General features: G+C 39.9%; 62 protein-coding genes and 1 pseudogene (2 of these 63 running past the window's edge). 56 read left to right on the top strand and 7 right to left on the bottom strand.

The genetic code is table 11. From position 1 onward, the window contains the following. The 33 genes and pseudogenes from CRI88_RS00990 to CRI88_RS00830 form a co-directional block, all read left to right on the top strand. Positions 1-364, top strand: partial view of an NAD(P)H-dependent glycerol-3-phosphate dehydrogenase gene (locus tag CRI88_RS00990; protein ID WP_058844243.1) — the end only. It extends 653 nt beyond the left edge of the window; the window shows 364 of its 1,017 coding nt (coding positions 654-1,017); its start codon lies off the left edge, out of view; it ends in the stop codon at positions 362-364. Positions 365-588: 224 nt separating this feature from the next. Continuing rightward, the gene (locus CRI88_RS00985; RefSeq protein WP_008180416.1) at positions 589-801 is read left to right on the top strand and encodes a DUF2768 domain-containing protein; all 213 of its coding nucleotides are present in this window, start codon (positions 589-591) and stop codon (positions 799-801) included. Positions 802-825: 24 nt separating this feature from the next. Further along, a complete protein-coding gene (locus CRI88_RS00980) occupies positions 826-1,608 on the top strand; it encodes a hypothetical protein (RefSeq protein WP_058844244.1) in 783 nt (260 codons plus the stop codon). Between the two features lie 93 nt (positions 1,609-1,701). Beyond that, the gene (spoIVA, locus tag CRI88_RS00975; RefSeq protein WP_036126772.1) at positions 1,702-3,180 is read left to right on the top strand and encodes a stage IV sporulation protein A; all 1,479 of its coding nucleotides are present in this window, start codon (positions 1,702-1,704) and stop codon (positions 3,178-3,180) included. A 199-nt stretch (positions 3,181-3,379) separates the two neighbouring features. Then, positions 3,380-3,652 (top strand): HU family DNA-binding protein, encoded by a 273-nt coding sequence (locus CRI88_RS00970; protein ID WP_004232618.1) that lies wholly within the window; start codon positions 3,380-3,382, stop codon positions 3,650-3,652. A 220-nt stretch (positions 3,653-3,872) separates the two neighbouring features. Then, positions 3,873-4,442 (top strand): GTP cyclohydrolase I FolE, encoded by a 570-nt coding sequence (gene folE / locus CRI88_RS00965; RefSeq protein ID WP_036126769.1) that lies wholly within the window; start codon positions 3,873-3,875, stop codon positions 4,440-4,442. Between the two features lie 62 nt (positions 4,443-4,504). Further along, entirely contained in the window at positions 4,505-4,723 is a 219-nt protein-coding gene (gene mtrB, locus CRI88_RS00960) for a trp RNA-binding attenuation protein MtrB (protein WP_004232621.1), read from the top strand. 260 nt (positions 4,724-4,983) lie between these two features. After that, positions 4,984-5,751 carry a heptaprenyl diphosphate synthase component 1 gene (locus CRI88_RS00955; RefSeq protein ID WP_101966334.1) on the top strand — a complete coding sequence of 256 codons (768 nt, stop codon included), beginning with the start codon at positions 4,984-4,986 and terminating at the stop codon, positions 5,749-5,751. Between the two features lie 15 nt (positions 5,752-5,766). Beyond that, the gene (locus tag CRI88_RS00950; RefSeq protein WP_036126763.1) at positions 5,767-6,471 is read left to right on the top strand and encodes a demethylmenaquinone methyltransferase; all 705 of its coding nucleotides are present in this window, start codon (positions 5,767-5,769) and stop codon (positions 6,469-6,471) included. Between the two features lie 19 nt (positions 6,472-6,490). Beyond that, positions 6,491-7,465, top strand: coding sequence for a heptaprenyl diphosphate synthase component II (hepT, locus tag CRI88_RS00945; RefSeq protein WP_058844245.1), 975 nt, complete (start codon positions 6,491-6,493; stop codon positions 7,463-7,465). Positions 7,466-7,551: 86 nt separating this feature from the next. Further along, a complete protein-coding gene (gene ndk, locus CRI88_RS00940; protein ID WP_004232627.1) occupies positions 7,552-7,968 on the top strand; it encodes a nucleoside-diphosphate kinase in 417 nt (138 codons plus the stop codon). A gap of 115 nt (positions 7,969-8,083) precedes the next feature. Further along, positions 8,084-8,494: a hypothetical protein gene (locus CRI88_RS00935; RefSeq protein ID WP_058844246.1), complete on the top strand. Its 411-nt coding sequence runs from the start codon at positions 8,084-8,086 to the stop codon at positions 8,492-8,494. Next, positions 8,487-9,233 (top strand): hypothetical protein, encoded by a 747-nt coding sequence (locus CRI88_RS00930; RefSeq protein ID WP_058844247.1) that lies wholly within the window; start codon positions 8,487-8,489, stop codon positions 9,231-9,233. Before CRI88_RS00935 ends, CRI88_RS00930 begins: the two co-directional genes overlap by 8 nt. 59 nt (positions 9,234-9,292) lie before the next feature. After that, positions 9,293-9,508: pseudogene (locus CRI88_RS00925) on the top strand (nucleoside-diphosphate kinase); the annotation flags it as partial. Positions 9,509-9,750: 242 nt separating this feature from the next. After that, the gene (locus tag CRI88_RS00920) at positions 9,751-10,899 is read left to right on the top strand and encodes a thiolase family protein (protein WP_058844249.1); all 1,149 of its coding nucleotides are present in this window, start codon (positions 9,751-9,753) and stop codon (positions 10,897-10,899) included. Positions 10,900-10,913: 14 nt separating this feature from the next. Further along, on the top strand, positions 10,914-11,681 hold the full coding sequence (locus CRI88_RS00915; protein ID WP_036123227.1) for a 3-hydroxyacyl-CoA dehydrogenase: 768 nt from the start codon (positions 10,914-10,916) through the stop codon (positions 11,679-11,681). An 88-nt stretch (positions 11,682-11,769) separates the two neighbouring features. Next, complete coding sequence (locus CRI88_RS00910; RefSeq protein ID WP_058844250.1) at positions 11,770-13,395, top strand: long-chain fatty acid--CoA ligase; 1,626 nt, start codon at positions 11,770-11,772, stop codon at positions 13,393-13,395. Between the two features lie 191 nt (positions 13,396-13,586). Next, the gene (locus CRI88_RS00905; protein WP_016994411.1) at positions 13,587-13,817 is read left to right on the top strand and encodes a hypothetical protein; all 231 of its coding nucleotides are present in this window, start codon (positions 13,587-13,589) and stop codon (positions 13,815-13,817) included. Positions 13,818-13,901: 84 nt separating this feature from the next. Continuing rightward, positions 13,902-14,675 (top strand): CheR family methyltransferase, encoded by a 774-nt coding sequence (locus CRI88_RS00900; protein WP_036123217.1) that lies wholly within the window; start codon positions 13,902-13,904, stop codon positions 14,673-14,675. Positions 14,676-15,082: 407 nt separating this feature from the next. After that, the gene (aroC, locus tag CRI88_RS00895) at positions 15,083-16,264 is read left to right on the top strand and encodes a chorismate synthase (RefSeq protein ID WP_036123213.1); all 1,182 of its coding nucleotides are present in this window, start codon (positions 15,083-15,085) and stop codon (positions 16,262-16,264) included. A 3-nt stretch (positions 16,265-16,267) separates the two neighbouring features. Then, positions 16,268-17,359, top strand: coding sequence for a 3-dehydroquinate synthase (aroB, locus tag CRI88_RS00890; protein WP_058844251.1), 1,092 nt, complete (start codon positions 16,268-16,270; stop codon positions 17,357-17,359). Further along, complete coding sequence (gene aroH / locus CRI88_RS00885; protein WP_036123206.1) at positions 17,356-17,724, top strand: chorismate mutase; 369 nt, start codon at positions 17,356-17,358, stop codon at positions 17,722-17,724. The genes aroB and aroH overlap by 4 nt, the downstream gene beginning before the upstream one ends. Positions 17,725-17,742: 18 nt before the next feature. Then, a complete protein-coding gene (gene hisC / locus CRI88_RS00880) occupies positions 17,743-18,843 on the top strand; it encodes a histidinol-phosphate transaminase (protein ID WP_058844252.1) in 1,101 nt (366 codons plus the stop codon). Next, the gene (locus CRI88_RS00875) at positions 18,840-19,937 is read left to right on the top strand and encodes a prephenate dehydrogenase (protein ID WP_058844253.1); all 1,098 of its coding nucleotides are present in this window, start codon (positions 18,840-18,842) and stop codon (positions 19,935-19,937) included. Before hisC ends, CRI88_RS00875 begins: the two co-directional genes overlap by 4 nt. 59 nt (positions 19,938-19,996) lie before the next feature. Then, entirely contained in the window at positions 19,997-21,283 is a 1,287-nt protein-coding gene (gene aroA / locus CRI88_RS00870; RefSeq protein ID WP_058844254.1) for a 3-phosphoshikimate 1-carboxyvinyltransferase, read from the top strand. A 95-nt stretch (positions 21,284-21,378) separates the two neighbouring features. After that, positions 21,379-22,647 carry a tetratricopeptide repeat protein gene (locus CRI88_RS00865; protein ID WP_080717083.1) on the top strand — a complete coding sequence of 423 codons (1,269 nt, stop codon included), beginning with the start codon at positions 21,379-21,381 and terminating at the stop codon, positions 22,645-22,647. A gap of 14 nt (positions 22,648-22,661) precedes the next feature. Beyond that, the gene (locus CRI88_RS00860; RefSeq protein WP_036123193.1) at positions 22,662-23,219 is read left to right on the top strand and encodes a ReoY family proteolytic degradation factor; all 558 of its coding nucleotides are present in this window, start codon (positions 22,662-22,664) and stop codon (positions 23,217-23,219) included. 145 nt (positions 23,220-23,364) lie between these two features. Further along, positions 23,365-23,814, top strand: coding sequence for a YpiF family protein (locus CRI88_RS00855; RefSeq protein WP_036123190.1), 450 nt, complete (start codon positions 23,365-23,367; stop codon positions 23,812-23,814). A gap of 154 nt (positions 23,815-23,968) precedes the next feature. Next, positions 23,969-24,475: a QcrA and Rieske domain-containing protein gene (locus CRI88_RS00850; protein WP_036123187.1), complete on the top strand. Its 507-nt coding sequence runs from the start codon at positions 23,969-23,971 to the stop codon at positions 24,473-24,475. A 19-nt stretch (positions 24,476-24,494) separates the two neighbouring features. Beyond that, positions 24,495-25,169: a menaquinol-cytochrome c reductase cytochrome b subunit gene (gene qcrB / locus CRI88_RS00845; protein ID WP_036123184.1), complete on the top strand. Its 675-nt coding sequence runs from the start codon at positions 24,495-24,497 to the stop codon at positions 25,167-25,169. A 41-nt stretch (positions 25,170-25,210) separates the two neighbouring features. Further along, positions 25,211-25,984, top strand: coding sequence for a menaquinol-cytochrome c reductase cytochrome b/c subunit (locus tag CRI88_RS00840; protein ID WP_036123182.1), 774 nt, complete (start codon positions 25,211-25,213; stop codon positions 25,982-25,984). 317 nt (positions 25,985-26,301) lie between these two features. Further along, on the top strand, positions 26,302-26,898 hold the full coding sequence (locus CRI88_RS00835) for a lipoprotein heptaprenylglyceryl N-acetyltransferase LhaT (RefSeq protein ID WP_058844255.1): 597 nt from the start codon (positions 26,302-26,304) through the stop codon (positions 26,896-26,898). 60 nt (positions 26,899-26,958) lie between these two features. Continuing rightward, positions 26,959-27,633 (top strand): zinc metallopeptidase, encoded by a 675-nt coding sequence (locus CRI88_RS00830; protein ID WP_058844265.1) that lies wholly within the window; start codon positions 26,959-26,961, stop codon positions 27,631-27,633. Positions 27,634-27,688: 55 nt separating this feature from the next. Here the strand turns inward: CRI88_RS00830 and CRI88_RS00825 are convergent, their stop codons facing one another. Then, a complete protein-coding gene (locus tag CRI88_RS00825; protein ID WP_004232676.1) occupies positions 27,689-28,558 on the bottom strand; it encodes a YitT family protein in 870 nt (289 codons plus the stop codon). Between the two features lie 115 nt (positions 28,559-28,673). On the opposite strand from CRI88_RS00825, the gene CRI88_RS00820 reads away from it, so the two are divergent. The 6 genes from CRI88_RS00820 to CRI88_RS00795 all read left to right on the top strand — a co-directional run bounded on the left by CRI88_RS00820 (position 28,674) and on the right by CRI88_RS00795 (position 33,714). Continuing rightward, positions 28,674-29,009: a nucleotide pyrophosphohydrolase gene (locus CRI88_RS00820; protein WP_036124534.1), complete on the top strand. Its 336-nt coding sequence runs from the start codon at positions 28,674-28,676 to the stop codon at positions 29,007-29,009. After that, positions 29,009-29,806: a 4-hydroxy-tetrahydrodipicolinate reductase gene (gene dapB / locus CRI88_RS00815; protein WP_058844256.1), complete on the top strand. Its 798-nt coding sequence runs from the start codon at positions 29,009-29,011 to the stop codon at positions 29,804-29,806. The genes CRI88_RS00820 and dapB overlap by 1 nt, the downstream gene beginning before the upstream one ends. 19 nt (positions 29,807-29,825) lie before the next feature. Beyond that, positions 29,826-30,230, top strand: a complete 405-nt coding sequence (gene mgsA, locus CRI88_RS00810) for a methylglyoxal synthase (RefSeq protein ID WP_036124530.1) — start codon at positions 29,826-29,828, stop codon at positions 30,228-30,230. 33 nt (positions 30,231-30,263) lie between these two features. Then, the gene (gene bshA, locus CRI88_RS00805; protein WP_101966333.1) at positions 30,264-31,409 is read left to right on the top strand and encodes an N-acetyl-alpha-D-glucosaminyl L-malate synthase BshA; all 1,146 of its coding nucleotides are present in this window, start codon (positions 30,264-30,266) and stop codon (positions 31,407-31,409) included. After that, a complete protein-coding gene (locus CRI88_RS00800; protein ID WP_036124526.1) occupies positions 31,396-32,565 on the top strand; it encodes a CCA tRNA nucleotidyltransferase in 1,170 nt (389 codons plus the stop codon). Before bshA ends, CRI88_RS00800 begins: the two co-directional genes overlap by 14 nt. Before the next feature lie 165 nt (positions 32,566-32,730). Continuing rightward, positions 32,731-33,714 carry a biotin--[acetyl-CoA-carboxylase] ligase gene (locus CRI88_RS00795; RefSeq protein ID WP_058844259.1) on the top strand — a complete coding sequence of 328 codons (984 nt, stop codon included), beginning with the start codon at positions 32,731-32,733 and terminating at the stop codon, positions 33,712-33,714. A 46-nt stretch (positions 33,715-33,760) separates the two neighbouring features. Here CRI88_RS00795 and CRI88_RS00790 read toward each other — a convergent pair whose 3' ends face one another. Genes CRI88_RS00790 through CRI88_RS00780 form a run of 3 tightly spaced genes read right to left on the bottom strand, consistent with a single transcriptional unit; the run spans position 33,761 to position 35,513 of the window. Beyond that, entirely contained in the window at positions 33,761-34,597 is an 837-nt protein-coding gene (locus tag CRI88_RS00790; protein ID WP_058844260.1) for a DUF4097 family beta strand repeat-containing protein, read from the bottom strand. Next, positions 34,598-35,200 (bottom strand): DUF1700 domain-containing protein, encoded by a 603-nt coding sequence (locus tag CRI88_RS00785; RefSeq protein ID WP_036124520.1) that lies wholly within the window; start codon positions 35,198-35,200, stop codon positions 34,598-34,600. It lies immediately after the preceding gene. Further along, positions 35,193-35,513, bottom strand: a complete 321-nt coding sequence (locus tag CRI88_RS00780) for a PadR family transcriptional regulator (protein ID WP_036124518.1) — start codon at positions 35,511-35,513, stop codon at positions 35,193-35,195. Before CRI88_RS00780 ends, CRI88_RS00785 begins: the two co-directional genes overlap by 8 nt. 429 nt (positions 35,514-35,942) lie before the next feature. On the opposite strand from CRI88_RS00780, the gene panB reads away from it, so the two are divergent. The 11 genes from panB (at position 35,943) to CRI88_RS00730 (ending at position 47,086) form a co-directional block, all read left to right on the top strand. Further along, positions 35,943-36,782, top strand: coding sequence for a 3-methyl-2-oxobutanoate hydroxymethyltransferase (panB, locus tag CRI88_RS00775; protein WP_101966332.1), 840 nt, complete (start codon positions 35,943-35,945; stop codon positions 36,780-36,782). Further along, positions 36,779-37,633, top strand: coding sequence for a pantoate--beta-alanine ligase (panC, locus tag CRI88_RS00770; protein ID WP_036124514.1), 855 nt, complete (start codon positions 36,779-36,781; stop codon positions 37,631-37,633). The genes panB and panC overlap by 4 nt, the downstream gene beginning before the upstream one ends. A gap of 2 nt (positions 37,634-37,635) precedes the next feature. After that, positions 37,636-38,019 carry an aspartate 1-decarboxylase gene (gene panD, locus CRI88_RS00765; RefSeq protein ID WP_036124512.1) on the top strand — a complete coding sequence of 128 codons (384 nt, stop codon included), beginning with the start codon at positions 37,636-37,638 and terminating at the stop codon, positions 38,017-38,019. Positions 38,020-38,283: 264 nt separating this feature from the next. Further along, positions 38,284-40,389, top strand: a complete 2,106-nt coding sequence (locus tag CRI88_RS00760; protein WP_036124509.1) for a 5'-nucleotidase C-terminal domain-containing protein — start codon at positions 38,284-38,286, stop codon at positions 40,387-40,389. 180 nt (positions 40,390-40,569) lie between these two features. Beyond that, positions 40,570-43,341, top strand: coding sequence for an ATP-dependent DNA helicase DinG (gene dinG, locus CRI88_RS00755; protein ID WP_058844263.1), 2,772 nt, complete (start codon positions 40,570-40,572; stop codon positions 43,339-43,341). Between the two features lie 168 nt (positions 43,342-43,509). After that, positions 43,510-43,632, top strand: a complete 123-nt coding sequence (locus CRI88_RS22670; RefSeq protein WP_256375536.1) for a hypothetical protein — start codon at positions 43,510-43,512, stop codon at positions 43,630-43,632. Between the two features lie 174 nt (positions 43,633-43,806). Beyond that, positions 43,807-44,574, top strand: coding sequence for an isocitrate lyase/PEP mutase family protein (locus CRI88_RS00750; RefSeq protein WP_089933280.1), 768 nt, complete (start codon positions 43,807-43,809; stop codon positions 44,572-44,574). Between the two features lie 25 nt (positions 44,575-44,599). After that, positions 44,600-45,157, top strand: coding sequence for a bifunctional transcriptional activator/DNA repair enzyme AdaA (locus CRI88_RS00745; RefSeq protein ID WP_036125187.1), 558 nt, complete (start codon positions 44,600-44,602; stop codon positions 45,155-45,157). A gap of 14 nt (positions 45,158-45,171) precedes the next feature. Beyond that, on the top strand, positions 45,172-46,086 hold the full coding sequence (locus CRI88_RS00740; RefSeq protein ID WP_089933275.1) for a DNA-3-methyladenine glycosylase family protein: 915 nt from the start codon (positions 45,172-45,174) through the stop codon (positions 46,084-46,086). Next, positions 46,073-46,558, top strand: coding sequence for a methylated-DNA--[protein]-cysteine S-methyltransferase (locus CRI88_RS00735; protein ID WP_089933272.1), 486 nt, complete (start codon positions 46,073-46,075; stop codon positions 46,556-46,558). The genes CRI88_RS00740 and CRI88_RS00735 overlap by 14 nt, the downstream gene beginning before the upstream one ends. Positions 46,559-46,756: 198 nt before the next feature. Next, positions 46,757-47,086 carry a DUF378 domain-containing protein gene (locus CRI88_RS00730; protein WP_036125191.1) on the top strand — a complete coding sequence of 110 codons (330 nt, stop codon included), beginning with the start codon at positions 46,757-46,759 and terminating at the stop codon, positions 47,084-47,086. Positions 47,087-47,193: 107 nt separating this feature from the next. Here the strand turns inward: CRI88_RS00730 and CRI88_RS00725 are convergent, their stop codons facing one another. Together CRI88_RS00725 and CRI88_RS00720 are read right to left on the bottom strand one after the other, a co-directional pair. Beyond that, entirely contained in the window at positions 47,194-48,714 is a 1,521-nt protein-coding gene (locus CRI88_RS00725; RefSeq protein ID WP_101966331.1) for a CoA-acylating methylmalonate-semialdehyde dehydrogenase, read from the bottom strand. Positions 48,715-48,727: 13 nt separating this feature from the next. Further along, a complete protein-coding gene (locus CRI88_RS00720; RefSeq protein ID WP_101966330.1) occupies positions 48,728-50,089 on the bottom strand; it encodes an aspartate aminotransferase family protein in 1,362 nt (453 codons plus the stop codon). A gap of 36 nt (positions 50,090-50,125) precedes the next feature. On the opposite strand from CRI88_RS00720, the gene CRI88_RS00715 reads away from it, so the two are divergent. Then, the gene (locus CRI88_RS00715; RefSeq protein WP_101966329.1) at positions 50,126-50,341 is read left to right on the top strand and encodes a hypothetical protein; all 216 of its coding nucleotides are present in this window, start codon (positions 50,126-50,128) and stop codon (positions 50,339-50,341) included. 119 nt (positions 50,342-50,460) lie between these two features. On the opposite strand, the gene CRI88_RS00710 is transcribed toward CRI88_RS00715, so the two are convergent. Beyond that, positions 50,461-51,630, bottom strand: coding sequence for a PucR family transcriptional regulator (locus CRI88_RS00710; protein ID WP_036118693.1), 1,170 nt, complete (start codon positions 51,628-51,630; stop codon positions 50,461-50,463). A 140-nt stretch (positions 51,631-51,770) separates the two neighbouring features. Between CRI88_RS00710 and CRI88_RS00705 the strand changes: the two genes are divergently transcribed. The 5 genes from CRI88_RS00705 to CRI88_RS00685 form a co-directional block, all read left to right on the top strand. Continuing rightward, the gene (locus CRI88_RS00705) at positions 51,771-53,015 is read left to right on the top strand and encodes a Zn-dependent hydrolase (protein ID WP_089933266.1); all 1,245 of its coding nucleotides are present in this window, start codon (positions 51,771-51,773) and stop codon (positions 53,013-53,015) included. A 44-nt stretch (positions 53,016-53,059) separates the two neighbouring features. Next, a complete protein-coding gene (hydA, locus tag CRI88_RS00700; protein WP_058844631.1) occupies positions 53,060-54,463 on the top strand; it encodes a dihydropyrimidinase in 1,404 nt (467 codons plus the stop codon). Positions 54,464-54,562: 99 nt separating this feature from the next. Further along, positions 54,563-55,930 carry an NAD(P)-dependent oxidoreductase gene (locus CRI88_RS00695; protein ID WP_089933262.1) on the top strand — a complete coding sequence of 456 codons (1,368 nt, stop codon included), beginning with the start codon at positions 54,563-54,565 and terminating at the stop codon, positions 55,928-55,930. A gap of 200 nt (positions 55,931-56,130) precedes the next feature. Beyond that, a complete protein-coding gene (gene preA / locus CRI88_RS00690) occupies positions 56,131-57,393 on the top strand; it encodes an NAD-dependent dihydropyrimidine dehydrogenase subunit PreA (protein ID WP_036118683.1) in 1,263 nt (420 codons plus the stop codon). 138 nt (positions 57,394-57,531) lie between these two features. Continuing rightward, positions 57,532-57,671 carry the 5' end (the start) of an NCS1 family transporter gene (locus tag CRI88_RS00685; RefSeq protein ID WP_036118680.1) on the top strand. Its footprint extends 1,378 nt past the window's final position, so 140 of the gene's 1,518 nt are visible here — the first part of the coding sequence; it begins with the start codon at positions 57,532-57,534; its stop codon lies off the right edge, out of view.

The raw sequence follows: 57,671 nt of genomic DNA, 5'->3' as shown, positions 1-57,671 counted from the left end.
AGGACTTGCGGAGATTACACGTTTAGGTGTAAAAATGGGCGGTAATCCATTTACCTTCTCAGGGCTTACAGGCATGGGAGATTTAATTGTAACCTGTACAAGCGTTCACTCCCGAAACTGGCGAGCTGGGAATATGCTAGGGCAAGGGATGAAGCTACAAGAAGTGTTAGATCAAATGGGCATGGTTGTAGAAGGTGTACGTACCACAAAGGCAGCCTATCAATTAGCAGAAAAGTATGGTGTGGCTATGCCGATTTCCACAGAGCTTTATAGTGTTCTATTTAATGATGTTGAACCGAAAGTGGCGGTTGACGCATTAATGATGCGTATGAAAAAACGAGAAATAGATGATATGAAGCATTAATATTAATTTTTTGATTAAATCTGTCATAAAACGGACATAAATAAGGTGTCTCAACGAATCTGTTGAGACGCCTTATTGTGTGCTATTAGTTGAATAGTGCAAGCACTGTAAAAGAGTTGTCCATTTCTTGATAGTTATGGGACAACTATTTCTTTTTAGCGAAGGCACATAGTATAATATACTTTGATTGTTTCTTGACATTGAACGAAAGGTGGTTATTTGAAATGGGCCCGTTAGCTCATATGCCTGCACTGGATGTAATGTGGGTGTCGTTTTATTGTATAGGCTTTATGATAATATCAGTCGGCTTAATTTATTTAGCTCGGAATAAGATTTCAAATGTATTTTTACGAACAATCGTAAATTTATGTGCATACATACTGTTTGGACTTGGCACATTTTTAATGGTACTAATAGTTGCCACATGGCCAGCATAAAAAATTAATGAGGTGTTCAGTAACATGAAAAAACTAAGTGCTTTTCTGTTGGTATTTGCAACTGCCATACTGTTAGTAGGGTGTGCGTACCCAGAAGACGAAAAAAGGGCAAAGGTCACGCCTGATGTCGACCAGCTAGCTGCAGTTCAACGTGCCGTGAATGAATACCGCGAAGCAACTGGTGGGCTAGTACCAATTAAAAATAGTGAACTTGATACAGACATTTATATCAAATACTTAATCGACTTTGAAAAGCTTATGCCGAAGTATTTGACGACAATTCCTGGTAATGCCTATGAAAAAGGCGGTATATATCAATATATTATTTGGGATCCTGAAGATCAAGCGACGGTCAAATTAGTAGATTTAAATGCGGCTGAGCGTATACGTGAAATAGGTATTCGTAAACTATCTACACAGTATTTGCCAATCAAAGGTTCAATGTCCGATAATGTTTATCAAATTAATTATAAAGATTTGGGCTATAAAACAGATGTGACAGTGAAAAGTCCTTATTCTGGCGTCGAATTACCGCTCTTTATGACAGGTGACGGTGAATTGCATGTGGATTATTCTGTGGATTTAGGACAACTTTTAAAAGAAGACAAGCCTGATGTCAAACCTGGTGATGATATTCGTCAGTTACTTGTCGACAAATATCCTGTAGTGCCTGCTTATTCTGTTCCCTATACAGTGGATGATAATGGTGAGCCAATTTATGATATGGAAACGTATAGTGTAGATGTCCAAAAGGCGAAAGAACGACAAAAACAAGAGGCAGAAGCCGCTGAGAAAAAAGAAGAATAAGAAACAAAGCTCCTTACATTTGTGAGGGGCTTTTTCATATTTGTCTACAAGCTTGCATATAGTGAAAAAGCGTAGATAAAGGAGGCAGAAACCTTGAGTGAAGCAGTATTTAGAGAAATTGCAGAGCGCACAAATGGCGATGTTTATATTGGTGTTGTCGGTCCAGTACGTGTAGGTAAATCAACATTTGTAAAAAAGGTAATGGAATCAGTCGTGTTACCAAATATTGTGGATGAAACAGAAAGAATGCGAGCACAAGATGAGTTGCCACAAAGTTCTCCGGGGCCTGTCATTATGACTGCTGAGCCGAAGTTTGTGCCTGCTCAAGCAACCCGTATTGTGGTCGGCGAAGATGAGATGCCATTCCAAATTCGTTTAGCAGATTGTGTTGGTTATATTATTGATGGGACAAAGGGCTATGAAGATGAAAACGGTCCTAAATATGTTCATACGCCTTGGCATACAGAGCCAATTCCATTTCAGGAAGCCGCTAAAATTGGCACAGATAAGGTGATTCGTGACCATGCGAATATCGGTATTGTTGTTACGACTGATGGTACCGTTAACGGAATCAGTCGCCGTGCCGCAGAGAAGGCAGAAGAGGAAATTGTTGAACAGTTAAAAGAAATCGGCAAGCCTTTTGTCATCCTTCTGAATTGCCAAATGCCAGCGAGAGAGGAAACGGTTCAGCTTCGCAATGAATTGTTTGAACGTTACAATGTGCCTGTTATTGCCATGGCGATTGACCAAATGAGGGAAACGGATATTCAATATATTTTACAAGAGGCGTTATTTGAGTTTCCTATCCGTACAATTGAGGTGGAAAAACCAGATTGGCTGGACGTTTTAGATGCTACACACCCATTAAATGTTGCCTTGATTGATTCCATGGAGGAAGTACTCTCTTCTGTAATGAAAATTCGGGATGTGCAACAGGCGTCAGATGCCTTTAAAGCCATTGATTTTATCGATCAAAGTGAAGTCGTTCATGTAGATGCTGGTGTGGGAACGGCGGTAATTCGTGTATCCCTACAGGGCGAATTGTACAAATCGGTTTGTAATGAATGGCTAGAAGAGCCGATTGAAACGAAAAAGGATTGGCTGCTCTTTATTAAAGAGGCGGCAGAGGCAAAAGAAGCCCAAAAACGCTTCAAAAGTGCGATTCATGATGCTGATACGTCAGGTTATGGTGTGACATTGCCGATGATGCAAGAATTTGAGCCAACAGCACCAGAGCTCATTAAGCAAAATAATTTCTTTGGTGTACGAATGAAAGCAAAGGCGCCATCTTACCATATTATCCGTGTAGATATGGAATCTGAGTTTGCACCGTTAATCGGTTCGGAATTCCATAGTCAGCAACTGCTAAAAGATTTAAATCATGCTTATTTACATGATCGTGATGCATTATGGAATACACAGCTTTTTGGAACGCCACTACACGAAGTATTAAAAGAAGGAATACGCTATAAAATGGATGCAGTTCCATCTACTGCTAAAAAACGTATGCGTCAAACGATTGAACGTATGGTCAACGAAGGTGATCGAGGTTTAGTGACATTTATTTTATAGTGATAAAAATCAAAAAAAAGTACGAAAAATAGGTGAAGGGCTTTTCGTTTTTATGCGAAAAGTCCTTTTATTTTTGTTTTTTGGGTGAAAAACTGATTTTTTGGTTATAATCATGTATGAATACAGTTGCGTAGCGGTTTTCTATGTGTTACTCTTTTTACAGAATTGGTTCATGACCCTTTGAGAGGAGGTGAATGGTGTGAATAAAACAGAATTAGTAAACTCTGTTGCTGAAGCTGCAGGTCTTTCTAAAAAAGACGCTTCTAAAGCAGTTGAAGCTGTATTTGATACAATTCAAGATGCTCTTGCAAAGGGTGACAAAGTACAATTAATTGGTTTTGGTAACTTTGAAGTACGTGAACGTGCGGCTCGTAAAGGTCGTAACCCACAAACTGGTAAAGAAATCGAAATCGCTGCTAGCAAGGTGCCTGCTTTCAAACCAGGTAAAGCGCTTAAAGACGCGGTAAAATAATACACGTCTAGTAGTTACATAGAGCAGTCTTCATGTTAACGAACATGAAGGCTGCTCTTTTTAACGTTAAAATTCATTTTACATAACATTAATACGGGAATTTGCTGAGCTAGAAATGAATTTCTAATGAATCAGGTAAGTCATTTTGCGCTTCCCTTTTGGATGTGCTACGATGCATAGGGAAATGTGTAATGTTTTGATACGCAGGAGGGTTTTTCGGATGTCGAATATTGATTTATTAAAAATAGAAGAAGCAGTAAAAATGATTTTAGAGGCGGTAGGTGAAGACGTAAATCGCGAAGGTTTATTGGATACACCAAAACGTGTAGCAAAAATGTATGCTGAGATGTTTAGCGGCTTGCATGAGGATGCAAAAGATTATTTTAAAACGGTGTTTCATGAGGATCATGAAGAATTAGTGCTTGTCAAAGATATTCCTTTTTATTCGATGTGTGAGCATCATCTAGTACCTTTCTATGGCAAAGCACATGTCGCATACATACCAAATGATGGCGTTGTAGCTGGACTTAGTAAACTTGGACGAGCAGTGGAAACGATTGCCCGCAGACCGCAATTGCAAGAGCGTATTACCTCTTCAGTAGCGGAAACAATTATGGAGATGCTTGCACCAAAAGGCGTTTATGTGGTCATTGAGGCTGAGCATATGTGCATGACAATGCGAGGACTAAAAAAACCGGGTTCCAAAACGGTAACATCTGTTGCTCGTGGTATTTACGAAGAAGATGAAGTGAAACGAAGAGAAGTACTGTCATTTATTCAAATGTCTTAAATTGCATGTCTAATTATGTTATGATGTACTAAGAATTTGTCGGATTTAAGGAGTGTACAAAGATGTCACAAGATTATATTGTTATTCAAGCAGAAGAAGATGGTGTCCATGTCATTGGTTTAACTCGTGGAACAGATACTAAATTCCATCATTCAGAAAAGCTAGATGCCGGCGAAGTAATGATTGCTCAATTTACAGAACACACATCTGCCATGAAAATACGTGGTAAAGCACAAATTCATACAGCACATGGTGTGATCAATAGCGAAGCAAAAAAATAATAAAGAGTTCTTTCGATAGGTTTTGCCCTGTTTTAAGTATGACAGGCACATAGAAAAACAATCATTGTGAAAAACTGAGTAAGAGGTTTCTGGGCAGTTAGTATTCCCGCATCAAATAATGGGAATGCTTTACTGCCTGTCCTATGAAGAAAGCAAATTTTTTTTATTCCACATCGTTGCATATGCTATAATGACTCAGTAAGCAAGCGTTAAGTCTTAGATAGGACTAGCGTATCTGAAAGTGAAATGGAGTAAGGTCTATGAATGCAACATACATTCAAAATTCAATTGCACAGTTAAAAACAGAGATTTTCATGGATGTTCGTCATAGAACTTTGCAAAAATACACAGGAGTTCCTGTGATAGATGAAAATCAATTGTTTTATTTGTTAATCCCTTTTTTGAATGGTGAAGAGTGGCAACAAGAGCAACAAGAGGCTGCAATTACTGTTGGCATTGTATATGCAGCATTAGCGGCTCACGATCATATAAAAGAAATAGATGCAACATCAAAAGAACAGCAGCTTACCGTTTTAGCTGGAGATTTTTATAGTGGTCGTTATTATGAAATATTAGCGATGTCAGGAAATGTCGCATTGATCCGAAATTTGTCACAAGGTATAGTGGCTCGTTGTGAACACCAGATTAAAGTGTATGAAGCAGAGCAACGAACAATCGAGCATTGGTATGCGTCGTTGTGTAATATTGAAGCGGGATTAATTGCTCAATTTTTCGGTCTTTATTCTTTCAGTGACTATATACCGCTTATAGAAAAAAGCTTATTAATCTTGCGTTTAGAAAGAGAATGGGCGGCTTATCAGCGTGGGCAAATGTCTTTAATGGGTAAGGCACTTGAAGCAAGTGTCAGACAAAATGGCGCAACCTTTAATAGCGTCATCCAGGAAAAAATTGTGCATTTAAAAACAGAGCTATCACAGATCATCAATCATTCAACTTTTTTACAAAGTGATATCAAACAAGCTTTACATGCACACGTAGAGGCATCCATTGCTTCTACTAACGGATAAGAGAGGTTTTTCAAAATGGCTAAAACGAAAGAAGAACACGTTCACGAAGTATTTGAGAGTATTTCGGACAACTACGACAAAATGAATGGTGTAATTAGTTTCCAGATGCATGTTGGCTGGCGTAACGATACGATGAAGCATATGGCTGTAAAACCTGGAACAAAAGCGCTGGATGTATGCTGTGGCACGGCAGACTGGACAATCGCTTTGGCAGAAGCAGTAGGTGAAAGTGGAGAAGTTAAAGGTCTCGACTTTAGTCAAAACATGCTGAAAGTTGGCGAACAAAAGGTGCAGTCATACCCGCAAATAGAACTAATTCATGGAAACGCAATGGAGTTACCTTTTCCAGATGATACGTTTGATTATGTGACGATTGGCTTTGGTCTTCGCAATGTACCTGATTATTTACAAGTCTTGAAGGAAATGCATCGTGTCGTAAAACCAGGTGGTATGGTGGTATGTTTAGAAACATCTCAATCTGAAATTCCTGGTTATCGTCAACTGTTCCGTTTTTATTTTAAATATATAATGCCGATATTTGGTAAAATATTTGCGAAAAGCTATAAGGAATATTCTTGGCTTCAGGAATCTGCGAATGATTTCCCAGGTATGAAGAAGTTAGCGGCATTGTTTGAGCAGGCAGGATTAGAAAAAGTAACGTACAAAGCATACAGTGGCGGGGCTGCGGCAATGCATATGGGCTTTAAAAAGGTACGTTAATGGGGGAAGGTTTTCACACGTGGAAAAGATGAAGTTAAAACTACTCTATTCCGATTTGAAATCAGATATCGATATCATTGAACGAGAGTTAGAAAAAGCGGTGGACTCGTCTTCATATTTGATCAACGATGCTTCTCTCCATTTATTACAAGCTGGTGGCAAACGGATACGACCAATTTTTGTGTTACTAGGTGCAAAATTTGGCGATTATGACATTGAGAAGATGAAGGATGTAGCAGTGCCTTTAGAACTCATTCATATGGCATCACTTGTGCATGATGATGTCATTGATGATTCCAATATGCGAAGAGGACGCCCGACTGTCAAATCACAATGGAATAACAGAGTAGCAATGTACACGGGCGATTTTATTTTTGCACGTGCACTAGAATATATTACAAAGCTGGAAGACCCGCTTGTTCATCAAATTTTAGCCCGTACCATGGTAGAGATTTGTAACGGTGAAGTCATTCAAATTGAAGATAAATTTAGATTAGATCAAGGCTTGAAAGATTATTTTAGAAGAATCAAACGCAAAACAGCATTACTTATTTCCTCAAGCTGTGAGCTAGGGGCTGTAGCGGCAGGTGTTGATGCTAAAACAGTGCGACATTTAAAACGCTTCGGCTACTTTGTAGGCATGAGCTTCCAAATTATCGATGATGTGTTAGATATCATGGCAACAGATAAGGAGCTAGGGAAGCCGGCAGGTAGTGATTTATTGCAGGGCAATATTACATTACCGATTCTATTGCTGAAAGATGAGCCAGAGATGCAGCCATACTTAGTCAAAGTATTTGCAGGCACATTAACAGAAACGGAACGTCAAAATATGTTGCAATATGTGCGTAAATCTCATGCAATTGAGCAAGCTAATCGTATGAGTGATAAATATTTGAAAAAGGCCTTACAGGAAATTGATGCTTTACCAAAACATCCCGTAAAGAAAAAACTGCGTGATGTAGCATTGTTCATGGGTAAGCGCAAATTCTAGCTTTTTGTTGTATAAAGGCTCATTTTTTGTTAATATTTATCGGTAGGTGTAAAACCTGTTAGACGAATTTAAGGAGTGTTTTAAACATGGCAATTGAACAAACTTTTTTAATGGTTAAGCCTGACGGCGTTGAACGTCAAGTAATTGGAGACATCGTTGACCGTTTCGAACGTCGCGGTTTTGTAATGAAAGGTGCTAAATTAATGGTAATTCCTAAAGAATTAGCAGAAAAGCACTATGCTGAGCATGCTGAGCGTCCATTCTTTGGTGAATTAGTTGATTTCATCACTTCTGGTCCTGTATTCGCTATGGTATGGGAAGGCGAGAACGTAATCAAGCTTGCTCGTACAATGATGGGTGCAACTAAACCTGAAGAATCTAACCCAGGTACAATCCGTGGTGACTACGCAACAACTGTTTCTCACAACATCATCCACGGTTCTGACTCTCTTGCTTCTGCAGAGCGCGAAATCGGCTTATTCTTCGGTGAAGATTTAGTTTAATTTCGAATAGATTAAGCGTAGCGAAAATAACTACGAATAGAACTCAATAAAAAAATCATCTATTTTTCCGATGTAACTTTTACCTTCTAACAAAAAATGTTAGGGGGTTTTTTATTTGTCAAAATCATTCAATAAAGTTAACACAAACATTGATTTAAGTTTATTGACTATCAAAACTGAAAAAGAACCAAAGAAAGAAATGGTGACAGAAATCAATAACTCAATAGTTAAAATGGATACGTTTGATGAATTGGACAACAGAAATATAACCATTAAACATGCCATACAAATTTTAAATCAACAATGGCGACTAAACGGATTAAGACCAAGGACAATTGATAGTTACAACTATAATTTTAAGCGATTTGTTGAAGTTACTAAAGTTGAATTTCTCCATGAAATCAACAATGAAAAAATTTATCAATATGGGAATTCCTTCTTTTTTTATTTGCGTTTCTTTTCCATGACGACTTTTGGTAGAATATTGTTAATACATATAAAAAGAAGGGGTAAATCACATGAATAACAAAATTGCATCAATACTTATTTGTGTTTTATTAGTCACTATAGGTGTCATTGGATATTTTGTTTATAACGAATATCAGATTGACAGTGCGAATGATGAATCTAATGTAAGTAAGGGTAAAGAATTAGAGTATGAGGAATTTGAGGAAAACTTAGAAGATGCTGAAATTAATAACGAAGTAGTAGAGGAGGATACTGAATTAATAAGAGAAATCAAAAACAAAATTTCTAGTGCGCATTCATCAGACTCTTATGAAGGATTTATTGAAGCATATAAACTTTCGCAAGGGGTTGATACAGAGGATGAAGAATTTAATATATTACTTACTTTTGCAAAAATGAGAATAACTACATGGAATGCAGCAAAAGAATCGGTAGGTGAATCTTTTACACCTCTATTATCTAGTGGAGATCAAAGGGAAATACAAGATGTTGCTAGTTTAGTACATCCTGATTATTATAATGGAATGATGGCAGATACAATTATAGAAATAGTGTACAGGCATATGAGTAGAGAAAAATGGATGGAAATATATAATAAAGCAAATGGTATTTATATGGGTGAACCAATTATTGGAATGACTAAGCAGGATATAATAGATAAAACTACGTGGGGTAGACCAACAAAAATCAATAAAACTGAGAATATAAATGGTGTAAGTGAGCAGTGGGTTTATCCAAACCATCAGTATTTATATATTGAGGATGGAATATTAACGTCAATTTCAACAAGTTACTAAGAAGGTGTAACAACCTTCCTTATCTACTTCATTTATAATCGAAAATAGAAGGTAAAAAACTTAGTTCTAATTTAGTTTTTTTCGTTTATTTCAGAGAACCCATGATATTAGTGATTTCAGAGGCGATAGTTATCGTCAATTTTCTTGGTAGTAACCCAGGTACAATCCGTGGTGACTACGCAACAACTGTTTCTCACAACATCATCCACGGTTCTGACTCTCTTGCTTCTGCAGAGCGCGAAATCGGCTTATTCTTCGGTGAAGATTTAGTTTAATTTGTGAATAGAATAGATTAGGCAGTCTCAATTTACTTGGGATTGCTTTTTTTATTGCCTAAAAAGTAAGGATAGATAGTATGGCAATAGGGGAATTATCTATTTCTAGATAGATATAGAATTGTTAAAAGCTTTGTCCTCCTGTACAATTAAAGATGTAATATTCTGATAATTAAGTTAGGAATAGATTGATAGGCCTGTCAATAAACTGTGAGGGATGACAAGGAAAAGGGGTTATGGATATGAGAGAAGTGGTAATCGTAGCAGCTGTGCGAACTGCTGTAGGGCGTAGTAAGGGAGCATTAAGTCAAGTTCGAGCGGATGATTTAGCGGCAGATGTGTTACAGGAGGCTGTAAGGCGAGCAGGGATTGGCAAGGAACAAGTGGATGATGTCATATTAGGCTGTGTAACGCAAACAGCTGAACAAGGGGGAAATATTGCACGGACAGCTTTATTGATGGCTGGCTTTCCAGATAGTGTGCCAGGGGTAACCATTGATCGTCAATGTGGCTCTAGCCAACAGGCCGTCCATTTTGCAGCACAGGCCATTCTAGCGGGGGATATGGATATTGTCATTGCAGGTGGCGTGGAAAGTATGTCAAGGGTACAGATGGGGTCAAATATGCAAAATGCACATGCTGGCAAACGCTTACAGGAGAATTATGATATTATCCATCAAGGATTATCAGCGGAGAAAATCGCCTCACAATGGTCTTTATCAAAAGAACAGCTCAATAGCTATGCTTATCAAAGCCATCAACGAGCAATCGCAGCCATTGAAGCAGGTCATTTCAAAGATGAAATACTACCTATTCGAGTTCCACAGGAGGATGGATCAGTGACAACATTTACTGTTGATGAAGGTCCTCGTGCAGAAACAACCGTCGATATTTTAAATGGGCTAAAAACTGTTTTTCAAGAGGATGGCGTTATTACTGCTGGCAATGCAAGTCAGATGAGTGATGGGGCATCAGCGGTAGTGGTGATGTCCTTGGATAAAGCCCAGGAACTTGGTATTCAGCCACTTGCTAAAATTGTGACAAGAGTGGTCGTAGGCTCTGATCCAACATTAATGTTAACAGGGCCAATCGAAGCTACGAGAAAAGCGCTAGAACGATCAGGTCTCAACATAGAGGATATCGACACATATGAGGTAAATGAAGCCTTTGCACCAGTACCGCTCGCATGGCTACAGGACATGGGTGGAGATCCGAAGAAGCTCAATCCTGATGGGGGAGCGATTGCATTAGGGCATCCATTAGGGGCAACTGGTACAAAATTGTTAACGACTATGTTATATCGCATGGAGCGAGAAAATTATCGTTACGGCTTACTGGCAATCTGTGAGGGAATGGGGATGGCAAATGCCACGATCATCGAAAAAATGTAAGGGGGATATGTTTGATGAAACATCATGAAGTGGTAGCGGTAGTAACGGGTGGTGCTTCAGGTTTAGGGGAGGCAACTGTCCGTCACCTTGTTGAACGAGGTGGCAAAGCGGTTGTTTTTGATGTCAATGATGAACGTGGACAAGCTCTAGTAGAGGAATTAGGGCAAAATGTCATCTATGCACGAGTGGATGTTACGAAGGAGGAGGACGTGGCAACAGGTCTTGAGCAGGCCATTGCAGCATTTGGCAAGATTAATGTAGCGGTGAATTGTGCTGGCATTGCTGATGCGAGTAAAGTGATTTCGAAGCGAGGCGTACATGCCCTTGCTTTATTTGAAAAAGTGATCACTGTTAATTTAATTGGTACATTTAATGTCATCCGTCTAGTCGCGGAGAAAATGCAGCACAATGAGTCGAATGAGGATGGGCAGAGAGGTGTTATTATTAATACTGCGTCTGTGGCTGCATTTGATGGTCAAATTGGACAAGCAGCTTATAGTGCGTCAAAGGGTGGAGTGGCAGCGATGACATTGCCAATTGCACGAGAACTTGCGGAGATCGGTGTACGTGTGATGACCATCGCGCCAGGTTTAATTGAAACACCGATGTTTGCTTCGTTACCTGAGCCTGCAAGAACAGCTCTTGCTCAAATGACACCATTCCCTAAGCGGCTTGGAAAACCTTCGGAGTATGCCCTTTTAGTTGAAAGTATTATCCATAATGGTTTGTTAAATGGTGAGGTCATTCGTCTGGATGGTGCGATCCGTATGCAGCCTAAGTAACAACAACAATATTTAATTTTTGAAGTGGTTTGTCGCAGCTAGTAGTCTTGGTCGTTTCAAAATTTGATGTATGAAGGGACGCGGTATAATGCATATGATGGACACACCTTTATTATTAACAAGTTTTTTGAATCGCGCAGAACGATTTTTTCATTCGAAGAAAATTTATTCTAGAACAAGTGCGACAACTATTCATGAGTTTACGTATAAAGAATATGTTAAACGAACGCGCCGATTAGCGGATGCACTTACCAAGCTTGGAATGGAGCGAGGTATGAAGGTAGGCACATTTGCTTGGAATCACCATCGACATTTGGAAGCCTATTTTGCAGTCCCATGTGCAGGAGCAGTACTGCATATGATTAATATTCGGTTAGCACCTGAGCACATTGCTTATGTCATCAATCATGCAGAGGATGAAATATTACTAATTGATGATAATCTAGTACCACTTATTGCACCAATCTTGTCACAGCTGAAAACGGTAAAACATTTTATCATTATGGGAGATGCTGTTGCAGTCGAATCTATCCCCATCCCAAATGCTCTTTCTTATGAGGCTTTGCTCGCTGAGGCCAATGAACATTTCGTATTCCCAGAAGATTTAGATGAAAATACACCTGCTGGCATGTGCTATACAAGTGCAACGACAGGCATGCCCAAGGGAGTTGTTTATACTCATCGTAGCATCGTTCTGCATAGTTTAACGGCTGGCCTTGCTGATAGTATTGCTATTTGTGAATCGGATGTAGTGTTACCAGTTGTCCCAATGTTCCATGCTAATGCATGGGGATTACCTTTTGCCAGTGTCGCATTTGGTGCTACACAGGTCTTACCAGGTCCGATGTTTACACCACAGCTTTTACTTGAGTTATTTGACGTATATAAAGTAACGTTGACGGCAGGAGTACCTACGATATGGCTAGGGGTTTTACAGGAGCAACGTCAAAATCCGCGTGATTTATCATCGATGCGATTAATTGTTTGTGGGGGATCTGCCTCACCAATTGGCCTAATTCGAGGCTTTGAACAAGAACTCAATATCCCTTACATGACAGGCTATGGTATGACCGAGACATCACCGCTCGTAAGTCTCTCCACCTATTTAACCCATATGCAAGACTACACAGCTGATGAGAAAATGCATGTTCGAATTACGCAAGGTATGACCATGCCTCTAATTGAAACACGGGTAGTCAATGAACATGGTGAAGTGCCATGGGATGGCAAAACGATGGGAGAACTAACGATTCGAGGTCCGTGGATTGCTAATGAGTACTATCATGATGAGCGCACAGATGAAGCCTTTAAAGATGGTTGGCTCTATACAGGCGACATCGCGGTGATGACAGCAGATGGCTATATAAAAATTACCGATCGTACAAAGAATTTAATTAAGAGTGGTGGCGAATGGATTTCTTCTGTAGAGCTTGAAAATGCATTGATGTCCCATCCAAAAGTATTTGAGGCTGCTGTTATTGCTATTCCGCATGAAAAATGGTTGGAGCGACCATTAGCATGTGTGGTAGCGAAGCCTGAATTTAAAGAATCGATTACCAAGGCAGAGCTACTAGAGAGTTTACAGCAGCAATTCCATAAAACGTGGATTCCTGATGATATCGTCTTCATTGAAGAGGTACCGAAAACGTCAGTAGGTAAATTCCTAAAGGCCAAATTACGAGAAGATTTAAAGGCGTATCGCGTACAAGTTTAATACAATGGTTAGCATGAAGGTAGTGAAAAACTACCTTCATTTTTTGTGCGAAATTTATTATATATCAGTGCATCTGAACAACTACTGACTAATGCAAAAAATATTGTATTAGAAGAAGATAAATTCCTGAAAAATGAAACTATTTTTTCCATTTTGCCGTATAATCTTAGTAACGAAAGGATGTGGATGGATTGTCAATTGCCATTGTAGCGATTATTGGAGGCGTCATTATTTCATTAGCTGGGATTTTTACAGACGCTCGCACAAGACAACAAAAAATTAAACTGAAGGCTGTTGAGAAAGAAGTAGAGTTAGAAAAGCTTAGATTGGAAACGTATACGATAGAAACAGAAAAAATGCGCCTAGAATTAGAACAGTCGAAAGTGTTACTATTAGAAGAAAAACAAAATGCAAGCAAGTAGATTGGCTTACCCAAGAAAGACTATTTCAGGATTGGGACTTTTCCGCTATAATGGAAATACGACGCTAGAGGGGAAGATGACCATATGTCTGATTATGAACAATTTATAGAAGGTATTAAGCGCAAAACAGGAATAGATTTAGCGTTATATAAAGAAGCGCAAATGAAAAGACGATTAACCTCTCTTTATGAGAAAAAGGGCTATCGTAATTTTGTAGACTTTCTAAAGGCACTTGAACAAGATCGTGATTTAATGAATGAATTTTTAGATCGTATGACGATTAATGTTTCTGAATTTTATCGCAATGGAAAGCGTTGGGAAGTATTACAAAAGAAAATCTTGCCGAAGCTATTACAAACAAATAAGCGTTTAAAAATTTGGAGTGCTGCTTGTTCAACAGGAGAAGAGCCATATTCTTTAGTAATGGTATTATCTCAATTGGTGCCTTTATCTCAAATTCAAATTATTGCTACTGATTTAGATGAGAATGTCATACAAAAAGCGAAATTAGGTGTTTATCCTGAACGTTCTTTAGCAGAGGTGCCAAGTGACATTAAAGCAAAGTATTTTGAACAAGAGGGCTCCTACTATCGAGTGAAGGATGAAATTAAGCGTTGTGTAACCTTTAAGAAACATAATTTACTGAATGATTCCTACGACAGCCATTATGATTTAATTGTTTGTCGCAATGTCATGATCTATTTCACAGAAGATGCAAAAGATCAAATTTATAATAATTTTAGTAAAGCCCTGCGCAAAGATGGCATTTTATTTGTTGGCTCAACAGAGCAAATTTTTAATCCAGCACGTTATGAATTTGATGTAGAGGACACGTTCTTCTATCGGAAAAATAGCTAATAATATGGATGAAAAGCTTTGTACAAACGACCAAAATAGTCTTGTACATATAGTAAGCAAGTATTAAACATAGATATTTCATACGCTTTTCGCTTATCATAAGCAAAGGCGTATTTTTTATAAAATTTAGCACTTCACTTTAGTAGTGCAACGAGTACTTTGTCAAATGCATGTTGTATCGAAGGCGAAACGTCAGCGGCAATTATGCTGTAGCGTAATGGATACAATTCAGCACGCCATTTCAGTAGTACACCGATTTCCTTTATAGACGTCGTTCAGAATATTCGCATTTAGAACGATGGAAATGGGGTGTACTGAAAAGACATTTGTAAAAGGACTGTTTTTTTAAAGAATATATGTTATAGTGAAAAATACATACTTTAGCGAGTTGAAGGGAGAAAGTGTTTATGCGTTACTTAACAGCAGGAGAGTCACACGGACCTCAATTAACGACAATTATTGAGGGTTTACCGTCACTCTTACCCATTACAGCAGAAAAAATTAATCATGATTTAAAACGACGCCAAGGAGGTCATGGACGGGGGCGCCGCATGCAAATCGAAACAGATACAGTAGAGATTGTTGCTGGTGTTCGACATGGTCAAACACTTGGCTCTCCTGTCGCACTAGTTGTAACAAATGATGACTGGAAGCACTGGACTAAAATTATGGGTGCTGAGCCATTAGCAGATGATATTAATCCTGAAGATATTAAGCGTCAAATTTCACGACCTCGTCCAGGTCATGCGGATTTAGTTGGGGGCATGAAATATGGTCACCGTGATTTACGCAATGTATTAGAGCGTTCTTCTGCACGTGAAACAACTGTGCGTGTAGCAGTCGGCTCTGTGGCAAAAGCTTTACTCAATGAATTAGGCATTTCCATTGTTGCACATGTGACTGAAATCGTAGGAATTAAGGCAGATACATCTGTACTAGAAGGAAAAACAACAGAAGAAATTCGTGCTATTGTCGAAGCAGATCCTTGTTACTGTGCTGACCCTGTAGCGTCTGCCAAAATGGTAGAGGCTATTGATGAGGCGAAAAAAGCTGGAGATTCTATCGGTGGTGTTGTAGAAGTCATTGTCGAAGGTATGCCAGCAGGTGTCGGCTCTTATGTGCATTATGATCGTAAGCTTGATGCGAAACTAGCAGCAGCCATGCTATCTATCAATGCATTCAAAGGTGTAGAATTTGGTCTAGGTTTTGAAATGGCACGACGTAAAGGCTCTGAAGTGCATGATGAAATTATTTGGTCTGAAGAAGAGGGCTACACACGAGCAACGAATCGACTCGGTGGCTTAGAGGGCGGTATGTCAACAGGAATGCCGATTGTCGTACGTGGTGTCATGAAACCAATTCCTACATTATACAAACCATTACAAAGTGTGGATATCGAAACAAAAGAGCCATTTAAAGCAAGCGTTGAGCGCTCTGATAGCTGTGCAGTACCCGCAGCATCAGTAGTTGCAGAACATGTTATTGCCTGGGAAATAGCGAATGCTATTTTGGAGCAATTTCATAGTGATCAACTACCTCAATTACAAGCTCAAATTGACGAGCATCGTCAATATACAAAGGGGTTCTGATTTATGCGTGTACCAGTTGCAACAAAATCGGATCAGTATGAAGTTGTTCTCGGTCATCAATTTCTAACTGAAGCTGTTCAAGCATTTGCAGATAAACTTCAAAAAGCAGATAAGCTGATCGTATTTACAGATAGCAATGTTTGGGCTGCACAGGGAGATTATTTCAAGGCAAATTTCCCATATGATTTTGAGGTCTTTATTTTACCTGGTGGTGAAGCCTGTAAAACCTTTGAACAATACAATGCTGCTCAAACATTTTTATTGGAACAAAAATGCTCACGGAAATCATTTGTTTTTGCTTTTGGGGGTGGAGCTGTCGGCGATTTAACAGGCTTCGTTGCGGCAACCTATATGCGTGGAATTCCTTTTATTCAAATTCCAACGACCATTTTAGCCCATGATTCTGCAGTTGGTGGTAAAACAGCTATTAATCATCCGTTAGGAAAGAATATGATTGGTGCATTTTATCAGCCTGAAGGTGTTATTTACGATACGGCTCTTACCGAAAGCTTATCCGAACGTGAAGTGCGTTCAGGAACAGCAGAGTTAATTAAACATGCGATGATTTCTGATTCTATTTGGTTAGAGGAATTAATGACAGCTGATTCAGTGATTCATTTTAATCAAAATGAACTGGCCAAGCAGCTGAAAAAAGGAATTGAAGTGAAAGCTCAAATCGTGGCTGAGGATGAAACAGAGCAGTCCGTTCGGAAATTTTTAAACTTAGGCCATACATATGGACATGCCATTGAGGCAGCAGCTGGTTATGGCAAAGTAGCACATGGAGAAGCCGTAATGATGGGGTTGGTCTATAGCCTATTGTTAAGCGAGCGTTATGGAAAGCTGGAGCGAGCTTTCACCAAGTCATTTTTACAGTTCGCAGTGAAAAATGGCTATCCATTTGAGCCTGTGAATGATTATTCATTTGAACAGTTAACTAGTTATTTAATGAAAGATAAAAAAGTGGAATACGGCATTTTACAGTTCGTTCTTTTGGAGGAAATAGGTAAACCTTTTGTGAGAGCCATTGATTTAGAAGAATGCAAAGAAGTAGATGCCGAATATAGACAGTTATTAGCGGAGGTGCTTGTATGATTCGTGGACTTAGAGGAGCAATAACAATTGAATCGGACAGGCCAGAGCTTGTATGGGATGAGACAGCAAGATTAGTGCGTGAGGTTGTGGCAGCAAATCATGTGGAGATCGATGATATTGCATCAATCCTTATTTCTACAACGCCAGATATTACCTCTGCATTTCCTGCCCGTGCAGTACGCTTGATGGACGGCTGGCAATATGTCCCTGTTATGTGTACACATGAAATGGATGTGCCGAACGCTTTACCTTTATGTATTCGTGTATTAATTCATGCGAACGTAGAGGTAGCCCAAAAAGATGTAAAGCACTTGTATCTCAACGATGCAGTGAAATTAAGACCAGATTTGGCGCAGGCTAAATAAGTAGAGGAGATGTTTTAGATGAAGTGGAAACAACAATTGGACGGTATGCAAGCATATAAGCCAGGGAAACCAATTGAAGAAGTACAACGTGAATACGGCTTAAAGGAAGTCATTAAATTGGCATCGAATGAAAATCCGTTTGGGTGCTCACCTAAGGTAACAGCTTATTTACAAAATAATGCAGTGAATCATGCCCTTTATCCAGATGGCTATGCACAAAATTTACGTACAGCTGTTGCGGATCATCTAGGTGTCAAGGAAACACAGCTTCTTTTTGGCAACGGCTCTGATGACATTATTGCTATTATTACGCGTGCACTGTTGTATCCAGGAGTAAATACGATTATGGCGGATCCTTCCTTCTCTCAATACTGGCACAACGCTGAAATTGAAGGTGCTGAGGTACGAAAAATTCCTTGTGTTGAAGGTGCCCACGATTTAGATAGCATGGCAGCTGCAATTGATGACCAAACATCGATTGTTTGGGTATGTAGTCCAAATAATCCTACAGGAGTTGTCATACCTGATACGGCATTACGTGCTTTTCTTGCAAAAGTACCAAGCGATGTCCTTGTCGTGTTGGATGAAGCTTACATTGAATATGTAACACATCCTGGCCATAAGGATACGTTACCAATCATTGATGAATATCCGAATGTACTTCTATTACGTACATTTTCTAAAGCCTATGGACTAGCTTCATTCCGTGTTGGCTATGCGATTGGGCAAGCTGGCGTTATTGCTAAGCTTGATCCTGTTCGCGCACCATTTAATAATACAATCTTAAGTCAAGCTGTGGCAGCTATTGCACTCAGCGATCAAGCTTACATTGAAGCATGTCGTGAAGCCAATGAAAACGGCAAAAAGCAATATGTAGAATTCTGTGAAAAGCATAATTTAAAATACTTCCCATCTGATACGAACTTTATTTTCTTTGATACTCAAGCTGATAGTGATGTTGTCTTCCAAGAGCTGATGAAAAGAGGCTTTATTGTCCGCAGTGGCAATGCTCTAGGATTACAAGGGTTTATCCGTGTCACAATTGGTACAGAGGCACAAAATGCAGCATTACTTAGCCAGCTTGACGAAGTATTAACACAGCAAGGAGTATTTGCATGACACGCAAAGTACTCGTTATTGGGCTAGGCTTAATCGGCGGTTCGATTGCCCTTGCTTTGCAAAAAGCACCCGAAACAAAAATTATTGGCTATGATATGGATACACAAACACGTGAGCATGCAAAAACATTAAATATTGTGCATGAGATTGTCACAGATCCGCAGGCTGTTGCGGCAGATGTCGATATCATTATCTTTGGTACACCTGTTAATGCAACACTTGCGTGGATGGAGCAATTAAAATCATGGCCATTAAAAAATAAAGTCATTGTAACAGATACTGGGAGTACAAAAAAATTAATTATGCAAAAGGCCAGCGAATTACGTGAGCTTGGCATTACATTCATTGGTGGACATCCAATGGCAGGTTCTCATAAAAGTGGTGTGTTGGCTGCAAAGGCGCATCTTTTTGAAAATGCGTATTATATGCTGACGCCGCTTGCTGGAGAAGAAATCGTTCATATGGCTAAGCTTGAAAGTTTGCTAAAATTTACACATGCAAAAGTAGTCAGTGTATCTGCGAGTGAACATGACCATATGACAGCTGTGGTGAGTCATTTTCCACATGTTATCGCAGCCTCACTGGTCCATCAATTAGGTGAGGAAAATGGAGAATACCCGATGACACGCTCGCTTGCAGCAGGCGGTTTTCGTGATGTTACACGAATTGCTTCCTCGAACCCCGTTTTATGGCGAGATATTACGCTACAAAATCGTGAGGAGCTACTTACTCAGTTAGAAGGCTGGGAAAAAGAAATGACTCGCATTAAGGAACTGCTGACGGATGGTTCTTCACAGGCTATTGAAAACTATTTTTCTGTTGCCAAAGAGCTAAGAGATGAATTGCCGATTAGTGCAGGGGCCATGTATACGCCATTTGACTTATATGTTGATGTTCCTGACTATCCAGGCGTTATTTCAGAAGTGACGGGCTTGTTAGCGGATGAAGCGATCAGTATTACGAATCTACGAATCGTTGAATCACGTGAAGATGTTTTCGGTATTCTCGTTATTAGCTTCCAAAGCGAAAATGATCGCGAACGTGCTGCGTCATGTATCCAACAACGAGCAAATTTCGAAACGTATATTTCATAGCATAAGAAAGCGTCGGTATTTCGGCGCTTTCTATCTTCATATTGAAGGGAAGAAAGTTTATGAGTGAAAAAATTTTGCAATACAATAGGCCTTCTTTACAGGGCACTTTAACCATTCCAGGCGATAAATCTGTATCCCATCGTTCTGTCATGTTTGGAGCCATTGCTAGCGGGACAACGACAGTAGAGGGCTTTTTACTAGGGGAAGATTGTTTAAGTACAATCGATTGCTTCCAGAAGCTTGGCGTTCAAATTGAGGTCGAAGGAACTAATGTAACGATTCATAGTCCAGGCATGGATGGCTGGCAGGAGCCAACAGACGTGTTGTATACGGGTAACTCTGGCACAACAACACGCTTAATGTTGGGTATTTTAGCTGGTTCTTCGGTTCATTCCGTGATGACGGGGGATGCATCTATCGGCAAACGACCAATGCGACGTGTGATAGACCCACTGCGTCAAATGGGTGCTCATATTACAGGGCGTGCTGACGGGCAGTACACACCCCTTGCTATACAAGGTACAAAACTACAGGCCATCAATTACAAGATGCCTGTAGCAAGTGCACAAGTGAAATCTGCTATTTTACTAGCAGGCTTGCGTGCTGAAGGAACAACGATTGTTAGAGAAATGGAAGTTTCAAGAGATCACACAGAGCGAATGCTGCGACAATTTGGTGCACAGGTAGAAGTAGACAATGGCGTTGTCTCCATTGAAGGCGGACAGTCTCTCAGCGGGACACATGTTGCTGTTCCAGGGGATATTTCCTCGGCAGCCTTCTTCTTAGTGGCAGGAGCCATTTGTGAGCATAGTCACGTAACATTAAATAATGTTGGTATTAACCCAACGCGTGATGGCATTGTCGAGGTACTTGAAAAAATGGGCGCAACAATGACCGTGACACCGAATGAGGATAATCAAGCTGAACCTACAGCAACCATTCAAATGGCCACATCTACTTTAACAGGCACAACAATTGAGGGGGACATTATTCCTCGTTTAATTGATGAAATTCCGATCCTTGCCTTACTCGCTACGCAAGCACATGGTCAAACAATCATTAAAGATGCTGAGGAGCTAAAAGTGAAGGAAACGGATCGCATCACGGCGGTTGTAACTGAATTGAAAAAGCTAGGTGCACAAATAGAAGCAACAGAAGATGGAATGATCATTAATGGACCAACACCATTAAAAGGTGCAAGTCTTCGCACATACGGCGATCATCGAATTGGTATGATGGGGGCTGTTGCAGCTCTAATTTCGGATGGAGCCGTAACATTAGATGATGCACAATGCATTGCTGTATCCTACCCATCGTTCTTTGAACATATTGAGGCAGTGAAATAACAATTCAAGATAGACTCTCCAGCTTTTGGGGAGTTTTTTCTTGTTTCAATGGTAAATGTTTTGTAGCATAAAGGTATCAATGAAAGAATAGGTGAATGACTGTGAACAATGCGATGACTGAAATGATGCAAGCACTTGAACAAGGGGACTTAGCATTAATAGATCAGCTACTAGAATCATTTTTAACGAAGGAGCTACCTGAGGAGATTTATGCACTCGCTGAGATTTTTATGCAGTATGGGTACATGAAAGAAGCTGACCGTGTGCTGGAGCATTTACAATTTTTATTCCCAGAAGAGGCACAGTTAAAAATAGATCGTGCAAATGTATTAATGGAGCTTGGTGATGAAGATGAAGCATTGGATTTACTATTAGAAATCGAAGAAGCATCACCAGAATATCCGCAAGCCTTATTAGTTCTAGCCGATTATTATCAAATGCAGGGGTTATTTGAGGTTGCAGAAAAACGTATAAATGAAGCATTAGCGATTTTACCTGACGAGCCGTTATTACATTTTGCTAAAGCAGAACTTTTATTTGAAACAGGTCGTTTTTTAGAAGCTGCAAGGTTGTACGAAGACTTATATGAGCAGCAAAATGAATTTGCAGGTATTCAACTTGTTGAACGATTGGCAGAGGTGTATCGTGCAGGGGCTGCCTATGAAACGGCTTTTGATTATTATGTCAAGGCCCTTGAGGATGAGGTAAAGCCAGATATTTTATTTGGAGCGGCTTATTCCGCTTTCCAATCACAAAAGTACGAGATGGCTATTAAACAACTAGAGGAATTGAAAGAATTAGATCCGGATTACTTCTCAGCCTATTTATTGCTTGCGGAAAGCTATGCTATGACAGAGGATAATAAAAAAGCTTATGGGGCCATTCAAGAGGGGCTAAAACGCGATGAATATGATAAATCATTGTATTTATTTGCTGGTAAAATGGCGTTGAAAAATGGTTTGCCAGAAGAAGCGGAGCAACATCTGCGAGAAGCTATAGCGTTGGATCCTGAGTACATGGAGGCGGTATTAGCCCTTATTTCTGTGTTGGGACAACAGGAGCGTCATGAGGATGTTATCGAATTATTTGAAACGCTACAGCAAAATGATTTTGAATGGAGCACATTATATCCATTTGCAGCAGAGGCATATGAAAATTTAGAATTGTACGACCGTGCATACGAATTTTACCGTTTGGCATATAATGATTTTAAGGAAGACGCAACATTTTTAGAAAAATATGTTTACTTCTTATTAGAGGAAGGAAAACGTTCAGAGGCAAAAGAGGTTCTTGGACAATTAATCAACATTCAACCGGGTGAACCAGAGTGGCAAGAGAAGTTAGAAGCCTTAGAATTTGAGTAAAGGAGGGAGTGGGTATGACTGCTTCTGTATCAGTTGTTGATAAAAAAGCATTTGTTCGATGGTTTTTAAAAAATTATCAATTGAAACGTCGTGAGTGTGTATGGATTTTAAATTATTTATTAAGCAATGATGACTTACTAAAAAGAATCCGATTTGTGGAAGAAGCTCACTATTGTCCTAGAGCGATGGTGATGTCGACAGTAGACTCAACAGGTGTACCTTTTCGTTTCTACAAAGGCAATGTGATGACAGCAGATGCTGAGAAGTCTTTCCATGATTTACGCTTACATGAACAAGAAGATATGTATATACAATTGAATTTTCCAAATATACCACCAAGTGCACAATACTTAGCAGTTCTCGAAGAAAACCCTTATATGCCAGAAACACTGCTAGTCAGTGAAAAAGATCGTTTACTGGCAGAAGAGCTGCTTTCCAATAGCTTACTCGTATTCCAAGAAGAAAAATTACTCGCACAAATTGATGAAGCCCTCGACCAGGGAGATGAAGAACGCTTTTATGAATTGTCTAATTTGTTACAAGCATTAAAGGAAACGGCTAATTTACGTTAATCATAGGTAAAAATTGAATGTCCTTTATCCACTTCAATATGGTAACATTACTAGTGAATGAATGATTGTTTTCACTTTTAATTGGGTATCCTATTTTAGAGTGGATAAGGGCATTTTTATTTTGCGATAAAAGGAGGTTTGTTGAATGTATTTTAATGCAAACGATGTGACATCGTTTCTGGCACAGAAGGATTTCATTGATACCGCTATTGTTCCACTTGTATCCATCGATCTCTCTTCTGAAAAAATGAAACAGAGTGGTGCCGAAGTAGATTTTGTTATGTCTTTAACTTCGTTTATAGAGCAACAGTTCAAAGGCCGTTTATTAGTTATGCCACCATTTTCTTATATGACAAATTTAAAAAACGATGAATTTCCACAGCAATTAGAAGCACAATTACATAATGCTGGATTTAAGCATGTGTTCTTCATTACTTGTGACCACTATTGGACAAAGAGTGAAGAGAAAGTCAATATAGTTTGGTTACCAGCTATTCCGTTAGAGAGCATGGATGCAAGTGTGAAAAAATCTATTTTAGAAGATCAATTACGCCAGGTGATTCCAATGCTTTCGACTAAATGGGCACAGATTTAACAATTAGTTTCAATAAATGTTCACATTCTCCAGCTTTCCACAGAATGCTATATTGACCAAGCTATGGACTTGATATATCATATATATGTCCTAGTATTACTATTTGTAAAAGTATGTCCGTTGGACTGACCTTTAAGTTAGAGGGGGGAAAATAATGAGTAATAATCGAGTTTCACGTCGTCAATTTCTAAGTTATACTCTTACTGGTGTAGGTGGATTTATGGCGGCAGGTATGTTAATGCCGATGCTTCGCTTTGCAATTGATCCAGTGTTACAAAAGCATGATGGTGGAGATTTTGTAGAAACAGAGCATAAAATCGCTGACCTCACTGAAGAGCCTGTCAAAGTTGACTTTTCATTCGAGCAAGTGGATGCATGGTACAAATCGAATGTTACAAACGTAGCGTGGGTTTATAAAAATGGCGATCAAATCATTGCTCTATCACCTGTTTGTAAGCATTTAGGATGTATGGTTGATTGGAGTGGAGATTCTGGACACCCAGATCAATTCTTCTGCCCATGTCACGCAGGTCGTTACGAGAAAAACGGGAAAAACGTTGCAGGTACACCGCCTCTAGGTCCGTTGGATGAATTTGAAGTACAAGAAAAAGATGGCTATTTAATGATTGGTCCAGCAAAAGCAAATACTCTAGTTAAATAAGTAAGGGGGTACGACAACAGTGCTAAATAAAATTTATGATTGGGTCGATGAACGCCTAGATATTACACCGATTTGGCGTGATATTGCCGACCACGAAGTGCCAGAGCACGTTAACCCTGCACATCATTTTTCAGCATTCGTTTATTGCTTTGGTGGATTAACATTCTTCATCACAGTAATTCAAATTCTATCTGGTATGTTCCTAACAATGTACTATGTACCAGACGTTGTGAATGCCTGGAAATCAGTTTATTATTTACAAAACGAAGTAGCATTTGGTGAAATCGTACGCGGTATGCACCACTGGGGAGCTTCATTAGTTATCGTAATGATGTTCTTACATACACTTCGTGTATTCTTCACAGGTTCTTATAAAAAACCTCGTGAGTTAAACTGGATGGTTGGTGTAGGTATTTTTGGTGTAATGATGGGTCTTGGCTTTACAGGATACTTATTACCATGGGATATGAAAGCATTATTCGCTACTAAAGTAGGTATCGAAATTGCTGCATCTGTACCGTTTATCGGTGGGATGATTAAAATATTATTAGCGGGTGACACTACGATTCTTGGTGCTCAAACGTTAACTCGATTCTTTGCGATTCATGTATTCTTCTTACCTGCAGTATTGTTTGGGTTACTTGCAGCGCACTTTATCATGATTCGTCGTCAAGGAATTTCAGGACCGTTGTAATTGTCTTGACGGTTCGATGATCTTTAAAAGGAGGGGACACTATGCATCGCGGAAAAGGAATGAAATTTGTCGGCGATTCTCGTATTAAAGCGAATCACAGAATGCCGAATGTTCCAAAGGATTATTCCGAATATCCAGGTAAGACGGAAGCTTTCTGGCCGAACTTCTTACTGAAGGAATGGATGGTAGGTGCTGTATTTTTAATTGGATACTTATTATTAACTGTCGCTCACCCGTCACCACTTGAAGGGCCGGCAGATCCAACTAGAGCATATACACCGCTACCGGACTGGTACTTCTTATTTATGTATCAACTTTTAAAATACTCATTTGCTTCTGGTCCATACAATGTAATCGGAGCTATTGTAATTCCAGGTCTTGCATTTGGAGCGCTATTATTAATGCCATTTTTAGACAAGGGTCCAGAACGTCGTCCATCTAAACGTCCATTACCAACAGCGTTCATGTTATTAACTTTAGCTGCTATGTTCTACCTAACTTGGGAGTCAGTTGTTAACCACGACTGGGAAGCTCAAAAAGCTATGGGTGCGATTGTAGAAACAGTTGAGTTCGATAAAGAATCAGAAGGTTATAAAGTTTACGCTGGTTCAGCATGTATTACATGTCACGGTGAAGGTTTAGAAGGTGGAGCTGGAGCGCCTACTCTAATGAACACAGGTTTAACTGCTGATCAAATTAAGGACATTGCTCATAACGGTACTGAGAGCGGTAAAATGCCACCAGGATTATGGACAGGTTCAGATGAAGATCTTCAAAAACTTGCTGAATTCATCGAAAGTTTAAAAGCAGAGTAATAGTAAAAGAGTCAGGGAACTGGCTCTTTTTTTCTACCTTGTTATACTATTGGGACTGAGAGCCAAGTTAAAAGGTTCCCTGGTATAAGAATTTTTAGCGAAAAATGTCGAAAAATATTATTTTGTCTGGATTCAGCAAGTATTAGTTGTATCGAAAGTGAAGCATCAGCGGCAAAATTAATGGGACAAATAAGCGCATTAAATCAACAAACTAACACATATTGATGGTGAGGAACAATTGAAATGTAGAGGGATTGCTCTAGGATTTCAGAACAATACATAACGAATGTTTTTTAAGAACGGAAGGAGTTGACTTCATGCAACTAACAAGAGCAAATATTTGGTATCTTCTGACCCATAAATCATTCTTAATAGCACTGCTCATTATTAATCTATTAGGGACAATTTACGGCTATTATTGGTACGGTTGGCAGCTGGCTATTACCAAGCCGATTTTTTATATTTTTGTTCCTGATAGCCCGACAGCTAGCCTATTCTTCTGTTTTGTGCTGATAGCGTGGATTATAGGAAAAAGCTGGCCACTAATGGAGGTGCTCGCTCTCGTTACATTGGTGAAGTATGGTCTTTGGGCAGATGTTATGAATATTTGGACATTGATTGAAACTGGTACCATTGGCTGGCAGGGCTGGATGTTAGTTGGATCGCATTTTGCTATGGCAGTCCAAGCTATACTTTATTTGAAGAAGTATGTCTTCACTTATTGGCATGTAGCTATAGCAGCAGTGTGGACATTGCATAATGATGTCATTGACTATGTGTTTGGTCAAATGCCTATGTATCGAGATTTAGCTCAATACACAAGCTATATTGGTTACTTTACGTTTTGGTTATCCATTGCGTGTATTTTTCTTGCGATTTTCTCAATTAGGCAGCGCAAATATTTGCCGAATTAAGGTATAAATTATAGAATTATAGTATTGAGGTAGAAAGGGGTTAGAAAATTGTCAACTAGCATGTATATTGTTTATTTTGCCATTATTATGCTGCTCCCACTTTATGCACAGATGAAGGTAAAGGGGACGTATAAGAAGTTTGCAAAACAACGTACAATGAAGGGGCAGACTGGTGCAGAGGTAGCGCGTGCGATTTTAGATGCGAACGGCTTATATGATGTACGAGTTGTGCCAACGCAAGGTGTGTTGTCTGATCATTATAATCCGGCAACAAAAACAGTTGCTTTATCAGAAAGTAACTTTTATGAAGCGAGTGTTGCAGGTGCTGCGGTTGCTGCCCATGAGGTAGGTCACGCCATCCAACATAAAGAAGCTTATTCTATGCTTACATTACGTAGTAAGCTCGTTCCCGTAGCAAATATTTCGTCTAATATGTCTTGGATTTTTGTAATGATTGGTATTTTTGCAAGTAGTACGAATTTCTTGCTGTTAGGTATCATATTATTAGCAGCAGGTGTTGTTTTCCAATTAGTGACACTGCCAGTGGAATTCGATGCTTCAAAGCGTGCCTTAGTTCAAATGAATTCATTAGGTATTGTTACAAATGAAGAAGAACGTCCGGCACGAAAAGTGTTAAGTGCAGCAGCGCTAACATATGTAGCGGCGGCAGCAGTAGCCGTACTTGAGTTATTACGTTTAGTGTTAATTTTTACAAATATGCGTAGCGACGACTAAGAAAAAACTTGTTATAGTGGTACACCACTATAGCAAGTTTTTTATCTTCGTATGCTTAATGCAGTGGCTGCTTTTGATCGTCTAAGGTGAAGCCTTCCCCAGCCACATCTCGTACTTCTATAATGGAAACAAAGGCGTGCGGGTCGACTTCATGCACAATTGATTTTAATCGTACAACTTCATTGCGGCCAATGACACAATAGATCACTTCTTTAGGCTGTTTGGTAAAATGACCATGACCTTCTAAGATCGTTATCCCTCGCTCCATTCGTAGCGCGATCGTTTCAGCAATTGCACCAGACTTTTCAGATATAATAAGAGCACCACGTGCAGCGTAGGCACCTTCTTGGACAAAGTCAATAACACGAGCACCTACAAATACAGCAACTAGTGTATACATCATCGATCGAGCATCTAAGAACGTTAGCCACGAAAGGATAATGACAATGGCATCGAAGACAAACATAGTTTTCCCCATACTCCAGCCAAAATATTTATGACCAAGCCGAGCCAAAATATCGACTCCACCTGTAGTGCCGCCAAAGCGAAAAACAATACCAAGTCCAAGTCCGACGAAGACACCAGCAAAAAGTGCCACAAGTAACATGTCATCCTCTAAATGAATGGTAAATTGGTATTTTTGAAAAATCTTTAGAAAAAGAGAGACAGATAAAGTGCCGACAAGTGTATAGACAAATGATTTCTTTCCAAGCAATCGATAACCTATGATAAACATGGGAATATTTAATAATAGGTTCATTAAGGCGGGGTCCCATCCTAATGTAAAGTACAGTATGAGTGTAATCCCACTTAGCCCACCTTCACCCAGCTGATTTTGGATGTTGAAGTGAACAAAGCCGAAGCTAAAAACGGCGGCTCCGAGCATAATTGCGATAATATTACGAATTTTAATCTGTTTTAGCATTTGACCTCCTGTAGTTCCAAACAAATGAAGTAATGTTATCTATTATCTGACATTTTATTGGTTTTGACAACAATGGTGTAAATTTTATAGGATGGTAAATAGGAGCGTGATGATAATGACAGATCAATTAACAATGCAAGCATTGCAACAGCGTGTTGATGATTATATAGGACAATTTAAAGAAGGCTATTTCCCACCATTTGAGCTACTTGCGCGTTTAACAGAAGAATTAGGTGAACTGTCACGTGAGGTTCAGGATGTATATGGCCAAAAAAAGAAAAAAAGCACAGAGGACACAAATAGCATTGAAGAAGAGCTAGGAGATTTTCTCTTTGTACTAGTATGTTTTGCAAATGCACAAGGTATTAAACTAGATGAAGCACTTTTACGCGTCATACATAAATTTGAAACTAGAGATAAGGATCGTTGGACTAGAAAGGATGAAGAATGATGTCGATTCGTGTAGCCATTGCGGGTGCAAGAGGAAAAATGGGGGCTGAGGCTGTACATACGGTCATGAAACATGACAAAATGGAATTAGTAGCTGTACTAGATTATAAGGAAGTAGGAAAAACATTAGCTGATTTAGACATGTTTCCAGCAAGCTATACGGTACCTATATTTACTGAAATGCATGACCTTGTAGAAGTCACTGCACCAGATGTATTAGTAGATTTAACCAACCCACATGCAGTCTATAAGCATACTAAGGAAGCATTGAATTTAAATGTACGACCTGTAATTGGTACAACAGGATTTACAGATACACAACTAGAAGAATTATCAGCCATGGCCAAAGAAAAAGAGTTGGGTTGCATTATTGCACCAAACTTTGCGATTGGCGCTATCCTAATGATGAAATTTGCAAAAGAAGCGGCCAAATACTTACCAGATGTAGAGGTTATTGAAATGCACCATGATCAAAAGCTCGATGCACCATCTGGGACAGCGTTAAAAACAGCACAGCTAATACAAGAGGCCCGTATGCAAAAGACTCAAGGACACCCAGAGGAAAAGGAAACCATTAAAGGTGCAAGAGGTGGAGACTTTGATGGCATGCGCATTCACTCCGTTCGTTTACCTGGTTTAGTGGCACACCAGCAAGTATTATTTGGAGGAGATGGGCAGCTACTGACGATTCGCCATGATTCATTAAACCGAAACTCCTTCATGTCAGGCGTTGCATTTTGCATAGAAGAGGTTATGAAAATGGATCAGCTTGTTTATGGTTTAGAAAACATCATCTAAAGATTGGGATGGAAGCTATATGAAAATCGCATTGATTGCACATGATCGTAAAAAAGACAATTTAGTACAGTTTGCTATTGCTTACAAAGATATTTTACTTGAACATACGCTATATGCTACTGGAACAACGGGACAACGTGTCATTGAAGCTACTGGTTTAGAAGTCACACGTTTTCGTTCGGGGCCGCTTGGTGGCGACCAACAAATTGGTGCTATGATTGCCAATAACGATATGGACATGGTTATTTTTTTCCGTGATCCATTAACAGCACAACCACATGAGCCAGATGTTTCTGCACTTATCCGTCTTTGTGATGTTTACCAAGTGCCACTGGCAACAAATATGGGAACAGCAGAAATATTATTAAAAGGCCTACAAGAGGGCTTTGTGGATTGGAGACTGATACAAGAAAGACGTAACTAATAAAAGACGTGATTTAGAAAGGATGATCATCGAATGAAAAAGCTAAAAATCGGCATTACCTGTTATCCTACAGTTGGTGGCTCTGGTGTCATTGCAACAGAATTAGGCAAAATGCTTGCAGAAAGAGGACATGAAATTCATTTCATCACCTCAAGCGTACCATTTCGATTGAATAAAATTTATCCAACCGTCTTTTTCCATGAAGTCGAAGTTAATAATTATTCAGTGTTTCAATATTCTCCATACGATATTGCATTAGCGAGTAAAATGGCAGACGTCATTAAGGATGAAGAGTTGGATGTGTTGCATGTGCATTATGCCATCCCACATGCGGTATGTGCGGTATTAGCACGTGAAATGAGTGGTCGAGATGTTGGCATCGTCACAACCCTTCATGGCACAGATATATCGGTGCTTGGGCAAGATTCTACGTTGTCACAAGCCATTAAGTATGGAATTGATAAATCTGATATTGTGACAACGGTGTCACATGCATTAAAAGAACAAACCTATGAATTGATTGATACAGTAAAACCAATTGAAACGATTTATAACTTTGTGGATGAGCGTGAGTACTATCCTCGTAATTCAGGAAATTTAAAAGAGCAATTTGGTATTCAAGAAGATGAAAAAGTGCTTATTCATGTGTCAAACTTCCGTAAAATTAAGAATCTTCCGGATATTATAGATGCCTTTATGAAAATTCGGGCTAATATGAAGGCGAAACTCTTATTGGTAGGAGATGGTCCAGAAAAGCATCGTGTCATGGATCAAGTAAAGGAAAGTCTGTATATGAAGGATGTTTTATTTTTAGGGAAACAGGAAAATTTAGCAGAATTATATGCGATTAGCGATATGAAACTACTACTTTCACAGCAGGAATCGTTTGGACTGGTTTTATTAGAAGCAATGGCTTGTGGCGTACCTTGTATTGGGTCAAATGTAGGCGGTATACCAGAAGTTATTGAACATGGTGTAGATGGCTATATTGTGGAATTAGGGGACACAGATGCAGTTGCAGCGTATGCGACCCATTTACTGCAGGATGAAGAGCTATTATTGCGTTTCCGGGAAGCGGCCATCCGTGCAGTAGATAACAAATTCCACTCATCTAAAATTGTTGAACAATATGAAAAAATGTATGAGAAGGTTGCGGAAAGAAATCATGCAAAACAATAAAGAATGGCAGGCAGCCTATTCAGTCATTGAACAACTAGAACAGGCTGGCTATGAGGCAGTTATTGTGGGTGGCGCTGTAAGGGATACTTTACTTAATCGCCCAGCTCATGATGTAGATGTTGCTACAAATGCCTTGCCTGAAGAAGTGAAATCGGTATTTCCACGAACTGTAGATATTGGGATTCAGCATGGGACGGTACTTGTTATCGTACCCGCTGGACCTGTTGAAGTGACTACCTATCGGACAGACGGGGAATACACGGATCACCGTCGTCCAGAAAAAGTACAATTTGTACGTTCACTGCAAGAAGATTTACAACGTCGAGACTTTACGATGAATGCCATTGCAATGCGTCTTGATGGCTCTTATGTGGATTATTACGGTGGTTACCAAGATATTGAAAAGCATATGATTCGAGCAGTAGGAGATGCACAACAACGTTTTTCAGAAGACGCTTTACGCATGCTGCGAGCGGTACGCTTTTCAGCACAGCTTGATTTTGCCATAGCAGCAGATACAATGTCTGCGATTCAAACTAGAGCATCTGATATTGCTTTTATCGCAAGGGAACGGATCAAAGCAGAGCTCGATAAGCTATGGGTAGGACAAGCAGTTTTTGGTGGTATTCAAAAATTAGAGGAAAGTGGTTTGGCTGCCTATTTACCAGGTGACTTTCAGGCTGAGTATTGGCGTGGCTTTCATACAGAGGACAAGCTCTTGGGCTGGGCTTATTTTGCCTTACTGCAAGGGACAGATTGGCGAGAGATAGTGAGAGATTACCGCCTATCTAATAAAGAAATGGCGTTTGTCAAATCGGTTTTGAGCGCATATGAAGCGTTAAAAGAGGGATGGACAAATACCCATTATTTTATGTACACAGCACAAGAGTTAGAGGCTGCCCAATATTTTGCACGGCTTCGCCAATTGGACGCAGCGCTACCACAGCTGTCTATTCGAGAATTACAGGCAATGCTGCCCATTCAGCAAAAGCAAGATTTAGTGGTGAATGGGGCGGATTTATTAAAATGGTCTGGAAAAAAGGGTGGACCATGGCTAAAAGATGCATTGGAGGACATGTTGAGCGCTATTATTCATCATGAACTCCAAAATGATCGACAACAGATTAAAAACTGGCTAGAGCAGCACTATTTCTAGGAAAGCGGGGCTGACTTATGGCTAACACAATATACAACAAGCAGCCGTCTCAGAAACATGGGACGGCTTTTATCTTTGGTGGTCATTTAGACTGATTTACAGTATGATAAAGACAAAATAGGTTACATAAAAAATAGCATAGTTGACTAAAGGATTGATGTGAAGATGACAATTTCCATGAAAGACGAAATTTTAAAAAGAATACTGGCTGCTGATGGTGAAGCAGTTTCAGGTCAGGAATTAGCAGATTCTTTGGGTGTCTCTCGGACGGCTGTCTGGAAGCATATGCAGACATTGCAGGAGGAAGGGTATACATTTGAAACCATCAAGAAAAAGGGGTATGTATTGACGGGTGTACCTAATAGCTTGAATCCAACCCAAATTGAGCTCTTTTTAAAGACAGCGCATTTTGGACGTGAAATCCATTATTATGATGTGGTAGATTCTACACAAACGATTGCGCATAAGCTAGCTCAAGAAGGAGCCCCACACGGTACGATCATTATTGGTGAGGAACAAACAGCGGGGCGTGGCCGTATGGCGCGTCCTTGGGAATCTGCACATGGTACTGGGATTTGGATGACCATTATTGTACGACCTGATGTTACCCCCCAACAGGCATCCTCCTATACACTTGTGGTGGCAGTAGCAGTTACAATGGCTATCAAAACATTATATAAGCATGTAGAACCAGCCATTAAATGGCCCAACGATTTATTAATTAATGGCAAAAAATGTACAGGTATTTTAACGGAGATGCAGGCAGAGGCTGATCTTGTGCAAGCTTTACTTGTTGGGATTGGCATAAATGCGAACCAAGCAGAGGCTGATTTTTCACCTGATATAGCAGATATAGCTACTTCATTACGATTAGAGGCTGGAGAAGAAATCAACCGCGCAGCCCTTGTGGCATCTATCTTGCACTATTTAGAACAATTTACAGAGTTATATGTGAAAGAGGGCTTCGCGAGTATCAAAACGCTATGGCAGCAATTATCCTGTACAATTGGTCAACGTATAGAGGTGAAGACATTACGTGAACGTTTTGAAGGGATTGCTAGTGGAATTACAGATGATGGTGTTCTACAGCTTACTCAGGACAATGGGATAATCCGAACGATTTATGCAGGGGATATCAAAATATTATAGAAAAGAAGCTGCAAGGAATTTTTCTTGCAGCTTCTTGAATTCAGCTTTACTTCAGTGATACATCTAAATCACCATGTGATAAGGAAACATGCAGTTGATGGTCACCATTATTTACTTGCGTCACCTTGCCACTTTGTTCTTCACCATCCATCGTAATATCACCGAAACTAGTTTTTAAGTCATAGCCTAAATCACTTTGTTTGTTTTGTAAGTGAAGTGTCATATCACCAAAGCTAGAAGAAATGGTGGATTGACCATTTAATGTACCATCTATAGTGATGTCACCATGCTCACTTTCAATGCTAATGCCGTTACTAGCATATTGTTGGAGCGTCAAATCACCAAAGGACTGTGTAATCTCTGTTTTGTCACCAGTCGTGTTAGTGAAGGTAATATCTCCGTAATCTTGCATGAGTTGAAGCTCCTCATAATGTAATCCACGAACAGCTGTATCACCAAAATCACTGTCTATTACAACTGACTCTACTTTTGTATCTTTCGGGACATAGAGCTTGATAGAGGGAGAAGAAAAGTTATTAAAGCCAAATTGAAAACCATCCCTTTTCTTCGCCTTTGTTTCAATCGTTAAAACACCATTGTCTATATGATAGGTTACGTCTTGCTGCTCAAAGACCTGTGTCTCTAATCTATAGTCATTATCTCTCGCAATAATTTCAATATCTCCATAGTCATTCACTATATTAATACTTATAAACGTATCTAACTCATGTGATTGACTCACTAGATTTGTATGGCTTGGGACGTGAAGACCGTCGGCATCTTTGAAAATAAGCCAGCGACCGCCCGAAAAATAACCAACCAATGCAAGTAAAATACCTAATGCAATCATTGTCATGGCGATAAGGGTATTTTTGGATGTCATTTAGAAGCCCCCTTTCCGTTTTTTCGTTATTTTGTGGAATAGTCTTCCTAATGCTTCAACAGAAACAAGAACCGTTTTCTTAATAAAACGTGTGACAAAAGGAAAGAGTAGGACACCTAAGCCCGTTACAACCAATCCCGCACCCATAAAGAGCAGTGCAGTAGGCCAATGCTCTGTTAAAATCAAGAAGCCTGAAATAAGGGCTACGATGCCACCAGCAAAAATACTAATGACTGTCGCGATAATAGCCAGGATCAAGCTGACGATGACTGCGCCGAATGAAAAAATAAGTGCAATAGCTGTTGCCAGTAATGGCAGTGAAAGTGGCGCAGACAATATGGCTAGAATAATGAGCCAAATGGCTGACATATTCTTTTTCGTTGATTTGGCTGAGGAGGTTTCCAAATCCTTTAGTGCGAAATCAGCTAATATTTGTGAGGCGACATGAGAAGGGGAGCCAAGTTGCGACATGACCTGTTGCTCATTTTCCTCTCCTGCTTCCGCAAAGTATTCTTCATAATAAGTAAGTGCAGCATCTAACTCATGCGCAGGAAGCCGACGTAATTTTCCTCGTAGCTGTTTCAAATAGCTTGCTCTATCCATCTAAATTCCCTCCTAAAAGTACACAATCAACCTTTTCCTTATACACTTGCCATTCTTTTAATAGCTCTAATAATCGTATACGTCCTTGCTCTGTAATTTGATAATAGCGTCTATTTCTACCTTGATAGGGCTGATCGTATGTTGTTAAGTAATGTGCTTTTTGTAAGCGGCGTAATACTGGGTACAGTGTAGACTCCGAAATCTCCATGACCGATTGTACTTGCTGTGTTAAAGAATAGCCATAGGCGTCCTCTTTATCGACGATAGCCAATACACAAGCATCAAGTAAAGCTGAACCAAGCTGAAATGTCATCTCTCCACCTCACATATAGTACCTATACTTCATTTTATATTATATGACGTATAGTATGTGGATAGTATATGACGTATAGCATTAATTGTCAATTCTAATGAAAGATAAATTTTACCAATGTCGTTAAACGATGATATTGTAAAAAAATAATATTTGAAGATTAGTAGGAGAATCTGTTATAGTATGAGCTGAAGGGCAGTATCCATTGTGAACGGCACCTTCAAAAGCGCAAGATCCCATATTAACCAATATCTGCCTTGATCTTTTTAGACAGGGACGGAAGAAAACGATACGTTCAAATAGCTTTCTTTTTGTAAGCTATTGCCTCTTGATGAGGTTTTTTCCAATGAACGAAACACTACCCTTCTGTCCTTTTTCGGTACAGAGGGGTTTTTCTGTTTTCTTCCCTTAAAAAAGGAGGACTACAACATGAAAACGGCGACAGATTTTTTAAAGATGAAAGCAGCAGGCGAAAAAATCGTAATGGTGACGGCCTATGATTATCCGGCTGCTACATTCGCTGAAGACGCTGGTGTCGATATGATACTGGTCGGTGATTCACTTGGAATGGTCGTGCTTGGCTATGATTCTACAATGCCAGTGACTGTAGCGGATATGATTCATCATGCTAAAGCGGTTCGACGTGGAGCAAAGGATACGTTTATGGTCGTGGATATGCCATTCGGTTCTTATCATGGCGATGTCAATGAAACATTAACAACAGCCATTGCGATGATGCAACAAACTGGGGCTGATGCCTTAAAGGTAGAGGGAGCGGGTGAGGTTATTGCTGTCATTCGTAAATTAACATCAGCTGGTATTCCTGTTGTTGCTCATTTAGGTTTATTGCCACAGTCAGCAGGGGTGCTAGGCGGTTATAAAGTACAAGGAAAAACGGCTGAACAGGCTGCCACGTTAATTGAAGAAGCAAAACAATGCGAAGAAGCGGGTGCTTGTGCAGTCGTATTAGAATGTATCCCTCACCAGCTGACTGAGGTTGTCTCCGCTAGTTTAATGATTCCGACCATTGGCATTGGTGCAGGAGTAGAAGCTGATGGACAAGTGCTGGTGTATCATGACATGTTAAGCTACGGCTCACATCATGTGCCGAAGTTTGTTCAACAATTTGCCGATATGGGCAAAGAAGCAAGCGCTGGCATGGTTCGCTATGTTGAAGCTGTGAAAGCAGGTACTTTCCCTGCACCAAAGCATTTCTTTACGATGAAAGAAGAAGCATTAGATAAGTTATATGGGGGCGTCCAAGCATGAGAGTCGTAACTACCATACAAGCATTAGCTGAAGAAATAAACGCAGCCAAGCAGGCTCATCAAACCATTGGACTTGTTCCGACGATGGGCTATTTACATGAAGGTCATTTAACATTGGCACAAACAGCTCGTGCTGAAAATGATGTAGTCGTTATGAGTATATTCGTCAACCCAACACAATTTGGACCAAATGAAGATTTTGAAAGCTATCCTCGTGATTTACCTAGAGATACTGCATTGGCACAGTCTGTTGGTGTTGATATTATGTTTGCACCAAGTGTGGAAGAAATGTATCCCCACGATGGTGGCATCCGTATACAGGCTGGTGAGCAAGCAACCATTCTTTGTGGTGCGAGTCGTCCAGGCCACTTTGATGGCGTGTTACAGATTGTCTCGAAATTATTTCACTTAGCACAACCAACTCGGGCTTATTTTGGACAAAAGGATGCACAGCAAGTTGCCATTATTGCAACGATGGTACGTGATTTTAATTTCCCATTAGAAATACGTGTTGTCCCAATTGTCCGTGAGGAAGACGGTTTAGCGAAATCTTCTCGCAATGTCTATTTAAGTGAGACAGAGCGACAGGAGGCCCCAGCCATCTATGAAGCATTACAATTGGCACGTGATAGCTTTCTAGCGAATGGTGATGCTGTGCGTGCACTGGCTAAAGCAAAAGCTCATATTCATGCACGAACGCATGGTCAGATTGACTATATCCAAATATTAGCTTACCCAGATTTAACACCCGTGACTGCTACGACACAGCAAGCTCTGTTGGCAGCAGCTGTCTATATAGGTAAAACACGCTTAATCGATAATTGTATCTTTACTGTGAAAGAAGGACTGTAAATATGTTACGTATGATGATGAATAGTAAAATCCACCGTGCAACAGTGACACAGGCGGATTTAAATTACGTCGGCTCCATAACAATTGATGAAGATATTTTAGATGCAGTAGGTATGCTAGCAAATGAAAAAGTACATGTCGTGAATAATAATAATGGTGCTCGTTTTGAAACATATATCATTGCTGGTGAACGAGGTTCAGGCGTAATTTGTGTGAATGGTGCAGCAGCGCGACTTGTGCAACGTGGTGATATTGTGATCATTATTTCCTATGTCTATGTGGATAATCATGAAGCCAAAGAGCATAAACCAACAGTGGCCATTATGGGAGAGGGCAATACTATTAAAGAAATGATTGCACATGAGCCAGAAGCAACAGTGATGTAGTGAAGTGAGTAGCATTCATTAAGATGGACGCAGCAATTTATAATTTGATATTAGATAGGAGGATGGCAAAGTATAGCCGATCCTCCTTTTTTCTGTATTCGTATCCATTACAAAAGTTTTGGAAAAATTTTTCCTTTCTTATTATTAAACTAGTTTTAAGATTATAATTTTGTAAAAAAATTCGAATGTTCTAGTATTTTGTGTCATATTTATGTAGAATTTAGTTGTTAGTACATCATTTTACTAGTGGAGGTATCATTTGTAATGGAAAATAAACGTAACAAATTTTTAACAGCAACTGCCGCAGCGTTAGCTGTAACAGCGGTAGCAGTAGCACCAGTATCGGCAGCAAGTCCTTTTTCAGATGTAAAAGAAAGTCATGCAGACTTTGATGGCATCGCTACTCTTTATGCAGCGGGGATTATTAGCGGATACCCAGATGGTACATTTAAACCTGATACAAATGTCACACGTGGACAGGCTGCTAAAATGATTGCAGGTGCCTTAAAGCTGGATACGAAAGATGTTGAGAATCCTAACTTTACGGATATTGGTGCATCCAATCCATATTATGGTTCCATTGCAGCGCTTGTAGAGCTAAAAGTTATTTCAGGCTATGGGGACAAAACATTCCGTCCAAACCAAACAATTACACATGGTGATTTAGCAAAAATCTTGTCGTCTATTCCAACATTACCAGAGCTAGAAAGTGTAAAAAACCATGCGGCTAGCGAAAATGTTACACGTGGACAGTTAGCAACTGTGATTGCAGAAGCCCTAACAAAATCAACGCCAGAAGATGGATTTACTTTATCAATTTTACATGTAAATGATACACACGCTCGTGCAAATGAACTACCTAAATTAGCAACAGCTGTAAAGGAGCAACGTGCAGCAAAGGAGAATGTTCTAACATTACATGCTGGTGATGCATTTAGCGGTACACTATACTTTAACGAATTCCATGGACAAGCAGACTTAGCATTATTAAATGAAATCGGCTTTGACGCCATGGTATTTGGTAACCACGAATTTGATTTAGGTTCATCACCTGAAGGCCATCAAGCACTAGTAGACTTTATTAAAGGTGCTAAATTCCCATTTGTGGATGCCAATACAGATTTCTCAGCAGATGACAAATTCACTGGTTTATTTACAGATTTAATTTCAAGTGAGCCTGAAAACGGTAAAATTTATTCAGGTATCGTGAAAGAAATCAATGGAGAAAAAGTGGGTATTTTCGGCTTAACGACAGAAGAAACGAAAGATATTGCTTCTCCAAACAAAGTGAAATTTACAAACTATATCGAGGAAGCGGAAAAAGCAGTGGCTGCCTTTGAAGGAATGGGCGTCAACAAAATTATCGCTTTAACACATATCGGTTATAATGATAACCCTAATGTGGATAATGATATTTTACTAGCACAAAACGTACCAGGCATTGATGTCATTGTTGGTGGTCATGATCATACAAAATTAGAGGAACCATTTGTAGTTGACACAAACACGGTTGGCGAAGCAAAAGATGCTACATTAATTGTACAAGCAAATGAGTATGTAAAATATTTAGGTACACTCGATGTAACATTTGATGGAGATGGTGTTGTCACAAAGTATAAAGGTGAATTAATTGACCTTGGTAAAGTAGCGGAAGATAAGAAATTAGTGAAGCTGCTTGCACCGTATAAAGCAAAAGTAGATGAAGTGAACAACAAAGAAATTGGTGTAACACTGAAAGAAGCATTAGCCAACCCTCGTTCAAGTGAAACTAGTCTTGAAAGTGTGCGTAGCAATGAAACAGCTCTAGGTAATATTATTACTGATGGTATGTTAGCAAAAGCACAAAAATTTACAGATAAAACAGTTGTAATGGCATTGCAAAACGGAGGAGGTATCCGAGAAGCAATTCCAGCAGGTAATATTACTGTTGGTCAGGTTATTACAGTCTTACCATTTGGTAATACATTAGCATTAATGGACGCAACTGGTGCTGAGCTAAAAGCTGCGTTTGAAGTATCATTGAAAAATGTACCGAATGAAAATGGTGGCTTCCTGCACATCGCTGGGGCAAAATTACAATATGATTCATCGAAAGAAGCAGGCTCACGTGTTGTATCTGTGGAGTACTTCGACAAAGCGACAGGTAAGTACGTTCCGTTGCAGGATGATAAACGGTATACAGTAGCAACGAATGCATACACGGCTAAAGGTGGAGATGGCTTTGATATGTTTGCAAAAGCATATGAAGAAGGTCGTGTTACAGATTTAGGCTTGTCTGACTGGGAAAACCTTCAAGAGCAATTACTATCCCTAAAAGAAGTGAAAACAACAACAGAAGGTCGTATTGTTGACCTAGCTAAAAAACAATAAACTTCTGATTGATTAGGTAAACAGGTAATCGTATTTTCTTTTACGCAACCTTAGGGGCTTCCTCTAAGGTTGCGTTTTTTGTATGGATGAAGCGGCTCACCGAAGGAGGAGAAAGGATGCCGTAAAGACAAATCTATGATAAAATTCAACTTATCTAATGTGAACTGTGAGTTGAGATGTATGATGGAAAGTCAAAAATATGCAATTGTAGATTTGGAGACAACTGGTCATTCACCAGCAAATGGAGACCGGATGATTCAAATCGCGATTGTTATTATGAAAGATTGGGAAATTGAGCGTACCTATACGAAGTTCATTAATCCAGGAAAAACCATTCCATCTTTCATTCAAGATTTAACGCATATCACGGATGAAGATGTTAAGGATGCCTTACCATTTGAGGCACATGCGGATTACATATATGAACTCTTAACTGATTGTGTGTTTGTCGCACATAATGCAGATTTTGACTTATCCTTTTTACAAGCAGAATTTAAACGTGCCGGACTATTGAAGTGGCAGGGTAAAAAAATGGATACGGTGGAGCTAGCTAAAATTTTGTTTCCGATGTCCCTCAGCTTTAAGCTAGGGGATTTAGCAGCAGATTTAAATATCGAGCTAGCCAATGCACATCGAGCAGACGACGATGCTCTTGCTACGGCAGAGCTATTCAAATATTGCTGGAAGGAGCTGTTAAATCTCCCACAGCTAACGCTAGAGCAGATGCACAAGCGTTCATTTCGCATGAAATCAAATATTGCTCAGCTTTTTTTCGAGGCATTACAAATTAAACGTCAGCATCTGACAGGTCATGAAAATGTGCATTATTACCGCAATTTTGCCATTTGTAATGGTCGTAATCAGCATGAGAATGAATCACAAACGATGGACTATCCGCAAACGGTGGATGAAAAAAAGGCATTAATGGCAAAGGCACTCCCAAATTTTGAGGTAAGACCTGCACAATTTGAGATGATGGACACGATTTGGCAGGCATTACATGAACAAAAAGAGTGTGTGATTGAAGCTTCTACAGGTATTGGCAAAACCGCTGGCTATTTACTTCCTGCGATTTTGTATGCACGAGCTGTCCATAAAAAGATAGCCATTAGCACCTATACTTCTCATCTACAGGAACAGCTTGTAGAGGAAGAGCTACCTAAGATTGAAAAAATTCTTGGGACAAAAGTGAATTTATGTGTGCTAAAGGGAATGCAACATTACATTGATCTGGAACGCTTTGAGCAATGTATGGCCCATGCTGATGAATCCTATGATGATACATTTACTATTTTACAAATACTCGTTTGGCTGACAAAAACAGAGACAGGTGTGTTAAGTGAGCTCAATGTTTCTGGTGGCGGCCAACTGTTTTTAGAGAAAATCCGCAAAATACCGAGTGACAAGCCTTCAAAGGGCTTTGATTTCTATGAACGAGCGTTAAAGAATAGCACTGTTGCGGACTGTATTGTGACGAATCATGCCATGGTATTGAGCGATTTAGTGCGTCAAACACCGCTCTTTACACAAATTGATGGCTGGATTATGGATGAGGCACATCAATTTATTCAGGCAGCAATGCAGCAAGATGAGGTTGTCTTCTCCTATACACAATGGAAGTATATTTTCGGCCAAATCGGCACGATGGAGGACAGTGCTTTATTTCAACAGTTTTGCCAGGCAGCAAAGAAAAAACAGCGAGTAGCTATGCAAAATTTACAGCGACTGGATGCACAATTTATCCGTCTACAACGAACATTTGATGAAACAATTCAGCAAGCGATTCAAAAAATGCAACAGCAAGTTAAAGGGAAGCAAACTGGTAGTAAATGTACCTTGTTTTTAGAGGATGTTTCATTGGCGAAAGAGCCATTTGCACTAGTCAGTAAACTGACACAGCAATGGTTGGATCTAGCTAGTGGAATTACGCAGGCTTTCGAAAATAATATCGAGCAATTAGATAAAAATGACCTTTTTGTATTGTCTGAATGGCAGTATTGGATTCGAGAAGTGAAAATAAAAATTGCAGAATGGGAAGATATTTTTCTCTCCCCGCAGGACGGCAATTCTGTTTGGTTAGAATTTGATGTACGAAGTGTTCCAGGCAGTCTCCATGTCTTTAAAAAGCCCGTCAATGTCACACCAATTATTGAACAAGTGTTAGCACCTCTACGTCAGCAAGCAAGTATTGTTTGGACATCAGGTACATTAACGGTACCTGGCAATGAACGTTTTATTACACGTCAGCTAGGCATCTCAAATGAAGTCAAAGTTATGAAACTACAAGCACCACCAGCCTATTATGCGGGCGCTAAGGCATTTATTGTAACTGATATGCCAGATATTCAGCATGTCAGCCAAGAAGAATACATTGAGGCTGTTGCCCATGCTATTACACGGACAGTTCGTATGACAGAGGGGCGTTGCTTTGTGCTCTTTACGGCACAGGATATGCTACGAAAAACGGTCGAGCTTATTCAAGATAGTGAGCTTTTAGATGACTATATGCTTTTTGCACAAGGTGTGACAGGCGGTAGCCGTATGCGCATTTTAAAATCATTCCAAAAATTTAGCCATGCCGTGCTTTTTGGCACAAATAGCTTTTGGGAGGGTGTGGATGTGCCAGGGGATGCCCTTGCCTCTGTCATTGTCGTACGCCTACCATTTTCTTCACCAGAAGAGCCCGTCTTTAAAGCGAGAGCAAAGCATCTAACAGCTCAAGGCCGTAATTCCTTTACAGAGCTTTCCTTACCAGAGGCCATTATGCGCTTTAAGCAAGGCTTTGGTCGATTAATTCGTTCTTCACAAGATAAAGGTGCGTTCATTGTACTAGATCGTCGTATTACTAGTAAGTCCTATGGAAAAGAGTTTATTAAGGCATTACCGCCCATCGACGTAAGGAAATTACAGCTACCCGAATTGTTAAAAGAACTAAATCATTGGCAAAAATAACAGTAACCCCTTTTAGCATAAGCTAGAAGGGGTTTTACTATTGTATTGAGGGGTTTGATAATATTATTTTGCTATCATAATCACTGTTGCTTATTTTTATTTTACACATAAAAAAAGGTTGGCGTTTCGAACAATCTCAGTAATATAGTTCATGACGATTTCCGTTGCTTGTTGAACATCATAGCCATTATTGGGTTTATTACAGTGCTCATTTGGCAACGTGTAACGAAAGAAAAACGACAAGAAATTGCCTTCCAACGTAAGCATGCAAAGGAACAGGCGCTTACTTAATGTAGTTTGATTTGAAATAACATGAAAAGACGTCAGGACAAAGCGATTGTTTTGGACGTCTTTTTTGTATGCCCCTATTGCGTCCAACGAGACCATAATAGCAAGATTGAGGACGAAATAAGTGGAGAATTCCTGATAATATGAGGTCAATCAAACAGTATGGAGGCTTTCGCTATGTCAAAAATTCAGGAATTCAATGATTTACATTGTTCACAAGAGCTGTTGTTTTTAGGAAATGCTTGGGATGTATTATCGGCATTAGCATTAGAAAAAGCAGGTTTTCAGGCGATTGGCACAACTAGCTGGGGTATAGCGAATTCATTAGGCTATGCTGACGGTGAATGGATAGACTTTCAACACCATCTAAATATTATTCAAGCTATTGCAGAGCAGGTGAACATCCCCGTATCTGCGGATATTGAAGCGGGGTATGGTCATGATGAACAAAGTATTATCGACAATGTGTTAAGAACAGCTGATGTTGGAGTAGCAGGAATTAACATCGAGGATTCCTTTAAAAAGCAAACTGGATTAAGAAATATAACAAAACACTGTCACCTGCTAGCAAATATGAGGGCAAGGCTAGATAATCATGGCTATAAAGATTTCTTTATTAATGCAAGAACAGATATGTATTTGCTGCTAAAGCATCCGTTCGAGGAAACCATGATGAGAGCACAAGCTTATAGCGAGAGCGGAGCAAGTGGGGTCTTTATCCCAGGCTTAATAGATATCAATGAAATAAGTGCTATCACAAGCAATGTAGATGCACCCATCAATCTTCTTTCTTTACCAGGATTAACAAATTGCCAACTATTAAAAGAATTAGGGGTAAGGCGTTTGAGCTTTGGCAATGCACTTTCAGATAAAATCATTGCCTATTTATCACAGCATGCTGCACAATTAGTAAAAGACCAAGATACTTCTTCTTTATATGTGTAATCTATGAAATCGAGGTGGTTCATTCGTGGACAATCCAATCAATTTATCCTTTGAGGAAAAGTGGGAAAAAATCATAGCATGTGATCAAACCTATGATGGGCTATTTTATACGGCAGTTAAAACCACTAAAATATATTGCCGTCCTTCCTGTAAATCAAGAAAACCGAAAAAGGTGAATGTTGAATTTTATGAAGATATTCAAGAAGTAGAAGCAGCCGGGTATCGTGCATGTAAACGTTGTCAGCCTGAAATAGAACATTCACCACATACCCAATTGATTAAAAATATTACAGCATTTATCATCAACGAGTATAAACAAAAGCTGACATTACAGGATATGGCGGCGCATGTCGGCATCAGTCCATTTCATCTTGAACGATTATTTAAACAAGAAACAGAAGAGACTCCCAGAACATATCTAGAAAAAATAAGAATTGATAAAGCTGCCCACTTATTAAAGCATACAGATGCTACAAATTTAGAAATTTGCTATGAAGTAGGATTTCAAAGTCCATCCAATTTTTATAAAGTTTTTCGACGGTTGAAAAATTGTTCACCTACACAATATCGACACCTTTCATAGAAAGGAGACCTATTATGAATTGGATAAATGCCGATTGTTATGTAGTCATCGAACCACCAAAAGAATTCAATTATATGGAATGTTTGCTGTTCTTAAAGCGCTCCAATCAAGAAAATTTGCATCATATAAAAAAGGACACACTCTGCAAATTATTAAAGATAAATGAACGGCTTATTTTATGTACCGTCACCGAGCAAGACAATAAAATAAAAGTATCCTTTCTGATGAATCAGCCAGCTGTCCATGAACGAGCAATCATCGTACAATATATAACAGAGTGGTTTGATTTAAACAGGAACTTACAGGACTATTACCAGATGGCTGAACAGGATCCCATCTTATGTTCACTTACGAAAAAATATAGTGGATTACGTTTAATCGGAATTCCTGATTTATTTGAAGCATTGGTGTGGGCTATTATTGGACAACAAATCAATTTAACATTCGCTTATACGTTAAAAAAACGATTTGTAGAACATTTTGGAGAGCATGTTCACTTTAAGGGACAAAGCTACTGGCTCTTTCCGACACCAGAAAAAATAGCAGCCATTCAGGTAGAGGACTTGAGAAGCCTTCAATTTACATTGAGGAAATCAGAGTACATTATTGATATTGCGAAAAGTATAGCAAATGGCCAATTGACAAAAGACTTATTGCGTCAAAAAGACGGCTACGAGGGCATGAAAAAAAGTTTAATGGCTATTCGAGGCATTGGTGCATGGACAGCCGCCTATGTGTTGATGAAATGTTTACAAGAGCCATCTGCTTTCCCCATTGCGGATGTTGGATTGCATAATGCAATAAAAACACAATTAGCATTAGAGCGAAAACCAACGCTTGAGGAAATTCATCACTATGCGAAACATTGGCAAGGCTGGCAAGCTTATGCCACCTTTTATTTATGGAGGTCACTATATGAAACGGTATAAATTAGATTACAAATCGCCCATTGGAATTATTGAAATCGAAGGTAGTGAAACAGCTATTGATGGGATTAATTTTGCAGAGCGAGGGGAGATTGTCAATATCCCTCAACAAGATACTCCTCAAGTGCTACTAACATGTGCTAAGCAATTGCATGAGTATTTTATTGGTGAACGTCATGCGTTTTCATTTCCCTACACCTTTAAAGGTACTGATTTTCAGCAAGCAGTTTGGCATGCCTTACCTAGTATAGGCTATGGTGAAACAGCTTCTTATAAAGATATTGCAATGGCCATTAATAATGAAAAAGCTGTAAGAGCTGTCGGTAGCGCCAATGGCAAAAATAATATAAGCATTGTTGTTCCTTGCCATCGAATTATTGGCTCTAATGGAACGTTGACAGGGTATGGTGGCGGGATGTGGCGCAAAGAATGGCTACTTCAGCATGAGCAAACCTATAAAAATCCATCCAAGTAATGTTCGTTCATCGTCGTACCTTTCTTTGTGATAATAGCATCACTGCAATTCCATGCTGTATAAAAAAGTAGTTATTGCAAAAAATAAGACCGTCAAAATGGCGGTTTTAATGACTAGTCTTTGTCATTTTATCGCTTCTTATGACATCTCCCTGCTGAAAATTCAGCTTGGAGTAAAGACGATAAAGGAGGTGTACGCATGAGCGTGCTTTATAGAATTGCCTTAGTATTAGTCATTATAGGTGCAATCAACTGGGGACTCATTGGATTCTTTAGATTTGATTTAGTTGCTTATTTGTTTGGTGGACAAACTGCGGTCTTATCTCGATGGATATATGCCCTTGTTGGACTTGCGGGTCTAATCACCATACCAATTCTTGTGAAGCGATTTGAAGACGAGGATGATGTAGATACATTCACTCGTATGGACAGAAATCCTAGCTATGGCATGGAGGCTGGGGAGGAAGCGGATTTCACTGAAGTAACAAAGACAGAAGTGAAAAAAGTGGAGAAAAAAGAGAACGACTAATCAATCTGCAAAAACTGGTGACCAATTTGGTTCGTCAGTTTTTTTATATAGAGCAAAAACATTCGCATGGCTCCTTTAAGAAGCAACACGAATGTTTATTTTAGTGATTAGTCTTGATTACTCGGAAAAGCAAAGGATGAGGTTACATCATTTCCTTGTTCCACCCATCTTTCTGATATGGTTTTCGTTTTTGTGAAGAAACGTACTTGGTCAGGGCCAAACATATGCCCTTCACCGAATCTTGAACGTTTCCAGCCACCGAAATTGTGATAGCCTACTGGAATAGGAATGGGCACGTTGACACCTACCATTCCAACTTCAATTTCAGTGGTAAATTTCCGAGCAGCCGCACCATTGTTTGTAAAGATTGTCACACCATTCCCTAATTCATGGGCATTAATAAGAGCAATTGCCTCATCCAATGTAGCTACTCGAACAATATTCCGTGCAGGTCCAAATACTTCTTGCTCATAAATTTCCATCCCAGGCTTTACGTGATCGAGTAGGGTAGGACCCAAGTAGAAACCATTCGATTGCTTGGCGATATTAGGATTTCTTCCATCACAGACAATTGTAGCACCTTCTTCCACGCTACGATCGATAAAACCAATAATGGCATCCTTGGACTGCTGTGTAATAACTGGTCCAAAATCGACTTCGGAGTCTGTATACGGACCCACTTTTAATTTGGCAATTTTATCAGCAAGAATACTGACTAATTTATTGGCTGTATCCTCACCTACAGGAATAATAGTTGAAATCGCCATACAACGCTGAGAGGCAGCTCCAAAGGCAGCACCTAGAAAGGCATTGGCAACGTGCTCTAAGTCAGCATCTGGCATAACCACCATATTATTTTTACCACCACCTAACGCTGTCACACGTTTCCCATGTTTAGAGGCTGTGGCATAAATAGCTTCTGCGACGGGTGTAGAGCCGACAAAGGAAATTGCTTCAATGGCTGGGTTGCATAACAGCTCATTGACAGCCTCTTTATCGCCATTAATGACAGTCCAGACACCATCTGGTAAACCAGCTTCTTTCCATAGCTCTGATAAAAATAGAGCGGAGCAAGGAACACGCTCTGATGGCTTTAAAATCACACAATTTCCTACGGCTATCGCCATGCTTGTAATGGCTAGTGGAACCATGGCAGGGAAATTAAATGGCGAGATAGCCGCCACTACGCCTAATGGTACTTTCATCGAATAGGCATTGATATGACCACCTACATTAACGGAATATTCACCTTTTAGTAGATGTGGGGCATTAATAGCTAAATCTACTGACTCTAAACCTCGTGTAATTTCGCCTTTTGCATCCTCCATTGTTTTGCCACTTTCAGTACAGATCATATCGATTAACTCATCCATATTTTCTGTTAATAGTTGGCGAAACTTTAGGACGATTTCTGCTCGTTTCCCAATAGATAAAGCACGCCAAGCTGGGAAGGCAGCTTTGGCAGCAGTAATCGCTTCCTGCACCTCCGCTGTTGTTGCTAAAGGAACACGAGCGATGACAGTGCCAGTACTTGGGTTGTGAACATCTGATAACTGGCCACTTTTCCCTAAAATCGTTTGTCCTTTGATAAAATGACCTAGCTCTTTTATGTCGGTATTCGTTACCATCTAGCTATTCCTCCTAAAGTTTAATAGATTGTAATGCCTGCACAAATTTTTCAATAATAAAATCTTTCTCATCTGAGGAGATAATCAGTGGCGGAGATAATGTCAATACATTATTGAAACCTGCAACGGTTACACCATTTTTCCCAATGATTAATCCGAGTTCCTTACATTGCGCAATCACTTTGTTTACAAGCGTAACATCGAGTGGTGTTTTGCTGTCTTTATCTTGAACAAGCTCAACGCCAATCAATAAGCCTTTCCCACGAATATCCCCAACATATGGATGTTCCTTTAATTGCTCCTGTAAGGTAGCCAGAAGTGTTGCTCCTAGCGAAGCGGACTGGGCAAATAAATCTTCCCGCTCCATTATTTCAATATTTTTTAGTGCTACGGCACATGCCGCTGGTGATCCACCGAATGTGTTGACATGGCGGAAAAAGTCATATTCCTCACTCCCTGCAAAAGCCTCATAAATTTCACGGCGAACAGCTGTAGCTGACAGAGGCATATAAGCACTTGTTAAGCCTTTCGCCATTGTCACAATATCAGGCTGGATGCCGTAATTTTGAAATCCAAAAGCTTTGCCAGTACGTCCAAAACCACAAATTACTTCATCGACAATAAGCAATGCACCATGCTTTTCACAAATAGTTTTGACCCCTTGTAAGTAATGGTCATGGGGCATAAGCACGCCACCACCAGTGATGATCGGCTCCATAATGATAGCTGCAATGGAATCGGACATTTCCCATGTCATAATATGATCAATCGCTTGAACGGATGGTAATGCACAAGGGTCCTTACTTTTAATATGGTCTTCATTTGCACGATACGTGTCAGGCGGTGTGACATGAAGAAAACCAGGTGCCAGTGGCTCATATTTATATTTTCGCTGAGCTTGTCCAGTAGCTGCCAAAGCACCCATTGAGCTCCCATGATAGGCACGATAACGAGAGATAATTTTCGTTCGATTGGCATGACCTTTTTGTTGATGATATTGTCTAGCGATTTTGAAGGCAGCCTCATTTGCTTCAGAGCCACTATTGGAGAAAAAGACGACATAATCATCTTCTAAAAGCTCACTAATTTTTTCGCTTAATTTAATGGCAGGGATATGCCCTACAGATAATGGTGTATACGTATTTTCAAGCAATTGCTCATAGGCAACTTTGGCAATGTCCTCTCGTCCATAGCCAACATTCACACACCATAAACCAGCCATAGCATCTAAATAGCGTTTTCCTTCAATGTCGGTAATCCATGCTCCTTTAGACGATTGGACAATCATCGTTGCATTCGGATTGTATGGCTTCATAGAGTGCCAAACAAATTGTTCATCTTTCACTTGCCAATTTGGGCTTGTTACATTAGTCACGAAGCTTCACTCCCTCTGTATAGGTGGTTGAATAGCATGCATATGTTTGTATCAGATGTGGACAACGAAAATGCACAGTTGACCCCATTTGTACTTTATATGTATGCCTTAAGTGTTTTAGAAGGGGTATTTATCTTGATTGAACTGAAGATTTCCTCCTACTCTGAGGGAGATGAGTGTTTGCAGTGGGTGTCCAATCAATCGCTGAAAGAAAAGAACACCGTCAAAAAACACCACGTTCTGTGGCAATGACGGTGTGACCAATATCATGTTGCCTCACAATCTCTGGAGGATGTCGCAGATTTTGTAGCCGAGTTTTTTTGAAAAAATAGCAGAGGTAAAAAGATTGAAAAATCAGATAATTAAGTAATCTACTGATGTGTTAAAACATCCTCAATTAAAAAAGCAATATACAGGTTAGTTTTCGTAAAGGGATTACTTAAGTCCATGTCCAATAGCATTTCGATTTTCTTTATTTTATAAAGAACCGTATTACGATGAATAAATTGACGTTCACTAATCCTACTTGTACTGCCATTTTCCTCAACAAATATGCGTAAAAAAGGAACGTAATCTGTGTTGTGCAATTCATCATAGCGATAAAGCTGTCCTAAAATATCCTGACTGAAAGACTTCATCAAGGGCTGATTTTGCACAGCCATAAGTATTTTATAAGCACCAATTTCTTGATATTTGTATAAGTAACGGTTGTTATGAAGCTGTGCTAAATGAATGACAGTTAATGACTCATCATAGCTTTTACGAGCATTTTCTAGCTCTTTATAATAGTTCCCTTTTCCGATAATAATATCTAAGAAACCGTTTTTTAAGGTGATTTTTTCATAGATTTCTTCCACGACTTTTGAGAAGGGTACATTCGGTGTTATGATTTGAGCTTTATCAATTAGAAAAATGAGGTGATTTTTATGCTTTAATTTTAAGAAGCGTTGATAGCGATTTTGAAAAGCGAATTGCATCATCACCTCATAACGGTCAATAGAGGCTTGGGTGCCAATGGTTGTGCAAGTAATGATCGCTAATTCTCTCCCGTGGGGAAATCCTAGCTGTGCTAGTTGATCTTTCATCGTGTTAGCGTTTTGTTTGTAGTGAAATAGTAGATTGAAAAGTACCTTTTCTTCGATGGAGAGCTCTTGATGATGGTTGGCAATAAATTGAAAAGTAGTTTTTAATAGATCGGCAATACGATAATTCCATGGCATTTGAAAAATAGGGAAATCATGTTGATTAGCGAAAGAGATGACGGCTTCAGGAATATCAGGAATGAAAGGCCCTGTATTAATGATAAAGCCAGCTACTTTTTTGGTGTAGGCTTGTTTGACAAGCTGTTCTAAGGAAGCTGCTTGTGCATCTAAATGAATGCCTGTTGTGACGACTAATTCATTAGGTCTACAAAACATGATTAAATCACTGCTCTCCACAACGTTAATACCAGTAACTCTGCGATACGTACCACTATGTCCAGCGACTAATGTGAGCATTGGGAATTGAACACCCTCTACAATTTTGCGAATCGTCCCCATATTTACCCCCCTTAATTATGAACATAACTTACCATATATGATGTGCAGTTGCACATATTTTTTTAGTTTACTATCCATATCTCACAAGTTTTATTTATTTTAGAATGTTTAATAACTACTGTGAAAGAGAGGACTTGCATATGTATAAATGTAATAGTAGACGATTGCAAGAGTTAATTGAACAATTTAGTCAATTTGGAGCCACTGACAATGGTGGTGTCACACGTTTGTCTCTTTCGGATGAGGACGTTTTAGCAAGAAACTATTTTTGTAAGTGTTGTGAGGCGTTAGGTATGAACATTCAGGTAGATGATATGGGGAATATTTATGCCATGCTTCCTGGGAAAAAGAATGTGCCGCCCATCGTTATGGGTTCCCATCTAGATTCTGTTGAAAAAGGTGGGAGATTTGATGGCGTGTTAGGCGTACTAACAGCTATCGAGGCCATTCGAACAATAAAGGAAAATGACATTGAAGTGGATATTCCACTCATGATTGTCAATTTCACGAACGAAGAGGGGGCACGTTTTGATCCAGCCATGATGAGTTCAGGGGTCATCACCTCGAAGTTTGATAAAGAAAAAATGCTGCAATCCACAGATAAAAATGGCATTCGCTTTCAAGAAGCATTACAAGCAAGTGGCTATGAAGGAGAGCAGGTCAATCGTCTAAAAGAAGCACTGGCTTATATTGAATTGCATATTGAGCAAGGGCCAGTACTAGAGGCAAAAAAACGTGAAATTGGTGTTGTTGAAGGTGTACTAGGTATGGTCTGCTACGAAATCACCATTACGGGGCAATCGAATCACGCAGGGACAACGCCAATGTCAATGCGCAAAGATCCGATGATTGTTGCATCGACGATCATGACAGAGCTCCATGAGCAATTAGGCAAGGTGGATGAACAGCTTGTGTTTACCTTTGGTCGTATGCATGTTTCTCCAAATATTCATACAGTCATCCCGAATAAGGTGACATTTACCATTGATTCCCGTCACCAAAAGCCAGAGGTCATGCAACTGGTTGAGGATATTCTCCATGCACTTCCAGAGACAGCAGGCGGATGCCATATTCAGCCTGTCAAGCTATGGGGAAGAGATACCGTGCATTTCGATAGCGCCATTTGCAATGAAGTAGAAAGAGCATGTCAAAGCTTTGGTTACTTAGCTCATCGTATGTTTAGCGGCGCTGGTCATGATGCACAGTATATGGCAAGTATGGTTCCTTCCGCGATGATTTTTGTCCCAAGTATCGAAGGCAAGAGTCATTGTGAAGAAGAGGAAACAACCTTTGAGGATTGTGCAAAGGGAGCAGATATTCTACTAGAAACGGTGTTAACGCTACAAACAAAGTTTAGTCTGGGCGAGACATATACACTGCATTAAACATCAAGGATTCTCTAATTTTGTGATGAAGGGTGAGGGGCACAATGAAAAAAATCATTAAAGGTGGACGAGTTGCAACTGCTGCTGACGTATTTGAGGCAGATATTTTAATTGATAACGGTAAAATTGTTCAGATTGGACAAAATTTAACGGATGCTAATGCTGAAATAATTGATGCAACAGGGAAGTACGTATTACCTGGTGGCATTGATCCCCATACGCATTTAGATATGCCATTCAATAATACGGTGACAGATGATGATTGGAAATCAGGTACAATTGCAGCGGCCTATGGTGGGACAACTACTATTTTAGATTTCTGTTTAACAGCTGGGGAAGAAAAATTGTCTACAGCGGTGGAGAAATGGCATGACAAGGCTAAAGGAAAGTCAGCTATTGATTATGGTTTCCACCTAATGATTGGCGACTTAACACCTGAAACGGAAGCTGAATTACCGAAGCTACTGGAGCAAGAGGGCATTACCTCTGTAAAAGTCTTTATGGCGTATGCAAAAGAATTCCAAGCAACAGATCGTACTTTATTTAAAGCCTTTAAAATCGCTAAAGATCTTGGTGCCGTGGTGATGGTACATTGTGAGAATGGCTCTGTTATTGATGAGCTGGTAGAAGAAGCTCGACGTGCTGGTCATAAAGAACCCATTTATCATGCACTGACTCGTCCAGCCGAATTAGAGGGAGAGGCAACAAAGCGTGCCATCGAATTAGCCCATATTGCTGGAGCAAAGCTCTATGTGGTGCATGTGACATGTAAAGAAGCAGTGGATGAAATTATTGCTGCTCGTGAAAAAGGCTATGACGTCTATGGTGAAACTTGTCCGCCATATTTAACACTCGATCAATCAGCCTTAGCACAGCCAGGCTTTGAGGGAGCCAAATATGTATGGTCGCCACCACTTCGTCCGAAGTATCATCAAGAGCATTTATGGCATGCATTAAAGGCGAAACAGCTTCAGACCATTGGCTCAGATCAATGCTCCTTTAGCTTTAAGGGCAAAAAGCAGCTAGGCTTAAATGATTTCTCGAAAATTCCAAATGGCGGGCCATTCATTGAAGATCGATTCAGTATTTTATATTCGGAGGGCGTAGCAAAGGGGAGAATTTCAATCCATGAATTTGTGGATATGATTTCTACTAGTGCGGCAAAAATATTTGGCTTATTCCCGCAAAAAGGAACGATTGCGATTGGTTCTGATGCGGATATCGTTATTTTTGACCCAGAGGCAAAACGCCAAATTTCGGCTAAAACGCATCATATGAATGTTGACTATAACCCATATGAAGGCTGGGAAGTGACTGGGGAGCCTGTTAGTGTCCTAGTCCGAGGGGAATATGTCATTAAAAATAAAGAATTTGTAGGCATACTTGGCAGTGGACAATACATTAAACGTCCATTAAGAACAGTAGTTGCGGAAGCGTTAAATATTTAGCTTCCTTCAGTAGACGACCGATTGTTTTGACTGGAGAACAAAACAATCGGTTTAGTAATTGATTCACGGAAAAAATGCTCACATGAGGGGGATGTGGAAATGGTTCCGATTCAAGAAAACGCGATGACCATACAGCTTAGACGTAATTTCATGGAATTAAAAGGAAAGATGACAAAGAATGAGGCTATTGAGGAAGCCAATCGTTGTCTATATTGCTATGACGCTCCATGTATTAAAGCCTGTCCAACAAGTATTCAAATCCCGAATTTCATAAAAAAAATTGCATCTGGTAATATGAAGGGTTCTGCTACGACTATATTAGAAGCAAATCCTATTGGTGCAAGCTGTGCGAGGGTTTGTCCAACCGAAGAACTGTGTGAAGGGGCGTGTGTCTTAAATTCTTCAACAAAGCCAATTAAAATTGGTGAGTTACAGCGTTATGCAACGGATTGGGCAATGGAAACAAATGCCCAGCTATTCCAACCAGGCCAGCATAATGGACAGAAAGTAGCCATTATTGGAGCAGGCCCTGCTGGTTTATCGGCAGCACGTGAACTCAGCCGCTTAGGCTATCATGTAACGATTTATGAGGCGGAGGCAAAAGCTGGAGGTCTAGGTAGCTATGGCATTGTAGCGTTCCGTTTACCAAATGAAGTTGTAGATTGGGAAGTGGACCAAATTGAACAGCTCGGTGTGGACATTCAAACCAATACAGCTGTAGGTGTTGATATTACTGCAGCTGAAATTTTGGCGCAATATGACAGTGTGATATTAGCTGTCGGTATGGGGGCTGTGCCAAATCTGGGCATTAAAGGTGAAGAACTAGAAGGTGTACATGATGCCATTGACTTTGTGCGAAAAACAAAAATGGGACCGCTTACAAATGATATTGTAGGAAAACGAGTAGCTGTGATTGGAGCAGGAAATACAGCCATTGATGGTGCTACAAGTGCAGTGCGCTTAGGTGCTGACAATGTGCAAATTCTGTACAGAAGAACGCAAAAAGAAATGACAGCGTACAAATTTGAATATGAATTTGCTAAGCAGGATGGCGTGGAATTTAAATGGCTAACTGCACCGAAGAAAATTATTGGCAATGAAGCGGGCAAGGTGACAGGCATTGAATGTGTGAAAATGAAGCTTGGTGAGGCTGGTGCTGATGGGAGACAACGACCAGAAGAAGTTGAAGGCTCCAATTTTATCATCGAAGTGGATGCGGTGATTAAAGCCATTGGACAAACGCGTTTTGTATCGTTAATTGAAGCCTTTGGTTTAGCCCATACAAATGGGGTTGTCGATATTGATGAAACGACAATGCAAACGTCTCATGACAAAGTATTTGCTTGTGGAGATGTTGTCTTTGGTAATGGACAGGGGGAAGCGATGGTGGTGACCGCTGTACAACAAGGAAAAGATGCAGCATACAAGATTCATGAACGTTTAAGAAAACCAAGTGAGATTGCATAGAGTGAACCTTCAATCCGTGAAGGTTTTTCATCCTCCGCGGATTGTTCGTTTCACCAATCGGGTTTTTACAGGCTGTTGATCCAGCATTTGAATATTTGGGCATACCTTTACATTCTGAAGTCGGGGTCTTACAGCTTATACCTGATGCTATGCTTTCGGTACAAAATAACTTGTTAATAAGGGATAGAGGGGGAACTTATATGGCTGACTTACGCATTAATTTAGCGGGTATCAAATCACCTAATCCATTTTGGCTAGCATCCGCACCACCAACGAATTCAGGTTATCAAGTACAGCGTGCATTTGAAGCAGGCTGGGGTGGTGCTGTTTGGAAAACATTGGGGGAACCAATTTTAAATGTGTCCTCTCGTTTTGCAGCAGTTAGTTTTAATGGTCAACGTGTCGCAGGCTTCAACAATATTGAGTTAATTACAGATCGACCATTAGAAGTAAATTTACAAGAAATATATGAGACGAAAAAGAGATTTCCGAATCATGCGATTATTGCCTCGTTAATGGTAGAGCCAAAGCAGGAAAAGTGGCATGAAATTGTGAAACGCGTAGAAGATGTGGGGGTTGATGGTCTTGAGCTTAACTTTGGTTGTCCACATGGGATGGCAGAACGAGGCATGGGTTCTGCCTCTGGTCAAGTCCCTGAGTTGGTGGAAAAACAAACGTACTGGGTAAAGGAAGCAGCGCGTACACCTGTTATTGTGAAGCTAACACCAAACATTACAGATATTACTGTAACGGCGGAGGCAGCGACAAGAGGTGGAGCAGATGCAGTTAGTATGATTAATACGATTAATAGTCTAGCAGGTGTCGATTTAGATTCGTGGAATACAGTGCCTAATGTAGCTGGCAAAGGGGCACATGGTGGCTATTGTGGTCCAGCAGTTAAACCGATTGCCCTCAATATGGTTGCAGAATGTGCCCGTAATCCATTAGTCAATGTACCGATTTCGGGCATTGGTGGTATCTCGAACTGGCAAGATGCAGCAGAGTTTATTTTAATGGGTGCCACAGGCGTCCAAGTATGTACAGCAGCGATGCATCATGGTTTTAGTATTGTGGAGGATATGATTGATGGACTGAATAATTATTTAGATGATAAAGGCCTAGCTTCGGTCATGGATTTAGTAGGTCGCTCTGTGCAAAGATATTCAAGCTGGGGTGATTTGGATTTAAATTATAAAATTGTTGCAGAAATTAATAATGATGTTTGTATCAATTGTAATAAGTGCCATATTGCGTGCGAGGATACTTCCCATCAATGTATTGATCTCTATACAGAGGGTGATCGTCCAATGCTAAAGGTTCGTGAGGAAGACTGTGTCGGCTGTAACCTATGCTCCATTGTTTGTCCTGTCGACGGTGCCATTACAATGGTAGAACGTCCATCAACGATTCCGCCAATGACATGGAATGAACGTCAAGCCCTTCTGAGCAGTCTATCAAAATAATGGCCTCTTTAGCTCAATACTGAATATAAGATAACAGATGATTAAAATCGAAATTCCACCTTCCTTCAGCATTTGGTGGAGGAAGGCATAACTTCAAGTAGGTTGTCACGGAAATTAGAGAAAAAGGAGAGAAGTAGGATGGAACGTGAAGGGAATTATTTGAAATCCCCAGATTTACTTCCAGTGACACATCAACAAAGAAATATTGGAACATTTGGTTTTGCAGTGATTTGGATTGGCATGGCGATTGTTCTAGCGGCTTTTGCCATTGGTGGCTC

This window comes from Lysinibacillus fusiformis, from assembly GCF_002845985.1.
Lineage (GTDB): Bacteria > Bacillota > Bacilli > Bacillales_A > Planococcaceae > Lysinibacillus > Lysinibacillus fusiformis_D.
The sequence above is the reverse complement of the archived record's forward strand: the minus strand, read 5'-3'. Positions and strand labels throughout refer to the sequence as shown.

Excerpts from the sequence above, each read along its gene's own strand:
- CRI88_RS00985 (WP_008180416.1), top strand. The coding sequence starts at position 589 with ATGGGCCCGTTAGCTCATATGCCTGCACTGGATGTAATGTGGGTGTCG.
- CRI88_RS00980 (WP_058844244.1), top strand. The coding sequence starts at position 826 with ATGAAAAAACTAAGTGCTTTTCTGTTGGTATTTGCAACTGCCATACTG.
- folE (WP_036126769.1), top strand. The coding sequence starts at position 3,873 with ATGTCGAATATTGATTTATTAAAAATAGAAGAAGCAGTAAAAATGATT.
- mtrB (WP_004232621.1), top strand. The coding sequence starts at position 4,505 with ATGTCACAAGATTATATTGTTATTCAAGCAGAAGAAGATGGTGTCCAT.
- CRI88_RS00955 (WP_101966334.1), top strand. The coding sequence starts at position 4,984 with ATGAATGCAACATACATTCAAAATTCAATTGCACAGTTAAAAACAGAG.
- CRI88_RS00950 (WP_036126763.1), top strand. The coding sequence starts at position 5,767 with ATGGCTAAAACGAAAGAAGAACACGTTCACGAAGTATTTGAGAGTATT.
- ndk (WP_004232627.1), top strand. The coding sequence starts at position 7,552 with ATGGCAATTGAACAAACTTTTTTAATGGTTAAGCCTGACGGCGTTGAA.
- CRI88_RS00930 (WP_058844247.1), top strand. The coding sequence starts at position 8,487 with ATGAATAACAAAATTGCATCAATACTTATTTGTGTTTTATTAGTCACT.
- CRI88_RS00920 (WP_058844249.1), top strand. The coding sequence starts at position 9,751 with ATGAGAGAAGTGGTAATCGTAGCAGCTGTGCGAACTGCTGTAGGGCGT.
- CRI88_RS00915 (WP_036123227.1), top strand. The coding sequence starts at position 10,914 with ATGAAACATCATGAAGTGGTAGCGGTAGTAACGGGTGGTGCTTCAGGT.
- CRI88_RS00910 (WP_058844250.1), top strand. The coding sequence starts at position 11,770 with ATGCATATGATGGACACACCTTTATTATTAACAAGTTTTTTGAATCGC.
- CRI88_RS00900 (WP_036123217.1), top strand. The coding sequence starts at position 13,902 with ATGTCTGATTATGAACAATTTATAGAAGGTATTAAGCGCAAAACAGGA.
- aroC (WP_036123213.1), top strand. The coding sequence starts at position 15,083 with ATGCGTTACTTAACAGCAGGAGAGTCACACGGACCTCAATTAACGACA.
- aroB (WP_058844251.1), top strand. The coding sequence starts at position 16,268 with ATGCGTGTACCAGTTGCAACAAAATCGGATCAGTATGAAGTTGTTCTC.
- aroH (WP_036123206.1), top strand. The coding sequence starts at position 17,356 with ATGATTCGTGGACTTAGAGGAGCAATAACAATTGAATCGGACAGGCCA.
- hisC (WP_058844252.1), top strand. The coding sequence starts at position 17,743 with ATGAAGTGGAAACAACAATTGGACGGTATGCAAGCATATAAGCCAGGG.
- CRI88_RS00875 (WP_058844253.1), top strand. The coding sequence starts at position 18,840 with ATGACACGCAAAGTACTCGTTATTGGGCTAGGCTTAATCGGCGGTTCG.
- aroA (WP_058844254.1), top strand. The coding sequence starts at position 19,997 with ATGAGTGAAAAAATTTTGCAATACAATAGGCCTTCTTTACAGGGCACT.
- CRI88_RS00865 (WP_080717083.1), top strand. The coding sequence starts at position 21,379 with ATGACTGTGAACAATGCGATGACTGAAATGATGCAAGCACTTGAACAA.
- CRI88_RS00860 (WP_036123193.1), top strand. The coding sequence starts at position 22,662 with ATGACTGCTTCTGTATCAGTTGTTGATAAAAAAGCATTTGTTCGATGG.
- CRI88_RS00855 (WP_036123190.1), top strand. The coding sequence starts at position 23,365 with ATGTATTTTAATGCAAACGATGTGACATCGTTTCTGGCACAGAAGGAT.
- CRI88_RS00850 (WP_036123187.1), top strand. The coding sequence starts at position 23,969 with ATGAGTAATAATCGAGTTTCACGTCGTCAATTTCTAAGTTATACTCTT.
- CRI88_RS00840 (WP_036123182.1), top strand. The coding sequence starts at position 25,211 with ATGCATCGCGGAAAAGGAATGAAATTTGTCGGCGATTCTCGTATTAAA.
- CRI88_RS00835 (WP_058844255.1), top strand. The coding sequence starts at position 26,302 with ATGCAACTAACAAGAGCAAATATTTGGTATCTTCTGACCCATAAATCA.
- CRI88_RS00830 (WP_058844265.1), top strand. The coding sequence starts at position 26,959 with ATGTATATTGTTTATTTTGCCATTATTATGCTGCTCCCACTTTATGCA.
- CRI88_RS00825 (WP_004232676.1), bottom strand. The coding sequence starts at position 28,558 with ATGCTAAAACAGATTAAAATTCGTAATATTATCGCAATTATGCTCGGA.
- CRI88_RS00820 (WP_036124534.1), top strand. The coding sequence starts at position 28,674 with ATGACAGATCAATTAACAATGCAAGCATTGCAACAGCGTGTTGATGAT.
- dapB (WP_058844256.1), top strand. The coding sequence starts at position 29,009 with ATGTCGATTCGTGTAGCCATTGCGGGTGCAAGAGGAAAAATGGGGGCT.
- mgsA (WP_036124530.1), top strand. The coding sequence starts at position 29,826 with ATGAAAATCGCATTGATTGCACATGATCGTAAAAAAGACAATTTAGTA.
- bshA (WP_101966333.1), top strand. The coding sequence starts at position 30,264 with ATGAAAAAGCTAAAAATCGGCATTACCTGTTATCCTACAGTTGGTGGC.
- CRI88_RS00800 (WP_036124526.1), top strand. The coding sequence starts at position 31,396 with ATGCAAAACAATAAAGAATGGCAGGCAGCCTATTCAGTCATTGAACAA.
- CRI88_RS00795 (WP_058844259.1), top strand. The coding sequence starts at position 32,731 with ATGACAATTTCCATGAAAGACGAAATTTTAAAAAGAATACTGGCTGCT.
- CRI88_RS00790 (WP_058844260.1), bottom strand. The coding sequence starts at position 34,597 with ATGACATCCAAAAATACCCTTATCGCCATGACAATGATTGCATTAGGT.
- CRI88_RS00785 (WP_036124520.1), bottom strand. The coding sequence starts at position 35,200 with ATGGATAGAGCAAGCTATTTGAAACAGCTACGAGGAAAATTACGTCGG.
- CRI88_RS00780 (WP_036124518.1), bottom strand. The coding sequence starts at position 35,513 with ATGACATTTCAGCTTGGTTCAGCTTTACTTGATGCTTGTGTATTGGCT.
- panB (WP_101966332.1), top strand. The coding sequence starts at position 35,943 with ATGAAAACGGCGACAGATTTTTTAAAGATGAAAGCAGCAGGCGAAAAA.
- panC (WP_036124514.1), top strand. The coding sequence starts at position 36,779 with ATGAGAGTCGTAACTACCATACAAGCATTAGCTGAAGAAATAAACGCA.
- panD (WP_036124512.1), top strand. The coding sequence starts at position 37,636 with ATGTTACGTATGATGATGAATAGTAAAATCCACCGTGCAACAGTGACA.
- CRI88_RS00760 (WP_036124509.1), top strand. The coding sequence starts at position 38,284 with ATGGAAAATAAACGTAACAAATTTTTAACAGCAACTGCCGCAGCGTTA.
- dinG (WP_058844263.1), top strand. The coding sequence starts at position 40,570 with ATGATGGAAAGTCAAAAATATGCAATTGTAGATTTGGAGACAACTGGT.
- CRI88_RS00750 (WP_089933280.1), top strand. The coding sequence starts at position 43,807 with ATGTCAAAAATTCAGGAATTCAATGATTTACATTGTTCACAAGAGCTG.
- CRI88_RS00740 (WP_089933275.1), top strand. The coding sequence starts at position 45,172 with ATGAATTGGATAAATGCCGATTGTTATGTAGTCATCGAACCACCAAAA.
- CRI88_RS00735 (WP_089933272.1), top strand. The coding sequence starts at position 46,073 with ATGAAACGGTATAAATTAGATTACAAATCGCCCATTGGAATTATTGAA.
- CRI88_RS00730 (WP_036125191.1), top strand. The coding sequence starts at position 46,757 with ATGAGCGTGCTTTATAGAATTGCCTTAGTATTAGTCATTATAGGTGCA.
- CRI88_RS00725 (WP_101966331.1), bottom strand. The coding sequence starts at position 48,714 with ATGGTAACGAATACCGACATAAAAGAGCTAGGTCATTTTATCAAAGGA.
- CRI88_RS00715 (WP_101966329.1), top strand. The coding sequence starts at position 50,126 with ATGCATATGTTTGTATCAGATGTGGACAACGAAAATGCACAGTTGACC.
- CRI88_RS00710 (WP_036118693.1), bottom strand. The coding sequence starts at position 51,630 with ATGGGGACGATTCGCAAAATTGTAGAGGGTGTTCAATTCCCAATGCTC.
- CRI88_RS00705 (WP_089933266.1), top strand. The coding sequence starts at position 51,771 with ATGTATAAATGTAATAGTAGACGATTGCAAGAGTTAATTGAACAATTT.
- hydA (WP_058844631.1), top strand. The coding sequence starts at position 53,060 with ATGAAAAAAATCATTAAAGGTGGACGAGTTGCAACTGCTGCTGACGTA.
- CRI88_RS00695 (WP_089933262.1), top strand. The coding sequence starts at position 54,563 with ATGGTTCCGATTCAAGAAAACGCGATGACCATACAGCTTAGACGTAAT.
- preA (WP_036118683.1), top strand. The coding sequence starts at position 56,131 with ATGGCTGACTTACGCATTAATTTAGCGGGTATCAAATCACCTAATCCA.